Genomic DNA, 57,671 nt, shown 5'->3' with positions numbered 1-57,671 from the left:
GAATCTCAAGCCCGTTTTTCCCACATCCTTCAAAGTGGAGCGTACGCCGGCTTCATTAAGAAATCCTTTTGTGTAGCTTCTGACGCTGTTTGAAAAATCCACCGTGTCCTGAGGGAAGTATTTTGTAAACTTTTTATGTACCAAATCTGAAAATGGACGGTTTGTCTTTTTCAACAAATATTTAGGATTCAAAAGCACTCTTGCCGCTTTTTGATAACGTGAGCTGTCAACGGCCCTGGAAATATCCAAGAGCAGTTTTGAGTGCTGGGCTGTATGCAAGCCGCTTGGCTGTTTCACAAATTTCGTAAGCCCTAACCCGTAATATTTTCCCTGCGTCAGCATAAGAGCGGTTAAGCTTGTCATCGTACCGTATTTGTCGTAGGCATTGTAGAGCTTTCGCAAAATATCATCTTGTTCCACAAATTTATCGCCCGTTTTTCTGATGAAAATCTCATTGTCACTCAGCTTGGTGACGAGTGCTTTTCCTGAGCTCCACGCATCGCCCACTCCGGAAAAACAGCTGCTGTAGCGGGGATCGCATTGCAAAATCATCTGCCCCAGCTCCACATGCAGATCCTTATATTTGTTTTCCATATCAGTTAATTCAGTGACAACATCATTTGCAAGCTGTTCGAGCTTATCCGGATCAACTGCAATGTTTCCTGACACACCGTTCACCTCCCGAGTTTATGTCTTTCCTCTCTTGCTTTACGCTCCAGTTCTTCCATTCTGGCAATTTCAGCTTTTCGTTCTTCTATTTTGACAGCGGCAGCCTTCAGCTCTTGGCTTGTTTCAAGCAGCTCCTGTTCGAATTGATCGTAGGCGGCTTTCGTTTCCTCGAAATCCTGGTCAAACGAATCTCTTGCTTTTCCCTGCCAAGCATCTCCCATTGCAGATAACCGGGATTCAAGCAGCATTTTGGAGCTTCTGACCTCTTCTGCGGCCGCACTGTACTTGTTTGCCAGCTCAATGACTTTATATGAGTCCAACTTTTGTCCCCTGCCTTTTCTAAATTCACGCACAATTGGATGTTTTATATAAATGATTATAAATAATTCGGCATGTATCCGAATCGTACAAAAGAACCTTTTCATAAGAATTGGAAGGGCGTATATTCACTTAAAATTCACAGTTGGTGAGACTTTAAGATTACAAAAAAGGTAAAAAAAACAAATTCCTCAGACATAAGGCAAATGAGAAATTTCCCGCTCTATGGGAAAAAACACTAAAGTTGATCAAATGACCTAAGTGCGCCAAACGTGTTACGGGACGGGCTATCTCATGGTATAAATGGAATTGTAAACGTTATCAAGGAGGTCGTCATATGAAGAAAAAATCATTCTCAATCGTAATAGCGGGCGGAGGGAGCACTTTCACTCCAGGGATCGTACTCATGCTCTTGGACCATTTGGAGGAGTTTCCGATCAGAAAGCTGAAGCTGTATGATAATGATAAGGAGAGACAGGATCGAATTGCAGGCGCCTGTGACGTTTTTATCAGAGAAAAAGCGCCGGATATTGAATTTGCAGCGACGACTGACCCGGAAGAAGCTTTTACAGATGTCGATTTTGTTATGGCGCACATCAGAGTAGGGAAATACGCGATGCGTGCGCTTGATGAGCAAATTCCGTTAAAGTACGGAGTTGTCGGCCAGGAGACGTGCGGACCGGGCGGGATCGCATACGGTATGCGTTCGATCGGCGGTGTGCTTGAAATATTAGATTACATGGAAAAATACTCGCCTGATGCGTGGATGCTCAATTATTCCAATCCGGCGGCAATTGTGGCTGAAGCTACGAGACGCCTTAGACCGAATTCTAAAATTCTCAATATCTGTGATATGCCGGTTGGGATCGAAGACCGGATGGCGCAAATTCTTGGCTTATCCTCAAGAAAAGAAATGAAGGTCCGCTATTACGGATTAAATCACTTCGGCTGGTGGACATCAATTCAGGATCAAGAGGGCAACGATTTAATGCCGAAGCTGAAGGAGCATGTATCTCAATACGGCTATATTCCGAAAACAGAGGCTGAAGCGGTGGAAGCGAGCTGGAATGACACATTCGCCAAAGCGCGTGACGTGCAGGCCGCAGATCCTGATACACTGCCGAATACGTATTTGCAATATTATTTGTTCCCGGATGATATGGTGAAAAAATCAAATCCGAATCATACGCGGGCAAATGAAGTGATGGAAGGGCGCGAAGCTTTTATTTTCAGCCAATGTGACATGATTACACGTGAGCAGTCCACAGAAAACAGCGAAATCAAAATCGATGACCACGCATCATATATCGTTGATCTTGCCCGGGCGATTGCCTACAACACAGGTGAAAGAATGCTGTTAATCGTTGAAAATAACGGCGCAATTGCGAACTTTGATCCGACTGCGATGGTCGAGGTTCCATGCATTGTCGGCTCAAATGGGCCTGAACCGATTACCGTCGGCACCATTCCGCAATTCCAAAAAGGGCTTATGGAGCAGCAGGTATCCGTTGAGAAGCTGACTGTTGAAGCGTGGGCGGAGAAATCGTTCCAAAAGCTGTGGCAGGCGCTAATTTTGTCAAAAACAGTGCCGAACGCGCGTGTGGCAAGACTCATTCTCGAGGATTTAATGGAGGCCAACAAAGACTTCTGGCCTGAGCTTGATCAAAGCCCGACCCGCATATCATAACTGAAATTCCCCCATTTTCGAATCTGTAATTGTATATAATAGAAAGAAAATGGGGGGATCTGATATGCAGCTCGAAGAACTGATCAATCAGCACTACAGCAAATTGAATGACAACGATTTTCATATTTTAAAATATATATTGAATCATAAGCACACATGCTATCACCTTGGAATCGACGCGCTTGCCAAAGCTTGCAGTGTATCGCGTTCCTCAATTTTACGGCTTGCCCAAAAGCTCGGTTTCAGCGGTTACAGTGAATTTCGCGTCTTTTTAAAGTGGGAAGATCAGCCGGAAGAAGGCGAGAGTATGAGTTTTCAAAAGCTGCTTGATGATATTGAAGCAAATTTGAAGTTCTTACGGACAAAGGACATGACGGACATGTGCCAGCTGATTGATGAAGCGGACCGCATTTTCGTCTACGGTTCAGGAAATGCGCAAAAGATATGCGCCCGCGATCTGCAAAGAATGTTTATTCCGCGCCATCGCTATCTTATTTTAATTGAAGATACAAATGAATTTAATTTGATGCGCGATGATTTTAAAGTAAACGATCTGTTTATCATCATTTCTCTTTCCGGAGAAACACCGGAGCTGATTCCTCAGGCAAGAATGCTTTCTGCAAAGGGTATTCCCTTTATTTCCATTACGAATTTAAAAAACAATGTCCTCGCCCAGCTGACTCCGCATAATCTTTATGCGACAAGCAAACCTGTGACATTAAGCGATAAAACGGAAATTGTCGCTTTTGCACCGTTTTTTCTCGTTGGCGAAGCATTGTTCCGCGCATATGTTGATTACAAAGAGGCAGAAAAAAATGACAATGAGTAGCAGGGGGTTCTGGTATGATGCAAAAAATTCAGCGCTTTGGAAGCGCGATGTTTGTGCCTGTTTTATTATTCGCGTTCGCCGGCATTATCGTCGGTATCAGCACGCTCTTTAAAAATAAAACCCTCATGGGCCCGCTCGCCGATCCCGACGGTTTTTGGTATCAGTGCTGGTATATTATTGAGCAGGGCGGCTGGACTGTTTTTAACCAAATGCCGCTCTTATTCGCCATCGGCATCCCGGTTGCTTTGGCGAAGAAAGCTCAGGCACGCGCTTGTTTGGAAGCGCTTACTGTTTACCTGACATTCAACTATTTTGTCAGCGCGATATTGACGGTATGGGGAGGAGCATTTGGCGTCGACATGAACCAAGAGGTCGGCGGAACGAGCGGGTTAACGATGATTGCAGGCATTAAGACGCTAGATACCAACATTATCGGGGCCATCTTTATTTCTTCGATTGTCGTCTTTTTGCATAACCGCTATTTTGATAAAAAACTGCCCGATTTTCTCGGCATCTTTCAAGGCTCAACATATATCGTGATGATTTCCTTCTTTATTATGATTCCGATTGCCTTGGCTGTGTCTTATATTTGGCCGATGGTTCAATCGGGAATCGGCTCGCTTCAAAGCTTCCTGGTTGCTTCTGGGGCGGTGGGCGTTTGGATATACACGTTTTTAGAACGGATTTTAATTCCGACCGGCCTTCATCACTTTATTTACACGCCGTTTATTTATGGCCCGGCTGTAGCGGAAGGCGGGATCGTCACGTATTGGGCACAGCATCTCGGCGAATATTCGCAAAGCGCCAAACCGCTGAAGGAGCTCTTTCCGCAAGGCGGATTCGCGCTTCACGGCAACTCGAAAATCTTCGGTATTCCGGGTATCGCCCTGGCTTTTTATGTGACAGCCAAAAAGGAAAAGAAAAAACTCGTCGCGGGGCTGCTGATTCCTGTCACACTGACAGCGATTGTCGCCGGTATTACAGAGCCAATTGAGTTTACGTTCTTATTCATTTCACCTTTCTTATTTGCGGTTCACGCCGTGCTTGCCGCCACAATGTCGACAGTTATGTATATGGCCGGCGTCGTCGGAAATATGGGAGGCGGACTGATTGAGGCGGTGACCTTGAACTGGATTCCGCTCTTTGGCAGCCACGGTATGACATATGTGTATCAAATTTTGATCGGGCTCTCGTTTACAGCAATTTATTTTTTCGTCTTCAGATTTTTAATCCTCAAATTCAATATCGCTACACCAGGACGGGAAAAGGGTGAACAGCAGGAAACAAAGCTATATTCGAAAAAGGAATACAGAGAACGAAAAAACAAGGATGAAACGGCCTCCGCTGCTGAAACGGCAGATGACACCGCTTTTCTGTATATTGAAGCGCTGGGCGGAAAAGGCAACGTCACTGAAGTCACAAACTGCGCCACCCGCCTCAGAGTCAGTGTCAAGGACGAAACAAAGGTTGAACCCGACAGCGTATTCCGCGCGCTTGGCGCACACGGCGTTGTCAGGAACGGGAAGGCGTTTCAGGTGATTATCGGATTAAGCGTGCCGCAGATGCGGGAGCGTGTGGAAAAATTACTAAATGAATAGGTGAAATTATTTGATCTTGCGCTGTTTAAAGACAGCGCTTTTTTGTTTGTCATACGTTTGCCACTTATAAGTGCAAGGGATGTTATGTTTCTTAAAAACTGAAACCAATAGGGGGAGTAAAAATGGAAAATTATACAACGTTTTTAGGTCTTTACAAACCTGAAAGCACTGAAAGTATTGAAATTGATTCCAAGCTTGCCAAGAATTTCGAAACGATTGATAGTAAAATTGGGATTGCATTAAGTAATGGAATAACAACTTTTGAAAACTTAAATGAAAGACTCAAAATGTATGAGAACAGATTTGAGTACCTTGATGAACGAAACGTAATGGATTATGGAGCTAAAGGAGACGGGGTCACAGATGATACGCAAGCATTTCATGATGCGATGGCCGAAGGCGGTTATCTCATAAAAGTCCCTGCAGGCGTATTTAGGGTATCTGGCTTGCTCGTTCCTTCGAATACAATGCTGGTTGGAGCGGGTAAAAAAAGGACCATCATCAAGTTATTAGACGATACGCCAGTTGGTCACTCTGTACTCACCAATAGTGATCATACAAATGGTAATGAAAATATCTACATTGGACATTTGACACTGGACTGGAATAAAGATACGCGTCCTGCTGGATGGAAGATCCCTAAGGGGCCCACTTCAAGCTGCTTGCTTTTTGCAAATGTGGATTACTCTTTTGTAGAGCATGTTTTTGCAAAAAATGCCGGCCTTCACGGGTTTGATGCTACAAGCCCTAATTATAACAGACACGGAGAAAATGATGATCCTACCTTTTATCAGCCTGGTGGCTGCAACTTTGTAACCTTCTCATATTGCGAAGCAACAGGCTCTGGCGATGATAATTTCACATGTCACTTTGGAAAGCATACGACTTTTAGTCATTGTCTTTCTTACCATCCGATGGGGTTAAATGATGGGTCTTCAAATACAAACTGTTTTGAAATCGATGATGGCTCTCAGGATGTAATGGTTGATAGCTGCATCGCAATTGGAGGAGTTCGAGGATTTGAAATTAAAGCTCATGATTATGCTCCGGCTGCAAAAAGAGTTCAACTTGTGAACTGCCGTGCCTATGAAAATGCAATTAGTTTTTGCATTCGGCATATAGGACACCACACAGCAAGTGATCCTCAATCAGCATCAGCTCATGACGTTCAGCTGGCTAACTGTATCGCATATAACCCTAAGCCGAGTGATCTGTACAAAGGGGCAGGGCCGAATGCATTGCAAATTTCAGGTTACGATGGCGTCAATGTGGTTAATTTTCATGCTATATGCGATGATTCCTCCATTAACTATAAGGGAAATTCAGTCGTAAGCGTGTATTATAAAGGGCGTCTAATCAATTTAAAGAATATAACGATTCGAGGATTTAAAACTGCTGATAATGATCTTTATATTGTAGGTGGCGACAATTCTGTCGGCAAGGTAATGATTGATGGTGTGACATTGATCGATTCAGCCGAAAAGGGTGTTGTTTTTGGGAGCGGTATGTACGAATCTGTAGTTAGTAATGTATGGGGGCAAAGATCGCCTAAAATTAACAGTGGTACAGTGGGGATTTTTTCTGTTGACCCTGATCTTAATGTTTCTAATTGTGACTTTTCAGGCTACGAAACAGATTTTAAGATTGGCGGCGTCGTGACGCCGTACTTTTTGTTTAAACATAAAGGAAGCGGGATTATTGGCTCTCGTGATTCCCACGCTACTGGAAATAATAATTTTGTAGCTGGATCTGTTCGAAGCAGAGCAACTGGGGCTGCTCAATCTTCTGTGATAGCCTCATATAATACGATCAATCCGAACTCAGACTCAGTTGCTCTAGGATGGGCAAGTGGGAGCACACCATCCTCATCAAACAGAAAGATAGAATTTCATGCAAAAGATGGAACGATTAAGGCTTCAGGAAGCATAAAAAGTTCCCAAACGTTCTCGGATTACGCTGAATATTTTGAGAGCCTAAGCGGTGAAAAAATTCCGGCAGGAACCTTAGTTACTTTGGAGGGTGATAAAATTAGACCTGCAAAAAAAGGTGACTTTATGCTTGGAGTTATTTCTGAAACAGCTGGTGTGATACTTGGTGAGTCAAGCTTCCATTGGTCTGGAAGATACCTGAAGAATGATTTTGGCGGGTATATTTATGAAAAACAGAAAGATGCCAATGGCCAAATCGTCATGGCGCCTATGGAAAACCCTGATTATAAGCCAGATAAGAACTATGCCTCTAGGGAAGAGAGGGATGAATGGAATGTTGTGGGCCTTGTAGGACAGGTTTATGTAAGATGCGACAGCACAGTAGAAGCCGGAGACTTTATTCAAGCGCATAACAACGGAATTGCTACAAAAACGGTATCTCCTAAACAAAGGTGGCAGGTCATGAGAGTCATCAAAGAGTTCGACAAAAGTAAGGGATATGGAGTGGTTTTAGTTTTTATTCGGTAACATTAAAATGTACAGATTCTAAATAGAGTGCTTAACAATGCACTCTATTTAGAGTTTTAATTAGATTTTAGAAATTTTTCACCGCATTTTTATCAGATTATATTCCTCGCAAAAAGGTCTTCGTTTTAAAATTTATCTTTTTCATTATTCCTACGGTTCCAGCAATCTTCCTAATTTATCTAAGTCTATCCAGCGCCTCAACTTTAGTAGAGTAAAATCTTTGATATTTTTTAATGAACGCAGATCAGCAGTGAATAGCTCTCGAATAAAAGATAAAGTGATTTTGGTTATCGATAAATTCAGTGCTTTTCTATGCTTTCATAACACTTCATGACAGTAAAATTCTTTCATCAAGCCTTATAAACAATTAAAATAAAAAGTACATATTGCTAAAAGGGGTTTGGAGGCTTTTACATGCAAAAGGCTTTGTCGTTTTTAAAACCATATTCATTGCTGGCGGGAATTGCTCTGATTCTTATGTTGACGGAGCTTGCAGTTGAACTGATGCAGCCTTTATTGATTGCAAAAATCATCGACGATGGGATATTGAAGCAAGATCTGCGGCATGTATGGATATGGGGCGCGGTCATGATCGGGCTGACCGTGTTATCCTTTGCGGCGGGGATGCTGAATTCCTTTTATGCCGCCCATGTCAGCCAAAGCTTTTCCTATGATACAAGAAAAGGGCTTTTTCAAAAAATCCAGTCCTTCTCCTATTCCACATTTGGACAGTTTTCGTCCTCTTCTTATATTACAAGGCTGACAAACGACGTCACACAGGTTCAAAATATGATTTTTATGAGTTTGCGGTTTATGCTGCGGGCTCCCTTAATGATTGCAGGCGGCATTGTGCTGTCGCTTGCCGTTAATGTGAAACTCGGCTTTTTTCTGCTTGTGACTATTCCGATCCTGATCTTGTTTTTGCTGTGGGTATTAAGGAAAGGCGGGGCACTGTTCCGCTCAGTGCAGAAAAGGCTGGATCAAGTGAACACCATCATGCAGGAAAATTTAATCGCAATCAAGCTGATCAAAGCGTTGCTTCGCGGCAGCCACGAAGTCAAACGATTTATCAAAGCCAACACAAGGCTGATGGAAAAAACGGTTTCGGCCTTTCAGCTTGTGGAATTCACGATGCCTGTACTGATGCTGCTGATGAATCTCTGCATCCTTTTGATTTTGTGGGCCGGGTCCTACAGTATCACGAGCGGAAGCACTCAGGTCGGCGATGTTGTTGCGATAATTAACTACGCAACACGAATTACAGGCGCGCTTTCGATGTTTCCGTTTTTGATTATGATTTTCACCAGGGCGAAGGCTTCAGGCGATAGAATCGGCGAGGTGCTTGAAACAGAAGGCGATGAGCGGGAGGAAGGCATCATATCTGATCGTTTGTCAGGACGGATTGAGTTTCAGCATGTATCCTTTCGCTATCCTGAAATGGACAGAGAAGCGCTCAGGAATGTCTCATTTTCCGCAAAGCCAAGAGAAACGATCGCGATTCTCGGTGCGACGGGCTCGGGCAAGTCTACGCTTTTTCAGCTCATTCCGCGGCTTTATCAGCCGGATTCAGGCTGCATTTACATAGATGAAAAGCCGGTTCAAGATTTTCCGGCTGAAGGGCTGCGCAGGCAAATTGGATATGTACCGCAGGAAGTCCTCTTGTTTTCCGGCACAATCAAAGAAAACATCGCTTGGGGCAAAGAAAATGCTTCACTAGATGAAATAATGGATGCGGCCAAACATGCGCAAATTCATGAAACGATTTTGAAGCTCCCAAATGGATATGACACTGTTTTGGGGCAAAGAGGCGTCAACCTGTCCGGCGGCCAAAAGCAGCGAATTTCCATTGCGCGGGCGCTGATTCGAAAACCGGCTATCCTTCTTTTAGATGACAGCACAAGCGCGCTTGACCTGCAAACGGAGGCGAAGCTGCTTGAAGCAATCAGCACATACCATTGCACAACTTTGATCATTACACAAAAAATGACCACGGCGATGAAAGCTAATCAGATTTTGCTGCTTGAGGACGGCGAACTGATTGAAAAAGGCACTCACAGTGTGCTGCTTTCTGAATCTCAGTTATACAAGCGCATTTACGAGTCACAATTCGGAAGGGAGGGGAGCGAGTCATGCTAAAAGACATCCGCAAGCCTTTCCAATATCCCAAACTGCCAATTGACAAAAAAGAAGGCGCGAAAAAGCGGGCGAAAGCAAAGGATACAAAGGGCACACTGAGACGAATCTGGTCTTACTTGGCTGAAAGAAAAGGACTGCTCATACTTGTCATGCTGATGGTTGTCATCAGCGCCATATTCGGGCTCCTTGGCCCCTTTGTGATCGGAAAGGCCATCGACCATTTTATCGTCGGGAAAACGGTCAGCGGCTTGATTCCCGTTTTGCTTCTTCTGCTCGCTATCTATATCATTCAGTCTCTGTCGCTTTGGTTTCAAAACTATTGGATGATTACGATCTCGCAGGGCACGGTTTTCAGAATGAGAAGCGAATTGTTCACCCATCTGCATGAGCTGCCGATTCCATTTTTTGATAAACAGCGGCACGGCGAGCTGATGAGCCGGGTGACGAATGACATCGAAAATGTCAGTTCTACCTTAAACACGTCAGTCATTCAAATTTTGTCAAGCGTGATCACCTTTGTCGGGACGATTGCGGTGATGCTGTACATGAGCCCGCTCCTTACATTGATTACGCTGACCATTATTCCGGTGATGGCAGCGAGCCTGAAATGGATCACCAACCGAACGGGAAAGCTGTTTAAAGAACAGCAGAAAAACCTTGGTGATCTGAATGGGTATATTGAGGAATCTGTTTCAGGCGCAAAGGTCATCAAAGCATATTCACGTGAGAAGCAGATTACTGCTGAATTCCTCGAAAAAAACGCTGCACTCAAGACGTCGGGCTTTTGGGCGCAGACGATTTCCGGGTTTATCCCGAAGGTCATGAACTCTTTGAATAACTTAAGTTTTACAATGATTGCGGCAATCGGCGGTTTGTTTGCGCTGAAAGGCTGGATCTCGATCGGCTCCATCGTCGTCTTTGCCGAGTATTCAAGACAATTTACACGCCCTTTAAACGATCTGGCCAACCAGTTTAATACGATGCTGTCCGCAATCGCCGGCGCTGAACGGGTGTTTGACGTGCTTGATGAAAAAGAAGAGCGCGAGGATGAAAAGAACGCCGTGCATCAGCCCATCCAAACAGGCAGCATTGAATTCCGGGATGTGTCCTTCGGTTACGATAAAGGGCAGCAGACGCTGAAGCATTTACAGTTTACCGTGCCTGCCGGGCAGTCCATCGCGTTTGTCGGGCCGACGGGGGCGGGGAAGACAACCGTCACTAACCTTCTCGCCCGTTTTTACGAGCCTAACGAAGGAAAAATTTTAATCGACGGTACAGATATTAAAACCCTTACTAGAGCAAGCCTCAGAAAAAACATGGGGTTTGTTCTTCAGGATTCTTTCTTATTTCAGGGAACGATCAGAGAAAACATTCGCTATGGCAGGCTCGATGCTTCTGATCAGGAAGTCGAAGCCGCTGCAAAAACAGCGAATGCCCATAGCTTTATTGAAAGGCTGCCAAAAGGGTATGACACCGTGCTGACGCAAAACGGTTCGGGCATCAGTCAAGGACAGAAGCAGTTGATTTCTATAGCGCGGGCGGTGCTTGCCGATCCGGTTCTTCTCATTTTGGATGAAGCGACAAGCAACATTGATACCGTAACAGAAGTCAACATTCAAGAAGCGCTCGCCCGTTTAATGGAAGGAAGAACAAGCGTCATCATTGCCCACAGGCTGAACACCATTCAAAGAGCGGACCAGATTGTGGTGCTAAAAGACGGTGAAATGATTGAAAAAGGCAGCCATGTCGAGCTGATTCGGCAAAAAGGATTTTACAGTGACTTATATGAAAGCCAATTTGAGAAATAGACCTTTGTCCTGCACAGAGGTCTTTTTTGTTACAGTTTTATAGTACTTTTATTTCATTTTCGTGAAATGTAACAAAATTACTTGACGTAAACAAGTTATGTATATATACTAGCTTACATTAAGTAAGTGATAACATTTATCAAGGAGGATAAAATGAATAAATCATTTGAAATTGGCACATTACTTTTAAGAGTTATTACAGGTATTATCTTTTTTGTTCACGGTTTATCAAAGTTTCAGGGAATGGAGGGCACCATCCAATTTTTCGGCAGCATAGGCCTTCCAAGCTTTATGGCGTATGTCATCGCAGCGATTGAACTCATTGGCGGAGTGCTTGTCTTCTTCGGATTGGCTACACGTATTGTCGGTGTACTGTTCGCTCTTACACTGATCGGCGCCATCATCACTGTTAAGCTGAAAGCGCCATTCATGGGCAATGCAGAATTTGATTACCTTCTGCTTTTGACATCCATTCACCTGGCGCTTACTGGAAGTCGATTCCTGGCGCTGGACCCATTTGTGTTTAAAGGAAAAAAGAACGGAAACGTTTCAGCATAAGAAAAGAGGCATGCAGCATGACCAGCATTCATGAGGATACACACATTGGCTATGCCAAACTCACAATTCGCAGTCTGGAGCGTTCGCTTCAGTTCTACTGTAACGTCATCGGTTTTCAAGTCTTAAAAAAGACGGACCGCCAAGCGGAATTAACGGCTGACGGGAAACGCGTACTGCTTATTCTTGAAGAAAATCCGAGCGCTGTCGTCTTGCCTGAACGGTCTGTGACAGGCCTTTATCACTTTGCGATTCTTCTTCCGGACAGGAAAGAACTTGGGATCGCGCTCGCCCGCCTGATTGAACACGGCATTGCTATCGGACATGGAGACCATGCTGTCAGCGAAGCGCTCTACCTGTCTGATCCTGACGGAAACGGCATTGAAATGTACGCTGACCGCCCCCGCAGCACGTGGCAGCGTGATCGGGAAGGAAACTACGTCATGACGACAACCGCTGTTGACATTGAGGGCCTTCTGGAAGAGGCAGGAGATGAGCGGAAAACATCGCTTCCGAACGATACAATCATCGGACACATTCATCTGCATGTCAGTGATTTGAAAGAAGCAAAGGCGTTTTATACAGATGTACTGGGCTTTGACATTGTCGGAAACTATGCGGGCATGTCCGCCCTCTTCGTTTCAGCCGGGGGGTACCACCATCATATCGGCTTAAACATTTGGGCGGGAAGAAATGCGCCGCCTAAACCGACAAATGCCAGCGGACTAGACTATTACACTGTTGTCCTGCCTCACCAAGAGGAGCTGGATTTAGTGGCAAACCGAGTCAAACATGCCGGGTATTCGATTGAAGAGACGGAAAACAGCTTTCGTGTGAAAGACCCTGTTTCCGGCGCCTATATTACATTTTTGATTTAACTGCAATCCCCTTGCCGAAAAAACGGCAGGGGGATTTTTTATTTTTGTCCGCCTTGTTATGATGAGAGAACCACCAACTTGTTAGGAGGCGTTTACATGGAACTCGATCACCTTGTGACAGGCAAAATCGCTTTAAATCAGTATGTGCATCGCTTAGAGCAAAAGGATGTTTCATTTTACGTCCATTATTGGGGAGCAATGACGAATCACTATAACACACTGCTTCATAAGCATTCCTTTTATGAAATTTGTTACGTGGTAAGAGGTGAAGGATATTATCTTGAAGGCGATCGTACATATCCGCTTCGGGAACAGACGATTTTTTTGTCAAAGCCGGATCATTTGCACCAAATCAAAAGTGAAACAGGACTGTTCATTTTTTATGTCGCTTTTGAGCTGAGTGAGGATCAATCAAGCGCTGAATGGATCAACGCGATGGAAGAAGTGAAACAAAGCCCCCTTGTCACAGTGCAAATAAAAGATGGCGAACCTCCAGGCATTCTTTGGAAAACGTTAATGCTGCAAGCAGCTCAGCCAGTCAATGCTTTTGACAAAGAGATCCTATCCCAATTGTCGCACGCATTGATCCTGTCATTAATCCAAACCTTTCTCCCGTCCGCCCGCCGCCCGAAAAACAAGCAGCTCATTCAAAGCTCATCTGCTTTGCTGACGGAGGTCAAACTGCACATTAATGACAATCTGTCACAGCCGTTAAAGCTGACGGATGTCGCCGGCCATTTTCATATCTCAGGCAGGCACTTATCACGTTTATTTGCAGCAGAACTGGGTGTCAGCTACTCCGAGTTTGTCCAAAATGAAAAAATCAATAAAGCCGCCGCGCTGCTGAAGTCAACGAATCTATCGATAAAGGAAATAGCAGAAGAAATAGGATTCTCTGTACATTATTTTACACGCGTATTTTCTGCCAAAATCGGCAGCTCTCCAGGGCTTTTCCGTTCCCTTTATAAAGACTCAAAAATGACCGCATTTCAAATCAATAAGCCTTTTCAAAAAATCGAACAGGCCGAGCCGCACGAATAAGATGTCCTGAAATGACAAAATAATGTCTCCATATGATAAAGACGCGAGAAATCTCGTTGTCTTATAATTTTTTAAGAAAGCGGTTTCTGTTTGAAAACCGGCTTTTCTTAAAATTTCTGTCCCATAGTACATGATCGAATTGACATCGGTAATTTGCTGTACGATGGCGATTCCGATCTCAGTAAATAGCATGCGCCTGATCTACGGCTCTTGAAAATCTTTAAAAATATGTGCCTGAGACGAAAGGGCGGTCACTTGAACAGCTTTAGCATTCATTTCGCCAATATGAATATGGCCGGCAAGTTGATCAGGACATGCCGAATCAATCGACTCACTTATCGTAATCTGCAGATATGAGGAGGAATCTATCGATGAAACTATCTTATGTAACAGACAGCCTAGGGCATTTGCCTTTTGAAGACATGCTCGATTTTGCCGCAAAGCTTGGGATCGATACACTTGAAATGACAACCGGGGGCTGGTCGCCGGCACCGCACTTGAATCTTGATGAACTGCTGCAAAGCAGCGAAAAAAGAAAAGAATTTTCACAAGCGCTGGAAAAGCGGAACATGACACTTTGCGCATTAAACTGCTCGGGGAACCCTTTAGATCCGGGTGAATTGGGCAAATCGCACAGAGACATAACTGACAAAACGATGGAGTTGGCTGGATTATTAGGCGTCAAAAAAGTGATCATGATGAGCGGTTTGCCAGCCGGCAGCCCGGACGACAAAGTGCCGAACTGGATCACATACACAGTAAGCTGGCCTCCCGTTTTAAAAGATATCCTCAACTATCAATGGGAAGACGTTGCGATTCCATATTGGAAGAAGCTTGTCAAAAAAGCGGGGGCCTGCGGCGTAGAAAAAATAGCGCTTGAGAACTTCAGCTCTCAATTAGTCTATAACCCTGAGACTCTCTTTCGACTCAGAAAAGCGGTCGGCCCGCTGGTCGGTTTGAATCTTGACCCGAGCCATTTATTATGGATGGGCGCAGATCCGATCATCGCAGCAAGGGAGCTCGGCTCAGCCATTCACCATGTCCACGGGAAAGATGTCAGAATTGAAAGATATTTATCAGCGGTCAACGGACTTTTAGAAACAAAAGAAGTGACAGATCCTGCAAACCGGGCGTGGAATTACGTAGCTGTCGGCTGCGGACAGGATTTACAGTGGTGGAAGGAATTTTTTTCAGTTGTAAAAATGATGGGATATGATGATGAGGTTTCTTTAGAAATGGAAGATCTGACGATGTCACCTGAAGCGGGCATCCGCACTTCTGTAGAAGCATTAAAACAAACCATCAGCCAATAGGAGGTTTTCATGATGCTAAATGGAGAAAGAATCATCTCCAAGCCGCTGCGCTGGGCAATGGTAGGCGGCGGACGGCTTAGCCAGGTTGGGTATAAACATCGTACTGGAGCGCTGAGAGACAATACTGCTTTTCAATTAACTGCCGGCGCTTTTGATATCGATGCTGAAAGAGGAAAAGACTTCGGGATGAACCTTGGAGTGGATGCGGAACGCTGTTATCCCAACTATCAAACCATGTTTGCCGAGGAAGCGAAAAGACAGGATGGCATAGAGGTAGTATCGATTGCCACTCCGAACGGCACTCATTATGAGATTTGTAAGGCGGCGCTTGAAGCAGGACTGCATGTCATCTGTGAAAAACCGCTGTTCTTCACTTCAGCAGAGGGTTATGAAATTAAAGCGCTCGCAGAGAAAAAAGGGAAAATTGTCGGCGTGACGTACGGTTTTTCAGGCAATCAAATGCTTCTTCAAATGCGTGCGATGATTGAACAAGGAATGATCGGCGATATTCGGGTGGTTGACTTGCAGTACACACACGGTTTTTGTGCAACAGATGAAGGTGAAAAGATAAGCGCTGCACAGAAATGGCGTGTCGACCCTGCGATCGCCGGGCCAAGTTTTGTACTAGGCGATTTATCTACCCACACGTATTATATGTCACAGCTTATTCTGCCTAAGATGAAAATTAAAGAGCTGCTGTGTGATCGACAGAGCTTCGTCGGCAGCCGCGCACCGCTAGAGGATAATGCCCATGTGCTGATGCATTATGAAAATGGAGCGGTCGGAACAATGTGGACATCGTCAATCAATGCCGGATGTATGGATGGCCATAGAATCCGGATTGTCGGCTCAAAGGCAAGCATTGAGTGGTGGGACAGCAAGCCAAATGAACTGACGTATGAAGTGCAGGGAGAGCCGGGCCAGACACTCGTTCGCGGCATGCCGTATTTAGATGATGTTTGCAGCGCCGATGAACGACTGGGCGCCTTACACAGCGAAGGGCTGTCCGAAGCATGGGCCAATATTTATCTTAAATTTGCCATTGCGATAGACGCTAAAAACCGTGAAGATGAAGAAATCTTGAACAACTTGGTTTATCCTGACATTGATGCAGGGATCGAGGGCATTCGCTGGATTGAGAACTGCGTACGCTCGGCAAACCAAGGGTCAGTTTGGGTTGAATTTAAATAAATGAGGGGATGCGCCGCATATGACATAAAGTTCATATGCGGTTTTTATTTTCCAGAAACTCCTGTCAAAAATGCCCTGAGGCAGGTATGATAAGAAGGGAATTGGGTATCGGGAGTGATGAGCGTGAAGGCTCTTTTATTTACTAGGATTTTCACTTTAATGGTAAGCTGTTCGGTTTATTTTTTCCTTGTAAAGGACGACAGCTGGTTTGAGTATTTGTTCATCGCTTGCGGTGCAAGTGTGTTCTTAGCAAATCATTTCTTATTAAGGGTACAGAGATATGCGATTATTTTTTGCCTGATTGATATCGCAGTTGGCTTTTCGTTCGGTTTCATGTTTCCGGGTACAGGTTTATATATTACATTGCTCAGCCCGGTTGCAGTTACCTTTTTTCTGAAGGGGTTTGACCGAAAAACTGTATGGTCCGTTCTTTGTTTTTGTTTTATGATGTGGCTGATTGTTCTATTACGCACGTATCATATGCTTGGCGGTGAATATGTGATGGATCATTGCATCAGCATGACATTCGTTGTCTTCTGCGGTGTCGTGGGCAAATTAATCCGCAAGCTGTTGGATGCGCAGGATACGGCAAAACAGCAGTTTCAGGAACTGACGGAGTCCCATCTGGCGCTGTCTGCTGCACATCAGGAGCTCCATTTATATGCGAAGCAGGTTGAAGAGCTGACTGCCATTTACGAGCGGAACAGAATGGCGCGGGAAATCCATGATACAGTGGGGCATAAAATGACGGCCCTTCTCGTCCAGCTGCAGCTTTTGCGTGAATGGCAAAAAAGAGACAGCCAAAAAGTGGATGGGACAGTAGGTGTCTGTGAAACACTTGCCCGTGAAGCGCTTGATGATGTCCGCTTATCAGTACGCACTCTGCTAACTGAAAACGATCCTTCGCTAATCGAATCGCTGAAACAGCTGACAGAGGACTTTTGCAAAAATGCAGGGGTCACAACAGAATTTGCGGTCAGCGGTGATCCTGCAATCATTCCGCTGTCTCTTCATCCGACCCTGATCAGAACGGTGCAGGAAGCACTGACCAATGCCAAACGGCACGGCGGCGCCACAGCTTGTTCGATACAGCTTGCCTGCACAACGGACAGCATCAGCCTTGTCATTAAGGATGACGGAAAAGGCAATCCCGAGGCAGCACTTGGATTTGGCCTCTTGAATATGAAAAAGCGGGCAGCGGAACATGGCGGAATGATCCGCTTTGAAAGCGAACGGGATCAAGGATTTACTGTAATCGCCGAATTTTCACTTGCCAATAAAAAATGGAGCTTCAGGCCCGTGCAGCAAAAGGAGAGTTTATCATGATTAAGATCATCATTACCGACGATCAGGATATCGTCAGAGAAGGGCTGGCATCCCTGCTCCAGCTCCGAGAAGAGCTCGATGTGATCGCAACGGCGCGAAACGGACAGGAAGCCTTCGAAAAGGCGAAAGAGCTGGAGCCGGATATCGTATTAATGGACATCCGCATGCCGGTTTCCAACGGGGTGGAGGGAACAAAATTAATCACAAGCTCGCTGCCCGGCGTAAAGGTTTTGATGTTGACAACCTTTAAGGATTCAGCGCTGATTGCTGAAGCGCTTGAAGAAGGAGCAAGCGGGTACCTGCTGAAGGATATGTCGGCAGATACGATTGTAAAAGCAGTGATGACTGTTCATTCTGGCGGAATGGTGCTTCCGCCGGAATTGACTGCCCAAATGCTGAATGAATGGAAGCGTGAAAAACAGCTGAAAGGAATAAATGAGATAGAAAAACCTAAGGAGCTGCTCGACCTGACCGAGCGCGAAATCGAAGTTCTGGCTGAGCTGGGGTACGGGCTGAATAACAAAGAAATTGCCGAAAAGCTTTTCATTACAGAAGGCACAGTCAAAAACCACGTTTCAAATATTATCAGCAAGCTGGCTGTCAGGGACAGAACCCAAGCCGCCATTTACTCGGTCAGATATGGTGTATCTGTCTTTTGACATATGACGTTTTGCATATACGCTTCTCTGAAAAGGCCTTTTACAGGCCTTTTTTTCATGCCCTATGTTCTATCTGCCGCTACATGCCGCACGCCTTTCTTTCTTCTACAATGGCAATGGATCAAAAAAAGGAGTGAGACGACGTGCTGCAAGCAGAAAACATCAAAAAGGCATACGAAAAAAAAACAATCGTGAAAGGCATTTCTTTTTCCCTCAAAAAGGGGGAGTCGTTCGGTCTGCTCGGGCCAAACGGTGCGGGGAAATCCACAACCATTTCGATGATTTCCGGCCTTGTACCGCATGACAGCGGGAACATCACGGTGGGCGGCTATGTCATCGGAAAAGAAACGGCCAAAGCGAAACAAAAAATCGGCATTGTTCCGCAGGAAATTGCATTATATCCGACGCTGACGGCTCATGAGAATCTTATGTTTTGGGGGAAAATGTACGGACTTACGCACGGTGAGGCCAAAAAAAGATCGGCTGAGGTCCTTGAATATGTCGGTCTGACTGAGCGGGCTAAAGATAAGATTGAAACGTTCTCCGGGGGGATGAAACGAAGAATCAACATCGGTGCGGCTTTAATGCATAAGCCCGAGCTGCTGATTATGGATGAACCGACTGTTGGTATTGACCCTCAATCGAGAAATCATATTTTAGAAACGGTCAAACAGCTCAACGAAACGGGCATGACGGTGATCTATACGAGTCATTACATGGAAGAGGTTGAGTTTTTATGCGACCGGATCGGGATAATTGATCAGGGGGAAATGATTGCGATTGGCACAAAAACTGATTTGTGCAGCCGCCTTGGAGGCGATACCATCATTCAGCTGACGGTCAGCGGGATCGATGAAGCGTTTCTTTTGGCGATCCGTTCCCTGGCTCATGTGAATGATGTAACAGTCCAGGAGTCAGATCTCAAAATCGACATTTCTGCGGCCCATCATGAGAAAGTCGTCACCAGTCTGCTTGCTGAAGCCGCTGCTCATCATATAAACCTGCTGTCTCTTCAGGTGCAGGAACCGAATCTGGAGCGCCTGTTTCTGAATCTGACCGGCCGCACGTTGCGGGATTGAGGAGGGACGGCAATGAAAAAAAGCATATGGATCGCATGGAAAGATGTCAAAATCAGAATCACGGACAGAAAAGGGTTTATGATGCTTATCCTAATGCCGCTGATCCTAACGTGTATTTTAGGGGCGGCGCTCGGATCAGTTGTTGACGTAGGCAGCGGGATTGATGACATCAAAGTCGGCTACGTTCAACCAGATCAGTCAGATGCAGCGAACATGTTTACGAAAGATGTGCTTAAAAAAATAAAGTCAATAAAGGTCACAAAAGCCGGCAGCGAAGACAAGATGAAAAAACGGATTGATGAAAAGAAAATTGATGTAGGTATCGTCATCCCGAACCATTGGGAAGCCGGCAAAACCTCAGCTGTTGTTTATGCCGCTCCTGATCGAACAATGAAAAGTTCCATCATCGAAACAGCTGCCAGCTCTTTTATTGAGCAATATAAAGCGGTAAAGGAAGCCGCGTCAGCCTCAATGGACTACATCAGCAAAACGGAAGCTGTAAAGCAAGGAAAACTTGACCCTGCACAGTTTGCAGAAAAGCTGGCAAAGACACTTGAAAAAGAAACAGGTGACAAGCTTACTATTGCAGAAAAATCTGTCGGCAGCAAAGCCGTTACCAGTTTTCAATACTATTCGGCGGCAATGCTTTGCATGTTTATGCTGTTTCATATGACAGTCGGGGCGAAATCATTTTTACAGGAAAAGGATACGGAGACGCTTGCCAGAATGCTGATGACGCCTGCGCAAAAATCTGTCATTCTCTTCGGAAAATGGCTTGGGACATATCTGTTTGCCATCATACAATTTTTCATATTTCTAATCGTCACAATCAATGTATTTGGTGTGGACTGGGGAGGTAATCTGCTGTTTGTGAGTGTACTCGGGCTTTCTTACGCTGCCGCTGTATCTGGCATTTCAATGCTGCTTGCGTCGTGCATCAGCGATATGAAATCTGCAGATGCGATAGGCGGCTTCGGTATTCAATTGCTTGCGGTTCTCGGCGGGTCCATGCTGCCGCTGTATCAATTTCCGGACGTCTTGCAGTCTGTATCCAAAGCGGTGCCAAATCGCTGGGCGCTTGACGGCTTTCTTTCTTTAATGGAAGGAGGAGGCTGGTCTGACCTTCAAAAGCCTGTGCTTCTTTTTGCGGCGATCGGCCTTTGTTCACTTGTAATTGGTATCAGACGGCTTCATACAAGATAAGGAGGGTACAAAAGGTGAAAAAAATCATAGCCATTTGCGGCATTGAGCTTTCTCTCATTTTTAAGAAGCCGCAGAACTATTTGATCATGTTTGCTGCCCCGCTTTTGCTTACCTTTGTATTTGGGAGTATGCTCGGCGGCAATGATGATAAGGTGCGGCTTGCAATCGTTGATCAGGACGATACGATTCTCTCACAGCATTATATTCGGCAGCTGAAGGCACACGATGATATGTATACATTCGAAAACGTGCCTGAAAACAAAGCGTCAGAAAAGCTGAAACAAAAGAAAATTGCCGGGATCATCGTCATTTCCCGCTCGTTCCAGACACAGCTGGAAAAAGGCAAAAATCCTGAGCTGATTTTCCGTCACGGCCCCGAGCTGTCGGAAGCGCCGATGGTCAAACAATATGCAGAAAGCACATTGGCAACGCTCAATATTCAGGTGACCGCGGCGAAAACGGCATCTCAGACTGCGGGAGAAAACTGGAAGGCGGCGTATAAAACGGTTTTCGCCAAAAAACATGAAGATACGGTTCCGGCTGTAAAACGACAGACGCTCAGTGATAAAAAAGAGGGTGTGGAAGCAAGTGACACAGCTTCCAGAGCAGCAGGGTTTTCCATCCTGTTTGTCATGCTGACCATGATGGGAGCGGCTGGAACCATTTTAGAAGCAAGAAAAAACGGCGTCTGGTCCAGATTGCTTACAGCCTCTGTCAGCCGAGCCGAAATCGGTGCTGGGTATGTGCTTTCCTTCTTTGTCATTGGCTGGATTCAATTTGGCATATTGCTTCTTTCCACCCATTGGCTGTTTGGCATCAACTGGGGGAATCCGGCTGCGGTTATTGTATTAGTGTCACTTTTTCTATTGACCGTTGTCGGCATTGGATTGATGATTGCGGCCAATGTCAGAACGCCAGAACAGCAGCTTGCGTTCGGCAACTTGTTCGTCATCGCAACATGTATGGTTAGCGGGATGTATTGGCCGATCGACATTGAACCGAAATTGATGCAATCCATCGCTGAATTTCTTCCGCAAAAGTGGGCAATGAGCGGGCTGACGGAGATTATCGCTAACGGTGCCCGCGTCACAGATATTCTCGGGATCTGCGGCATCTTGCTTGCTTTTGCGGCAATCACTTTCGCAGCGGGGCTTAAGGCGCTCCGAGCCTAAAAAAAATCATCTGTCCGAGGGACAGGTGATTTTTTATGTGGGCAAACCCATGCATTACGTAAAGGGCGCTCCCGGTTAATCCTTATCGATCATAGCTAATATCGATTCCAGCCAAGAAACGTAATTTTTCTCCCGCTCCAGCGCTTTCGTCAGCACAAGATAGTGGCCGAAGTCCGGTGAAGAAAATGACATCGGCTCTGCTGAAGCCATAAGCTTTTCATAGCTTCCCTGTAAGTCAGAAAGCTTGGCCTGGCGTTTTTGCAGCTGGTCTTTGAACAAATCAGAAGCCTCCTGGCGCGATAGACAAGAAATGAAATAAGCCTTCAGCATAAATTCATCCTTCACCGTCTCGGGTATCGGCTGGTGGCGGATCAGCCAGTCATGCAGCTCCTGCTTTCCGCTGTCTGTCAGGGTGTACATCTTTTTCTCCAGCTTTGTGCCCTGAATCGTTGTCCGGAACGTGATAAATCCTTCATCCGTCAGCTTTTTGAGCTCAGGGTAAATCTGGCTGTGCTTGGCGCTCCAAAACTGGCCGAGCTCCTCTTTAAAATAACTCGTAATATCGTATCCACTCAATTCGCCTTTTCGCAAAAGCCCTAATATGGCGTATTTTAATACTCTCATGCTATCCTCCGTGTCTGGCTGTTTCGCAAAACAGATGAGCCGGTGCTCAACTGTGATTCTAACTGCCTATTCCCCTTATTATAGAAAAGGGAGGAAGGGAACACAACCGGGCCACTTTGGAAATGAAAATAAAAGGGATGTCAGAAGGTATCCGATTTATCTCCGTCAATGATATAAAAGAGATTTAAATTTAATTTTCAGAAAAATATTAACTATATTGATTTTTTATGTATAATAGGAAATTGGTGGTATCAGCATTTTAAGGGGGAATAAACGTGAAAAAAGTACTTATGGCATTCATTATTTGTTTATCGCTGATTCTATCTGTTTTAGCCGCTCCGCCGTCTGGCGCAAAAGCTGAATCAGTACATCCTGTCGTTCTTGTTCATGGAATAAGTGGTGCTTCATACAACTTTTTCGCTATTAAAAACTACTTAATTTCTCAAGGCTGGCAAAGCAACAAACTGTACGCAATTGATTTTTATGATAAAACAGGAAACAACCTAAATAACGGCCCGCAGCTTGCTTCATATGTTGACCGTGTTTTAAAAGAGACGGGGGCAAAAAAAGTAGATATTGTGGCTCATAGTATGGGAGGCGCCAATACGCTGTACTATATTAAATATTTAGGCGGGGGCAATAAGATTCAAAATGTCGTAACGCTTGGAGGGGCTAATGGTTTAGTGTCATCAACGGCGCTGCCGGGTACAGATCCTAATCAAAAGATCCTCTATACATCTATTTACAGTCTCAATGATCAAATTGTAATCAATAGCTTGTCTCGGTTACAAGGAGCGCGAAACATCCAGCTTTATGGCATCGGTCATATTGGCTTGCTCTCTAATAGCCAAGTGAACGGCTATATCAAAGAAGGGCTGAATGGCGGAGGCCTCAATACAAATTAATATCTTCATAAAAAAACCTGCAGTCTCCGTTACGGCAGGTTTTTTGCATTTTTCTAGCAATCTCGCCTGAGAAAGATACACCAAAAAGCCAGAAGGGTTTATGACCTTAGTCTATCATGCATACGTCAATTTATGACATCAGGCACTTTTTCAAATAGAGCGGACATGTTAAGGTACAACCATCGATTTCTATCAATTTGAAATAAAAGGAGCGCTGTTATGCAAATTAAAGAAATTTTTATGATCCGCTGCATTTCGTGCTTAAGTGTCGTCTTGCTCCATATCATTTCAATGGTCCTGATGCTTCAGGCAGAAGCTCTTGCAGATATTTCTCACACTGTTGATTCTTTCCGCACACTCCTGATGTTCAGCACGCCCGCTTTTATTTTCATCTCTGAATTTTTACTGGCCCGTTCTTATCCTGATGGGGTGCCTGACGGTTTTTTAAAGAAGCGGGGAAAAGTGATTTTTGTTCCTTTTTTATTTATCGCGGCCATCGATGCGCTGCTGATGACCAGTGCGATGGGGGGAGAGGTAACCTTTCTCGCGTTTGTGCAAAAATATCTGGAGAACGTATTCTTAGGAAACTTTATCGGATACTTCATTCTCGTCATCTTTCAATTTTACATGCTGCATATGATGTTTCATGAGTATTTGAAAAAAGCATCGCCGAAATGGGTGCTGTCTATCTCATTTGTGGTGACAGCCGCTTATTTAGGCTATTTCTCAGCAGCCAGCCCGGCTCCTGCTTCTGAAGAGGGAGGGGCATTTCCGTTCTTCTGGGTTCCGTTCGCAGGCTGGCTTTTCTACTTTTGTCTAGCCTACTATTGCGGAAAAGAATACAAGCGTTTTTTAGCGCTGCTGAACCAATACCGCTTGGTGGTGTACGGCGCCGCAATTGCTTCTGGGGCGCTGGTTGTCACTGTTTCTTATGTGGGTGAAATCGGCATGATCAGCTCGAAGCGGCCTGATATCATGCTGTATTCAACAAGCATGATTTTCCTGTGTTTTCACTTGTTTTCCAAAATGAAGCATGTGCCGAAAATCATGATGTTTATCAGCAACTATTCCTTTTCGATTTATCTGCTTCATGCCTATTTTATGATTATAGGCTACGTGTTGCTTTTGAATATACCCGACATTCCTGCCGTACCGGCTGTTCTCCTGTTGTTTGCCGTGTGCACAGCCGGCCCGATTATGACCTCATGGGCGCTGAATAAGTTCAAATATGGGTATTTATTTGTGGGGAAAATTTATCAGCCAAAACAGAAGAAGGTAACAGTCGAAGTGCGTAATCACGCAGGGTGAAAAACAAGCGGCAGGAGGGCTCCTGCCGCTTGTTGTGTATTAAATCATACAGCATACACAATCTTTTTCTTGTAAAATAAAGGAGAAGAGTGAATAGAAGGGAGAACATTCATGACATCAGTCAATCTAAGCTACCCAATAGGAGAATACAAGCCGAGGGAATCCATATCGAAGGAGCAAAAAGATAAATGGATTCAAGTACTTGAAGAAGTGCCGGCAAAATTGAAGCAAGCTGTAGAAGGCATGACGGACAGCCAGCTTGACACACCGTACCGGGACGGTGGATGGACCGTTCGGCAAGTTATTCATCATCTGGCTGACAGTCATATGAACAGCTATATTCGTTTTAAATTGAGCTTGACGGAAGAGACACCGGCTATCCGTCCGTATGATGAAAAAGCATGGTCGGAGCTAAAAGACTCGAAAACGGCAGATCCGAGCGGCTCACTCGCGCTTTTGCAGGAGCTTCACGGAAGATGGACGGCTCTGCTCCGCACTCTGACGGATCAGCAATTTAAGCGCGGATTTTATCACCCTGATACAAAGGAGATCATTACCCTGGAGAACGCGCTCGGCCTGTATGTCTGGCACTCACATCACCATATCGCTCATATTACGGAGCTTTCCAGACGGATGGGGTGGTCTTAACGCTTTTGCCGGCGGAAAGCCGGAATACTGATAGCAGCAATCACCAGAAGTGAGATCACAGCAGCCGCTGCATATAACTGATCATAGCCGCTGGCGACACTCGCATGAATGGCGTCGCTTATCGCGGTTTTGACTTCAGGAACGGGAATGCGTTCGATTTGTTCTTGTAAAGAAGAAACATCAGAACTGTCGATCTCCGGAATCATCTGCATCGCCTTTTCTGAATATCCGCTGTCCGATAAGCGGCTGTTGATCTCATCACCTATTTGGTCAAACCCGGCTGTGATAAAACCTGCATAAAGAGTAGGCGCCAAGGTCAGTCCAATTTGCCTTACTAATGAAAGCGTGCCAAGAGCTGTACCCTTATTTGTTTTTGCCGCTTCTGATACAAGGACGTTCAGCGGAGCGCCTAACAGAAAGCCAAAACCGATCCCAGCTGCCACACTTGCGATCATAAACTCCCATTTTTCCGTCACCCAGAACGGAAATAAAGCAAACCCCGCACATGAGATGATTCCCGAAAGAATAACGGTTTTTACAGGACCTTTTTTGTCGGTAAGCGCTCCGCCAAGCCAAGCGCCGATTCCGGAAGCCAACGCAAGCGGTGTCATCCAATAGCCTGCTTTTGCGGCAGGGACACCCAAATACTGCTCGACATATGACGGGATAAAAATGACTGCCGCCAAGAGCCCCCCGGATAATAAACCAATGATAAGCGTGCGCTGAAACATATGGTTTCGCAGCAGAGAATACGCCAAAATGGGATCGCCTCCTCGCATTTCAACTCTCTTTTCATACGAGATAAGCGCTGCAAAACAGAGTAGGCCAAAAATAATACATCCATAAACCTCCGGATTCCCCAAGCTGTGTAAGAGATTTGCCCCGTCAAGGTTCGTCATGCCGTACATCACGGCTAAAATCGACAGGGATAGAAGGAAGATTCCGGCCGCGTCGAGGCGCTTAGCTTCAGGTGCTTTTGTTTCCGCGATAAAGTATGAGCCGAAAACAACCAATAGCACGGCAATCGGCAAATTAATCAAAAACAGCCAATGCCAAGACCCGGTCCAATCAAGCAGAAAGCTTCCGATATTTGGCCCGAGCACAGCGGCCATCCCGTTCATTGCGCCAAGCAGCCCAAGCGCCTTCCCCTGTTTTTCCTTTGGAAGGGTCGCGAGAATGTGAGAGCTGCCGATGATGAAAATCCCGCCGCCTCCAAGCGCCTGAATCAGCCGCGATATCAGAAAGAGCGGGAAGCTTTGGCTCAAAGCAACAAGCAAAGAACCAAGTCCGAACAGGCAAACCTCAATGAGAAAGAGTTTTTTTCTGCCGTAGCGGTCGGAAAGCTTTCCGACGATTGGCACACTGACGCTAAGACCGAGCGTATAAAGAGTAATGCCCCATGATCCCCAGGAAGGGGAAACGGCAAACGACTCGTTTATCGTTGTTAAGGCAGCTGAAATAATTCCGTTATCTAGCGCAGCCATAAATACACCAACCGTAAACAGGCTGATCGCCCACTTTTGGCCTTTCTGCTCTGTTAATGCTTCAGACATATTCATCAACCCCTTTTTTTATTCACTCAAAGTATATTATTCATTTTAAATGAACTAAATGTCAAATAAAAAAAGCCTGCTCCCGCAGTTTGCGGATGACAGACTTACAGATTTATTCTTTTTTCGCTTTCTCTAATGCTCTTGAAAGGATAGACAGCCCTTCGGAAACCGCCTGCTTTTCTTCAGGGGACAGCAGCTCTAATGAACGCTTCAATTTCAGGTGGCCTTTTTCATATAAACCCCGGAAAATCTTTTTCGCATTTTCTGTCAACTGAACAACTACAGAGCGGCGGTCCTCTTCAGAATGTGAGCGTTTGACAAACCCTGATTTCTCAAGGCGGTCAAGCAGCCCAGTTGTATTGGACAGGGAAGCCCCCATTTTTTCAGCAATGTCGCTCACTTTCAATGTTCCATGGTTGTTTAATAGCATCAACACCTTCATTTGCGGCATGCTCATATCCAGCTTCATCCACTCGGACACATCACCGAGGCCGGCGGAAGTTAAGACTTTCATATAGAGCACCCATATTTCCCGTTCCTCCGATGAAAGAATGTTTTCGTTTAATACTGTTGTATCGTGTAAATTATATTCCATTTCATCACTTCCTCATCATTCACTCCTCTTACCATATTACTCGATTTTCACTCCTGAAAGAAAGTGAGCAGAAACCGCATGCGGGACTTTGTCCGAAAAATAACGGTAGTGTATAATGAGTTGGAGATTATTGGGGGAGAGGATCGAACTAGAATATGATTGGAGAGACCATTGCTGATTAAAAAGAATGCTTTATCAATATTAAAAATCGTTTTTCCTATTGCTGTTTTGCTATTTGTTATTTATCAATCGAAAAAAGAACTGACAAATCTGTCATTCAAACGTACGCTCATGGTCATCAACGGACTGGAACGAACGGACTTATTCATGCTTGTGTTGATCGGCTTGCTGGCTGTTGCGGCCATGTCGCTGTATGATTACGTCCTGAAATACTCACTGCGCCTATCGATCACAAACGGAAAAGTATTCAGGGTTTCCTGGATCGCTAATTCATTTAATAATGTGCTGGGCTTCGGCGGTTTAGCCGGCGTCGGGTTAAGAATGATGTTCTATAAGGAGCATACGAAAGACCATAAGGCACTCGTGAAAGGAATCGCCTGGCTCACATCATCTATGCTGCTCGGATTATCTGTTTTCAGCATTTTCGTCGCTGCGAGAGTGCTGCCAGTGGATGAAGTGATTCATGAAAAGCCTTGGCTATGGGCGGTCGTTATCGGTTTTGCGCTGATATTGCCGCTGTCTTTGATGGTGTCCAAAATAAAAGACCGTAAAGCTGGGGACGAAGAGAATGCGGATAAAGTGAAAAATCCGATTTTCGCATATATTGGAGCTTCAGTTGTTGAATGGCTCATGGCCGGGACCGTCATTTATTTTGCTTTGTTCGCTATGGGCATTCATGCAGATATCAGGTATGTGTTCGGGGTGTTCGTCATTGCGGCGATCGGAGGAATGATCAGCCTCGTGCCGGGCGGCTTCGGCTCGTTTGACCTTTTATTTTTGCTGGGGATGGAGCAGCTTGGCTATCATCAGGAGGCCATCGTTACTTCTATTGTATTGTACAGGCTCGCCTATTCATTTATCCCATTCATCTTGGGACTGTTCTTTGCCGCCGGCGACCTGACGGAAAATACAATGAAGCGGCTCGAAACGAACCCGCGCATCGCACCGGCAATTGAGACGACAAACGTTCTGCTTGTTGTTCAGCGTGCGGTATTAGTGAGAATTTTGCAAGGCTCGCTTTCCCTTATTGTGTTCGTAGCAGGTCTGATTGTCCTGGCCTCAGTTTCCTTGCCGATTGACAGGCTGACGGTTATACCGCACATTCCGCGCCCGGCGCTTTTGCTGTTCAACGGCCTGTCCTTAAGCGCAGCGCTCATTCTGCTGATTTTGCCTATCGAGCTTTATAAACGGACAAAACGTTCCTATACGATGGCCATTACAGCGCTTGTCGGCGGCTTTGTGTTCAGCTTTTTAAAAGGGCTTAACATCAGCGCGATATTTGTACTGCCGATGATTATCGTATTGCTTGTGCTATTGAAAAAACAATTTGTTCGCGAACAGGCATCCTATACACTGGGACAATTGATATTCGCTGTGGCGCTGTTTACTGTGGCGCTCTTTAACTACAATCTGATCGCGGGCTTTATTTGGGACCGGATGAAGAAGGTGCTGCGTCACGAGTATTTCGTCCACAGCACCTCGCATATTACACATGCAACCATCATGGCGATCATCATTGTGCCGCTGTTCTTCTTGATATTTACAGTGGTCTATCATAAGAGAACGAAACCGATCGGAGAGAAAGCTGACCCTGAGCGTCTTACTGCGTTTCTCAATGAAAAAGGGGGCAACGCGCTGAGCCATCTCGGTTTTCTTGGAGATAAGCGGTTTTATTTTTCTAGTGATGGGAATGCACTGCTTCTGTTTGGGAAAATCGCCAGAAGGCTGGTCGTGCTCGGCGATCCGTCTGGCCAAAGAGAATCATTCCCGCTCGTGCTGGAAGAATTTCTGAACGAAGCGCATCAGAAGGGATTCAGTGTTTTGTTCTATCAAATTGAACGAGAGGACATGGCGCTGTATCACGATTTTGGCTACAACTTCTTTAAATTGGGCGAGGAAGCATATGTAGATTTAAATACATTTACCTTGAGTGGGAAGAAAAAAGCCGGCCTTCGGGCAATCAATAACCGCTTTGAGCGGGAGGAGTATACTTTCCATGTGGATCATCCCCCATTTTCTGATGCGTTTTTGGAGGAGCTGAAGCAAATCTCAGACGAATGGCTCGGCTCGAAAAAAGAGAAGGGATTCTCGCTCGGATTTTTTGATCCTTCCTATTTACAGAAAGCGCCGATCGCCTATATGAAAAATGCAGAAGGAGAGATCGTTGCATTCGCAAATGTCATGCCGATGTACCAGGAAGGAGAGATATCGGTCGATCTGATGCGCTATCGCGGCGACGCTCCAAATGGCATTATGGACGCATTGTTTATCCGTATGTTTTTATGGGCAAAGGAAGAGGGCTGCACGTCATTTAATATGGGGATGGCACCCTTGGCCAATGTCGGCACTGCCTTTACATCCTTCTGGTCCGAAAGGTTTGCCGCTGTCATTTTTAATAATGTCAGATACATGTACAGCTTCAGCGGCCTAAGAGCCTTTAAAGAAAAATACAAACCGGAGTGGCGAGGGAAATACTTGGCGTATCGGAAAAACAGATCTCTTTCTGTCACCATGTTCCTCGTTACACGTCTAATTGGCAAAAGCAAAAAAGACTCCGTCTAATAAGACGGAGTCTTTTTTTATTTCGTTTTTAAGAAGTAGGTTTCAATATCATCAAGCAGATAGTTTGCGGCTTTAATTCCGCCTGCGGTTGTCCACACGACGTCATCGACTTCATGTGCATTACCTGACTTCACGGCCTTCAGGTTTTTCCATAGTGAACTGCTTGTCCACTGATTGGCCCATTTTTCATTTTCCTTTGCATTATCGGCTTTATAAGTGAAATAAAACAGCACATCAGCATCCATATCAGGAATGGATTCTTTACTGTCGGTTGAGAATGTAAATTGGTCCTTTTGTTTCTTAAACAGCTCCACTTGTTTTTCAGGGCGTTTGAAGCCAAGCTGGTCTAAAATAATTCCTGAGAATGAATCAGTATAATAGATTCTTGACTCACCGGATAAAAAGCGTACGACAGAAACGGTTTTGTTTGTCTGGTCGCCCAGCTTGTTTTTTAAATCAGAAACGCGTTTATCAAAATCGGCAATGACTTCCTTGCCTTTGTCCGCCTTATTCACCGCGTTGGCGTATAGAGTCAGGTTATCCTTCCAGTTCCCAGCCAAAGATTCAGCAAAAACGGTCGGCGCAATCGCATTTAACTGATCATAAATTTTTTCTTGGCGCACTTTGTTTCCAATAATCAAATCAGGCTTTAATTCTGCGATGGCTTCCACATTGGGTTCCGTTTCAAGACCGACGTTTTTAACGCCTTTCATGTCATCTTTCAGATAGTCATACCACGGGTCGCCCTTCCATGACTTTACGGCTCCGACCGGCTTAATGCCAAGCGCTAAGAGCGCCTCTGTTCCTTCATTAGTTAAAACAACAATCCGTTTTGGATTGGCGGGAATGTTGTCTGATGTCCCCATTGCATGTTTGACCGTTCTTGTTTTGCTGCTTGACCCCTCGCTGTTACTTGAACTTTCTGAACTATTACAGGCAGAAAGTACTATAACGGCCATTAAAAATACGAATAGCATGCTGATATGCTTTTTCATCTTTTTCCTCCCAATATTGAAATTCATTATCATTTAGATCATAATAAGCAGTGTTAAGAGTGTCAATCCCTAATTGAGGATTATTCTCAAAAACAAACATTACATAGTAAATAACTAGGAGAATTAGATCATGATCTGCAAAAAGGCATCTTCAAAATGGATTGTGTTAGTATGTCTGATTTTCATTTTACTGGCGGCTGTCTGCGCAAGCGTCGTGTACGGCTATACAGGTACGTCATGGAGACAGGTCTATCAGGCGTTTACTTCCTTCAACGGAACAAATGAGCATGTCATCATCAAGGATGTCAGGCTTCCGCGCGCTTTGGTTGCCACAGTTGTCGGCGCCTCGCTTGCAGCCGCGGGCGCTCTCATGCAGGCGCTCACAAAAAATCCGCTTGCGTCACCGGGGATTTTCGGGATTAACGCCGGTGCAGGTTTTTTTATTGTTGCCGGATCGTTTTTTCTGCATATTCAGTCACCTCAGGCATTAGTATGGAGCTCGTTTCTGGGGGCAGCATTTACCGCCGCGATCGTCTATGCAGCAGGCTCGCTTGGGAGGGAAGGGCTGACGCCAATCAAACTGACGCTGGCGGGAGCTGCCATGGCGGCTATGTTTTCTTCTCTGACACAGGGCTTGCTTTCTGTTAATGAACTCGAGCTTGCCCAGGTGCTTTTTTGGCTGACCGGCTCTGTGCAGGGCAGGAGTCTGGATCTGCTGATGACGATGCTCCCGTATGCAGCGGCAGCGCTTGTGATCTGCTTCTTTCTCGGTCAAAAAATTAATCTCCTCGTCATGGGAGAAGATGTGGCAAAAGGACTCGGCCAAAAAACAGGCCTGTTGAAATTTGTGATGGCGCTTTGTGTTGTCATGCTTGCAGGGTCCGCTGTCGCCATTGCCGGGCCGATTTCTTTTATCGGCATCATTATTCCGCATTTTGCCCGCTTTGTCGTTGGTAATGATTATCGCTGGGTTCTGCCGTTTTCCGCTGTTTTGGGTGCCATTTTGCTTGTTTGCGCGGATATCGGTGCGCGATATATCATTATGCCTCAGGAAGTTCCTGTCGGGGTCATGACCGCCATCATCGGAATGCCTGTGTTTGTGTACATCGCAAGAAGGGGGGCGAAGCTATGAAACTTCGTTTTGGCGTTACTGCGGCTGAAAAGAAAGCATGGATCGTCTTTTTGGTTTTACTGGGGTTAACAGCTGCTGTACTCATCATAAGCGCTGGTCTCGGACAAAGGTTTATTCCTCCCTGGGATGTAGCAAAAACATTCTTTGGTGCAGGTTCCAAGCTGGATGAACTGATGATCATGTCGTTCCGCATGCCAAGAATTTTGACGGCTTTATGCGCCGGTGTCTGCTTGGCAGCGGCAGGCGCGATATTGCAGGGGCTCGTCAGAAACCCTCTCGCATCTCCGGATATTATCGGAATAACAGGAGGAGCGGCGGTAGCGGTCGTGCTTTTAATGATGTTCTTCTCAGACCGCAGCAGTTCACTTACGATCAGTCTGTCATGGCTTCCGGCAGCCGCATTTATCGGCGCATCGGCTGTCGGACTCATCGTCTATTTACTGGCATACAAAAATGGCGCCTCCACATTTCGGCTGGTGCTTATCGGAATCGGATTTTCAATGTCGGCGCAGGCGATGACTACCCTGTTGATGATCAAAGGTCCGATTTACCGGGCATCACAAGCCAATGTGTATATCACTGGGTCAGTTTATGGGTCAAACTGGCAGCATGTAAAAATAGCTATTATCTTATCTGTCATTCTCTTATTCATTTGTTTTGTCGCGCTAAAAAATATGAATATACAGGTGCTGGGTGAAGATATTGCGGCGGGTGCAGGAAGCGCTGTGCAGCGAAATCGTTTTTTCTTGCTCCTTTTGAGTACGGCTCTTACGGGTTGTGCAGTTTCAGTTGCCGGCACAATCGGTTTTGTCGGGCTGATGGCGCCCCATATTGCAAGACGGCTTGTCGGCTCATCTTATGGCGCGCTGCTCCCAACGTCGGCACTTATTGGAGCTCTGCTCGTTTTAACAGCTGATATCGTCGGCAGAACCTTATTTGCTCCGGTGGAAGTGCCGGCCGGCGTCTTTACAGCGGCTATCGGCGCACCTTATTTTATTTATTTGCTCTATAAAACAAGAAATTCTTGATCGTTACACCCATTTTCTTAAAAAAGGAAATGGGTTTTTTTGATAATGACTGAAGATTCGTAATTATTTTTGCTATACTGACAGAGACATTGATAAAGAAAGGGCGGCAGATGAATGAAAGAAGCAGAGGTATTAAAATATGAAGCATTTACAAGCAGTCCCGGCAAAGGAAACCCTGCAGGCGTCGTTTTGCAGGGAGACGATTATACGGAAGACGAGATGCAGATCATAGCTGAACGTGCCGGGTATTCAGAAACCTCCTTTATCCGAAAAAGCGAGTCGGCCGATCTTGAACTCCGTTACTTTACCCCTGGACACGAAATGAATTTGTGCGGTCATGCGACAGTTGCTTCTCTTTACGCATTATGTGAGAAAGGAATGCTGGAGAGCGGTAAAACGTACAGCATCCAAACGAAAGCGGGTATCCTGCCTGTGAAGATTTCTGAAAAAGATGGCCGCATTCATATCACGCTTGAACAGGCCTCTCCGCAATTCAAACCATTTACAGGCGAGCGGGGAAAACTTGCGAACGCACTGGGTATCACCGAAGAGGATTTTCATGAAGACCTTCCGATTGTGTTTGGCAGCACTGGGATATGGACAGCCATCGTTCCGCTTAAATCATTGGAGGCTTCCAAAAAAATGGTGCCAGATAACAAACAATTTCCGGAAGTGTTAGTTGATCTGCCAAAAGCTTCAGTCCATCCGTTTACCTTTGAAACCGTCCATCCCGACAGCGACCTGCACGGGCGGCACTTTTCATCCCCGTATTCGGGAACGATTGAAGACCCCGTGACCGGCACAGCATCCGGCGTGATGGGGGCTTATATGAAACATTATGGCAATGCCAAGCAGCATAAATTTATCATTGAACAAGGGCAGGAAATTGGAAAAGACGGAAAAGTGGAGATCGAAATGAACGAAGCCGGCGGCCATGTGAAAGTGAACATGACAGGAACAGCCGTTTACTCAGAAACCCGTATTCTTAAAATCTAATACGGATGATGGTTTACAAAAAGATGCACTTTCCGTTATTATTATGAAATGATAATCATTTTCAATTGCATAGGAAGGTGAGACGGTATGCCTCAAACCGAACAAATACATCAGCATTCAGTACTGCGGGACATCATACGCAGCAGAAGATCGATTCGAAAGTTTAAACAAGAGCCAGTACCTTCAGCAGTCATTCTTGACATGCTTGAAACGGCAAAATATGCGCCAAATCACAGAGTGACAGAGCCATGGAGATTTATTTACGTTTCCAGTGAGACAGGTAAAGCGAACCTCATCAATACATTTGCAGCGTTCTCTAAGAAATCCAAGCCGGATATGACAGAGGAAAAGCTTCAAAATTTCAAAAACACACTTGGGCGCGTTCCGGGATTTCTCCTCGTCGTGTTTCAGGAAGATGAAAACGAAAGAGCGCGGGACGACGATTTTGCGGCAACAAGCTCGTTGATTCAAAACCTTCAGCTTCTTGCTTGGGAAAAAGGAATCGGCATGGTTTGGAAAAGTGGAAAAATCCTTTATGACAAAGAAGTCCATCAGGCCTTTGGTTTGCAGGATAATGAGCGTTTCGCCGCCATCATACAAACAGGTTATCCTGACGAGGCGCCGGAAGTGAAAAAACGCACACCGATCCGCGACCGGTTCACTGAAATGTAAAAAAACCCTTGTCTCAAACGGAGACAAGGGGTTTTTCATTAACGAGATTTCTTTTTCGCTCTGTTGTCGGCTGCTTTCGCACGCTCTTGCGCTTCGCGGTCATCTGCATCAGCAAGCTCGGTTGAATATTCTTCGTAAACGCCGTCAGTTTCCCTTTTTAATGCATCGGGAACTTGTGGAAGCTTTTGTTTGTTTTTATCACGGTTTTTGTGGATATGATTTCTGCCCATATCAAATTCCCCCTAAAAGTGATATCAAACAAATATAGTATTTGGTTTTAAGGGGCTATGTATTCCTACTTCCGCTTAGCAGCTTTTTCCGCTTTTTTAAATTCGCCTGAATAAAGAACTTCCTGCATTTTTTTCAGGTTGGCGCCTTGCTGATGCTTCTCCCTCTTTTTTTCCATAAAAAGGACCTCCTTCAACCATTTTATTCTTAAGGTTGACCCTTCCTGCTGTTTTTATACAGTCTTTCGGTCTGCTATCAGCTGTGAGAGTGCAAATTCAAGATCCGAATATGTAAAACGAAATCCAGAGGTTATCGCTTTTTTCGGAAGAGCGCGCTGTCCTTTCACAATCAAAAGACTCATTTCACCCAATGCTTTTGATAAAAAGAATTCCGGGACGGGGAGCCAGTGCGGGCGGTGCTTCACCCGTGCAATCGTTTTTCCGAATTGCTTCATGTCCACAGGATTGGGCGCGGTGACATTCATTGGGCCTGAGATGCCGGCGTTTTCCACCGCATATCGGATCATCTGGGCCGCATCCTCGACATGAATCCATGACAGCCACTGCCTTCCCGTTCCGATCGTTCCGCCGGCCAGAAACTTATAGGGGAGAACCATAAGCGGGAGAGCGCCTTTTTCTCCAAGCATCACGCCAAATCTCGCATAAACCGTTCGGATGCCCATCGCCTCAATATGCTGTCCTTCCTTTTCCCACAGGTGTGCAGTATGGCTGAGAAAATCCTCATCTGACGTTGCAGAATCCTCTGTAAAGGTTTTCTCAAGGCTTGTGCCGTAAATACCCACGGCACTGGCTTGGATCAATGTGTTCGGCTTCTCCTTCTGTTTCTGAATAAGCCGCTGCACTTCACGCGTCGCATTGATACGGCTGGAGAGAATGTGCTGCTTTGTTTTATTTGTCCAGCGGCCAAAAATCGATTTTCCCGCAAGGTTTATCCAGACATCAATATGAGGAAGTTCCTGCTCCGGGGCGGCTCCTTCCGTCAGCCATTGGACATATGTCATATTTTTTTGTTCAGTTTCCCGTGCGTTTCTTGATAAAATATAAACATGGTGTCCCTGGCGCGTAAGAACGCCTGTCAGATGCTGGCCGAGAAAACCGGTTCCGCCCGTCATTGCGATATTCATGAACATCTCTCCTCATCGTTCTAATAAATATACTTTACCTCATTGTAATAAAAGAAAACGCGTTTCAGGCCTGAGAAGGGAGATTAAGATGCCGTTTATTACAAAAATATCAACGCAAAAAAAGAATACGGAACGCTTCAATATTTTTCTGGATGATAAATACGCCTTCAGCGTGGACGCGGATGTGCTCGTGAAATTTGAGCTCAAGAAGGGAAAAGAACTCGATGATCTTGACATCATTGAGATTCAATACGGCGATGAAGTGAAGAAAGGCTTCAACCGTGCGCTTGACTTTTTATCCTATCGAATGCGGTCGACGAAAGAGGTCGAGGACCACTTAAAGAAAAAAGAAACCTCGCCCCCCGTCATTGCGGAAGTCATCCATAGGCTTAACGATTACAAGTACTTAAACGACCAGGAATTTGCCGCAGCCTATGTTAGCACTCACAAAAAAACAAACGGAAAAGGCCCTGATGTTTTGTTCAGAGAGCTAAGAGCGAAGGGAATTGATGACGATACAATTAAGGAGGCGCTAAGTTCCTTTTCCTTTGAAGATCAGACAAGAGAAGCGGTCAAACATGTTGAAAAGCTTCTCAAAAAAGATAAAAAGCTTTCGACGAAAGAACTCAAACAGCGCGCCCAGCTGCAGCTTCAGCGCAAGGGCTTCTCATTTGATGTTATCAGCGCGGCGATGGATCAGATTGAATATGAAAATGATGAAGACACAGAGAAAGAAGCGCTGCGCCTTCACGCGGAAAAAGCGTTTAGAAAATACCGCTATGACGGCTCATATGAAAGCGCCATGAAGGTCAAACAATTTTTATTCCGCAAAGGATTCTCACTCGATTTAATCGAGCAATTACTGCAGGAAGAGGAGTACTGAAATGGAGAAACGATACAGTCAAATGACACCGCACGAACTCAATACCGAAATCGCATTACTTTCTGAAAAAGCAAGAAAAGCCGAACAGCATGGAATCATAAACGAACTGGCAGTGCTCGAACGGAAAATTACGATGGCAAAAGCATATTTGCTGAACCCGGAAGATTACTCACCGGGAGAAACATATCGTGTGGAAAACACTGAGGACGAGTTTACCATCAGTTATTTAAATGGCGTTTTCGCATGGGGATACAGGACCTCTTCCCCTCAGCAAGAGGAAGCGCTGCCAATCTCAGTATTGCAAGAAAAAGAATAAAGCGTAACAGGGAGGCTGATGATCAGCCTCTTTTTGTTTGCAGCACATTTACACGAATTCTTAAAGAAAAAATCATTGAATTCACTTCAAAAATCTTTTAAGATGAAACTCGTTGTTTTTAAAAATCAAAGGAGGCGATGACGTTGAGTATCAAAAACCCATCTGTAAAATTTATTATATTTGTTCTTATGATTTGTACATTTTCAATCGGCTATACAGAATACGCGGTGATGGGTATTTTGACGTCGATTGCCAATGACTTTCATATACAGGTTTCATCCGCAGGGCTTCTTGTCACGGCTTATGCGGCAAGCGTTTGTTTGACAGGGCCGCTCGTCACCATCATTTCCGTCAAGCTTCCGAGAAAGCCTGTGCTTCTTGGGCTGATGGCGATATTTACCCTTTCAAACCTGATGAGCGCACTGGCGCCGAATTTTGCTGTATTGGCCATTTCGAGAATTTTATCTGCGTCCATACACGGCGCTTTCTTCGCGATTGCCATGGTATTCGCAAGTGAAATGGTTCCGCCGGAAAAGCGTGCTGCAGCTGCTGCTTCAATGAACGGCGGACTGACAGTGGCTCTAATGCTTGGTGTTCCATTCGGCTCTTATCTCGGAGATGTCCTGAATTGGAGAGCGGTGTTTTCCATCATTACGGCACTTGGTGTCATCGGATTTTTAGGCCTTATGGCTGCCGTGCCGAACAGAAAACCAAAAGTGATCCCAATGCTTATGAATGAGTGGGGGGTTTTTAAACACAAACAAGTGCTGTTTTCCTTCGCGATTACCATTTTAGGCTATTCCGGTGTCTTTATCGCCTACACCTTTATCGAACCCATTTTAAGGCATTCAGCCGGATTCAGCACGGTTGGCATTACAGGTGCTCTCTTTGCGTATGGATTGGGAGGCGTTGCCGGGAATTTCTTTGCTGGAAAGGTACCGCTGCCTTTGCTGACTCGGACGATGATCGGCGTAATGATCGGTTTAATCGGTGTTCTGGCTGTATTTCCTTACATCGCCATTTACCCGGCTGCAGCCATTGTGGCAACGTTCCTATTCGGGGCATGCGCATTCGGCACGCCGCCTCTTCTGCAAACAAAGGTCATTTCCTCATCTGAGGGCGGCACAACCATTGCCGCAGCTGTCAGCGTATCAGCATTTAACCTTGCCAATGCCCTTGGTGCATGGATCGGCGGAATGATTTTAAACGGAACAGGCTCTTATTCCTGGCTGTTTGCAGGCGGTGCGCTTATGACCGCATGCGGACTTGTGCTTTCTACCTTCGCACACTTATCAGAAAAGAAGAGCGTCTACGAATATCAAGTCAATAAAGGGTAAAAACAGCTGCAGTGTATGCAGCTGTTCTTCTTTACCGTTTGCCTGAGGCTCTCATTCTTTCTTGAGGATGCTGATTGATAGATCCGTCAGCACGCTTAGAAGCATAGTCGTCCTTTGCTCTCGGTTCACCCTGAAATTTGTTTTCGTTTTCGTAAGGAAATCCTTTTTCTTTATTTCGGACCATGTCATATCCCCCTAGGTTCGAGATCAAAAAGTTGCGTCTTTCCAGATGAAGACGTAAGGTTAGTATATGGAGAACACCACGTAATAAAGCGTTATTTTTTTCCTGAAGAAAGGAGACTGCACACATGAATATGTACATTGAGAAACTGACTAATCTGCTTCTGGAAAAGAACGAGATGATCAGCTATATACAGGCAAAAACGTGGGTGGAATTGTTATGGAGCGATTTCGAAGCAACCTATGCAAAAGCCGGACACGCCTATCAAGGTGAAAAAATGACTGAAAAAATCGTCACACAATGGATTGAAAACTATGGCGGCCAGCTCCACCTTTTTCAAAGCTCCCGTAACGACGTGAATGATTACTTAAATCAAAGCAGAGGCCTTTTGCATTAAAAACCTGCCGTTAACGACCGGCAGGTTTTTTCATTTTCTTAAAATTACCTTAACAGGAAGAAATCATAAACAAAACATGTTTCACCAGCCTGTCAATCAGGGAATACCACTTATATCTTGTCAAAATGCGAGGAGGAGCTTTATATGAAAAAGAAACAAGTAATGCTCGCTTTAACAGCTGCCGCAGGACTGGGTTTGACAGCACTTCATTCCGCTCCCGCAGCAAAAGCTGCGCCCCTTCACGACATATCTGTCAGCATGCCATCATCCGATTCTTACATCATAAAAACAGGAAAGCTGAATGTCCGGACTGAGCCAAATCATAAAGGTGACATTCTCGGCACTGTATCATCAGAACAAAAAGTAAAAGTCGATGGATTTGTAAATGCCGATTGGGCTCAAATTCATTTCAAAGGAAAAAAAGCGTATATTTCAACCCACTTTTTAATGAAAACCGCAAGCCAAGCGAAAACAATGAAACAGACAGCCTTCTATGCACCGACGCCCGAAAATGGAAAAGCTAAACAGCTCTCATCTGGAACAGAGGTGACAATACTTGGGTGGGGATTCAGTGAAAACGGCGGATTTGACTTCACTTGGGCGTTCGTGGATTATGGCGGAGTTAAAGGCTATATTCACACAAAGGATTTACAAATGCGATAAAAAGGCAGGCCGAGGCTTGTCTTTTTGCCTATGCATGAAACATTTCTTCTTTCTGCACGTAACAATGAGAAAGGAGATGATGATATGACGGGTTTAGTCGGCGGAGGGCTTATGATCATTGCGGGCATACTGATCAAACTGTTTCCTCCCAAATCGATCAACAGTGTGTATGGATACAGAACGAGACGCTCAATGTCAGATCAAAGATTATGGAATGAAGCGAACCGTTACAGTGCATCATTAATGATCCTGTCAGGCTTGGTGATTGCGGGAATGGGTTTGCTGCTGGGATCAAACTTGATTATTCTTCAGCTTATCCTGCTGATTGCCGCCTGTGTCATAACATTTATGCTAACGGAGAAAAGGCTGAAAATCATGACGCACAGTCAAGGAGGAGATAGAAGTGGACGGAGTTAAATGCCAGTTTGTCAATACGAACGGAATCACGCTCCACGTTGCAGCCGCAGGACCGGAAGACGGCCCGTTAATTGTCCTGCTCCACGGATTTCCTGAGTTTTGGTACGGCTGGAAAAATCAAATCAAACCGCTTGTTGATGCGGGTTACCGGGTCATTGCTCCTGATCAGCGGGGCTACAATCTCAGTGACAAACCGGAAGGAATTGATTCATATCGGATTGATACATTAAGAGATGATATCATCGGGCTTATTACGCAATTCACTGATGAAAAAGCAATTGTCATCGGTCATGACTGGGGAGGGGCTGTCGCATGGCATTTGGCTTCCACACGCCCGGAATATCTTGAAAAACTGATCGCGATCAATATCCCGCACCCGCACGTCATGAAAACCGTAACGCCGCTTTATCCGCCGCAATGGCTGAAAAGCTCGTATATCGCATACTTCCAGCTGCCCGATATACCGGAGGCATCACTAAGGGAAAATGATTATGAAACATTAGACAAAGCGATTGGATTATCCGACCGTCCCGCGCTTTTTACATCCGAGGATGTCAGCAGGTACAAAGAAGCGTGGAAACAGCCGGGCGCGCTGACAGCTATGCTGAACTGGTACAGAGCCCTCAGAAAAGGAAGCTTGGCAGAGAAACCCTCTTACGAAACAGTACCTTACCGAATGATCTGGGGAATGGAAGACCGCTTTTTGAGCAGAAAGCTTGCGAAAGAGACGGAAAGGCATTGCCCGAATGGACATCTCATCTTTGTTGATGAAGCTTCCCATTGGATTAACCACGAAAAGCCAGCCATCGTCAATCAGCTGATTTTGGAATATCTTAAGAACCAATAAGCTAAAATTTCTCTCCATCCGTCTGTCATAATGGCAGACTTTTTCTGTGCGTTTTTTTCATAGTCTGTTTTAAACATGACAAAATAACATTAAAAATCATGAATGTCACCATAAAATTGTAACAAAAAACAGGTTTAAACGACTTTAAAAAAAGGAATAGCCTTACTGAAGATTTGTGTAAAACTCCCCTAAGGCAATACTTAAAAAGAATAATAAAAAGAAGGTGCCTTAATGAAGCAAGGATTAATCTCGATTATTATCCCGTCTTACAATGAAGGGTATAATGTCAAACTCATTCATGAATCTTTAAAAAAGGAATTTAAAAACATTCATTATGACTATGAAATATTCTTCATAAACGACGGAAGTGTTGATGACACGCTTCAGCAGATCAAAGACTTGGCAGCGACGTGCAGCCGGGTGAAGTATATATCTTTTTCTCGGAATTTTGGAAAAGAAGCCGCGATTTTGGCGGGCTTTGAGCATGTTCAGGGCGAGGCGGTTATTGTAATGGATGCCGATCTGCAGCATCCGACATATTTGCTGAAGGAATTTATCAAAGGCTACGAAGAAGGGTATGACCAAGTCATTGCCCAAAGGAACAGAAAAGGGGACAGCTTTGTCCGCTCACTCTTATCATCTATGTACTACAAGTTCATTAATAAAGCGGTGGAAGTCGATTTGCGTGACGGTGTCGGTGACTTCAGATTGTTAAGCCGCCAAGCTGTGAATGCACTTTTGAAGCTGAGCGAAGGAAATCGCTTCTCAAAAGGTCTTTTTTGCTGGATTGGCTTTGATCAGAAAATTGTATTTTATGAAAATGTCGAACGAAAAAACGGCACCTCCAAATGGTCGTTCAGCAGTCTGTTTAATTACGGCATGGACGGCGTCGTTTCATTTAATCATAAGCCGCTGAGATTATGTTTTTATACAGGCATTTTCATCCTGCTGCTTTCCATCATTTATATCATTGCCACATTCGTTAAAATTCTGACTAACGGTATTTCTGTGCCTGGGTATTTCACCATTATCTCAGCAGTGTTATTTCTCGGCGGAGTACAGCTGTTAAGCCTTGGAATTATAGGTGAATATATCGGCCGAATCTATTATGAAACAAAAAAACGCCCGCATTATTTGATCAAAGAAGCGAATATCCCGAACAAAGACCTGCCTGAAACGAACGAATTAAAAAGCATGCGGCGTCTGACAAAAATGCACTGAAAATACCAAACGCCATTGGCAGTGCTTTTTTTGCGTGTCTATTATCTTAAAAGCAAGACTGGAGAATTTATATGAAAAGAAAACATATCATGATCTATGCGGCCAGTTTGCTGGTGTCCGTTCTGGCACACGCTTTTTTTGTGAAAGAATGGGCGGAAGGCAGGTATATGACAGGTCCGGGTGACGGGCTTGCGCAAATGATCGTATTTAAAAAATTATTATTTGACCAATATACACACGGGAATTTTTTCTACAATTATTCATTCGGACTTGGCGGCGGCACATTCAGTCAGCTCGGCTATTATTTTTCTGCGTCTTTTCTTTTTCTTGCTGTGTCCGCCGCTGTTTGGCTGCTTCAAGCCGTCCAGCTGATCGGAGAAGCGGATACGCTTTTTTGGGCAGAGTCAGCTGTTTTTATCAGTATTTTCAAATTGAGCTTGATCATCTTTACGTCCGCTTCTGTTTTTCATTATCTTCTCAAGCACAGGGCGGCATCGTTCACGGGAGCTGTGTTATACGGCGTCTCGATTATTTATTTCCGTCACGAAGCGTATTGGGAATTTTTCACCGATACAATGGTTTGGCTTCCGCTGCTTGTGCTTGGCGCAGAAAAAATTATTAGAGAGCGGCGTCCGGCGTGGTTTATCGTTGCGTGTTCGCTGACGTTAATCAATAATTTTTACTTTGCATACATAAACCTTATATTCATCGGAATCTATGTGCTGTTCAGATGGCTGATCCGATTGGAACCACATGAAGAGAAAAGATGGATTCAAATCAGATTATTTCTGGTTTCAGGCTTCATTTCTTTTGGCATCAGTGCGGCGGCGTTTGTGCCCGTAGTATACGGTTTTTTAAACAACCTGCGCCCTCCATACAGCCAGAAAATAGAGTGGCTCAATTTCGATGATAATATCTTATTTTCGAGCCGGATCATCATTGTGCCGGCCGCTTTTCTGCTGTTTTTGTTTATTATTTCTTTTTACAAAAACCGTGTGTTTCGTCTCTTTGCCGGATTGAGCCTGCTGTTTATTCTTTTTCATTTCAGTCCGTATGCGGCAAGCGTCTTTAACGGTTTTTCCGCCCCGCAAAACCGGTTTGAATATGTTCTGGCCTTTGCCATTGCGGGAGCAGCTGCGGCTGGTTTGTCACAGCTGTCTGATTTGAAACGGAAAGAACTGCTCCCGGCCGCAGCTGTCGTCCTGCTTCTTTACTTGTATCATATCCAAAGGTATAAGCTCGATATATGGAAGCCTGCGAATGAAAGTATTCTATTGCTCTTACTCATGACAATCGCAGCCTTGTTTGCTGCAGCTTTTGCGAAAAAACGGGCAAACATGGCTGTGTACGGCATAATCATTCTTTCTTCGCTGTTTGTCGCCAACTCCTATCAAAAATACGCGCTCTCAGAAAGCGGCGATTTGGACAGTGTGACAAAAGAATATCTTACAAGTGAGGAATACAGAGGGCGGGAATCATCTGAGCTCATCAGACGTTTACAGAAGGAAGACGATGATCCGCTCATGAGAATCGACTGGATGAACGGGGTCCGCAATAATACGCCAATCATTTACGGGTTTAATGGCTTCAGCGCGTATTCCAGCATTTTAAACAAAGATCTGCTGGCCTTCTATTGGAATGATTTAAGCATCGATATGGGCAGGGAAAGCGTCAGCCGTTACGCGTCATTGGGAGACAGGGCGAATTTATACAGCCTGCTTTACGGCAAATATTATATGACCGAAAAAACAAACGAAGCCAGCGTCCCGTACGGCTTCAAAAAGCATTTAGAAACAGAGCATTATGCAGTTTATGAGAATCAGTACATGCTTCCATACGTCAAAACAGCGGATGCCATATACAGCGAAAGTGAGCTGGACCGATTGCCCGCTCTTGCGAAAGAACAGGCGATGCTGAAAGGAATCATATTAAAAGATCCATCAGGAAAAACGGAGCAGACACCAAAACCGTCCAATTTGATCACCAAGTCGGACATCACCGCAAAACAAGCCCAGTATCAAAAGGGGCTGCTAACCGTAACTGGAGAAAACGGAGGAGAACTGATCATCACCCCGAAACAGCCATCATCTGCTCCGGGAGACTACTATGTCAGCTTTTATTTGAAAAGCAAAGCAAAAGACAAAGGATTTACGTTAAAGGTAAATGATTATGTCACAACAAGGAAATCGAACAAATCGATATATAAAACCGGAGTAAATAATATAACGGTAAGAGTGCCTAAATCACGCCATATCTCAATCAATCTTCCGAAAGGAACCTATGAGCTGAGAAACATAGCGCTCTATGAAGAAAATTACCAAACGCTGAAAAACGCTGTAATGCAAAATAAAACAGAGAAAGCAGACAAACTGAATTGGAACAAAAATCGACTGACCTTTGCATATCATCTGTCAAAAGACCAGTACATCATGCTTCCGATCCCATATGAAAAAGGCTGGGAGCTGAAGATCAACGGAAAAACACAGAAGATCGAAAAAGCGGATTATGCTTTTATAGGCTTCAAGGCGCAAAAGGGAGACAATCACATTGAGCTGACTTACTATCCGCCATACTTCAAAATATCAGCGATCATATCTCTCGTCAGTCTGCTGCTTGCTGTTTTCTATATAAGACGTAAAAAGCCCGGCTCTATATAGAGCCGAGCTTTAATTTTTTCTGAAGTTTTTCTTCGCTGAATATCCATCCCGTATAGGACGAACGAATTGTGAGATCATGGCCGATATGAACAATTGCGACAAACGGATAATGGCCTTTGCTCCGATAACGCAGGTCGATAAATCTCACCTCATAATGATCTTTAAACGTATCCACTTCCCACCGGTAAACCGGAGAAAAGGACAGAAACGCCGCGATGTTATCATCCTGCTTTGCCGCATGCATTACATCGGTTTCAGGAACAGGCACCCGATTAAATGTATCCAGAATCACGACATGTCCTTCCATGCTTCTTCCTACATAGAAAGCATGTGCTGTCGTCACTGCGATTCGCCATTGCCTGAATTTCATCGTTGGAGAAATAATAATGCTTTCGATCTCATCATGAATCATCTCATGAAGCTTCCGTTTAATTCTCAGCTGCATGATCAGGCGCACCAAGTAATAGCCTGCCAATATGATATATAAGCTGAGAAACGTGATGCCGGGACTCCCGCCTGCATACCAAATCGCGATAGCTGCTAGATGGCTGATAAAAATAAACGGATCAAACGTATTAATCAGCCCTAGCGCAACCCATTTTTTCGAAAACGGACGAATGGCTTGTGTTCCATAGGCGTTGAATATATCAACAAAGACATGCAGAACGACTGCCAGCAGTGTCCACAGCCACAGGTGCAGAAAATCGGCCTGAGGATAAAATAAATACAGAATCGCCGGGATGATGACAGACCAAAACAAAACGGCGGGAATTGAATGGGTAAATCCTCTGTGATTCCTTATATAAACAGCATTGTTTTTAAGCTTTAACACAGTATCAATATCCGGAGCCTGAGAGCCCGCAAGCGTTGCGATCATAACAGCGTGAGCCATTGCCGGATCTGATCCGACAACAGGATCAAGCGTCGCAATACCGCCCAGTGCGATGCCCATAACGACATGTGTGCCCGTATCCATAGGTGACCTCCTTGCAGGATGATCCTGCACATTCACTTTGTAAGAAATTCCCCATTTTCATATACCCAATTTTTAAACTGATTCAATCGTTCTCATATGTTTCCGCTTTTTCTTTATTACTATTTAATGTAACATATTATCGTACTGTGCCCTTAGTGTACAACAAAAAACAGTCTAAAGAAAAGCGGGGCGCGAAAGACTGGGGAGAAACACATATGAACGTACTTGAAGACAAATTAAAACAAAAAGACATACAGCAATTTCGCGATGATTTAATCTCATGGTTTGAACGAGAGCAGCGCGTTCTGCCGTGGAGAGAGGACCAAGATCCTTATAAGGTATGGGTATCTGAAGTGATGCTGCAGCAAACGAGAGTAGAGACAGTGATTCCTTACTTTCTGCGGTTTGTGGAACAATTCCCGACAGTGGAAGCGCTCGCTGATGCTGATGAAGAAAAGGTGCTGAAAGCATGGGAAGGGCTCGGCTATTATTCGCGAGTCAGAAACCTGCAAAGCGCGGTAAAAGAAGTGAAACAGGAATACGGCGGCATTGTCCCTCCAGACGAGAAAGATTTTGGCGGGTTAAAAGGCGTCGGCCCTTATACAAAGGGAGCGGTGCTCAGCATTGCCTACAATAAACCCATTCCCGCGGTTGATGGAAATGTGATGCGTGTCATGTCCAGAATTCTTTCTATTTGGGATGATATTGCCAAACCAAAAACAAGAACGATCTTTGAAGACGCCATACGAGCTTTTATTTCCAAAGAAAAACCATCTGAATTTAATCAGGGCTTGATGGAGCTTGGAGCCTTGATCTGTACGCCAAAATCACCCTCATGCCTGCTATGCCCGGTTCAGCAGCATTGCTCAGCATTTGAAGAAGGCACTGAACGGGAGCTTCCGGTAAAAAGCAAAAAGAAAAAGCCCGGGATCAAAACCATGGCCGCGATCGTACTGACTGATGAAGACGGACAAGTGTATATCCACAAACGGCCGTCTAAAGGTTTGCTCGCCAACCTGTGGGAATTCCCTAATCTTGAAACACAAAAAGGGATCAAAACTGAGCGTGAACAGCTCATTGCTTTCTTAGAAAACGAATATGGCATACAAGCTGATATCAGTGATCTGCAAGGTGTAGTCGAGCATGTTTTCACCCACCTGGTATGGAATATTTCAGTGTTTTTCGGTAAAGTAAAACAAGTGTCGGATACCAGCGAGCTGAAAAAAGTAACGAAAGAAGAGCTCGAACAATTTGCGTTCCCGGTGTCACATCAAAAAATCTGGAAGATGGCAGTAGAAGCAGCCGCCATCTCGGCTGCTCCGTAAACCATTCTTAATCGTAAGAGACGCGCGTGCCGTGGCTGTAGTCCGCTTCATTGCGCTTCATTCCGCCGCGCGCTTCAATTTCTTGCGTTAATTCCCGGTATTTTGATTGGCCTTCTTCGTTCAAATAAGGCATAATTTGCTGAAAGGCATGATGGAAATAAGCGAGTTCACTGTTCTTCCAATCTTTTTTGGAAACCATGTTCAATTCGCTCATATCACGTCCGACATACATAACAGAAGACCCCCTTTAAAGTTCTTGCCATTATTGTTTGTGGAAATAAAAGAACTATACGCTACAAGGAGATGAGGAAAAATGGAACAAAATAAATGTGCACTCGTAACAGGAAGCAGCCGCGGTGTCGGAAAAGCGGCCGCGATCAGACTTGCTGAGAACGGCTATAACATCGTCATTAACTATGCACGCAGCAAAAAAGCAGCATTAGAAACAGCGGAAGAAATCGAAAAGCTTGGCGTTAAAGTGCTTGTCGTAAAAGCAAACGTAGGACAGCCTGCAAAAATCAAAGAAATGTTTCAGCAAATTGATGAAACGTTCGGCAGACTTGATGTTTTTGTCAATAATGCCGCTTCAGGAGTACTAAGACCTGTCATGGAATTAGAAGAAACACACTGGGACTGGACGATGAACATTAATGCGAAAGCATTGCTTTTCTGCGCTCAGGAAGCTGCCAAGCTAATGGAGAAGAACGGAGGCGGGCATATTGTCAGCATCAGTTCATTAGGCTCTATCCGCTATCTTGAAAACTACACCACGGTCGGTGTATCAAAAGCAGCGTTAGAGGCTTTAACCCGTTATCTTGCCGTTGAGCTTTCACCAAAACAAATTATCGTCAATGCTGTTTCAGGCGGAGCGATCGACACAGATGCGCTGAAACACTTCCCGAATAGAGAAGATCTGCTTGAGGATGCGCGCCAAAACACGCCGGCGGGACGCATGGTCGAAATTAAAGACATGGTTGATACTGTTGAGTTTCTAGTGTCTTCCAAGGCTGACATGATCCGCGGACAGACAATTATCGTTGACGGCGGACGCTCACTGCTCGTTTAAAAATTTTTAAAAAAGAGGAATAGCTATACGATCACCTGCACATTCTAATGACCGTGGAGGTGATAACAATGGCTAACTCAAATAACTTCAGCAAAACAAACGCTCAACAAGTTAGAAAACAAAACCAACAATCAGCTGCTGGTCAAGGTCAATTTGGCACTGAATTTGCTAGCGAAACAAACGCTCAGCAAGTCAGAAAACAAAACCAGCAATCAGCTGGACAACAAGGTCAATTCGGCACTGAATTCGCTAGTGAAACTGACGCACAGCAGGTAAGACAGCAAAACCAATCTGCTGAACAAAACAAACAACAAAACAGCTAATCACTGAAACAGAAAAAAGCACTTCATCTTCGGGTGGAAGTGCTTTTTTCTGTTTGAAAAACGACAAAACTTGTGGAAGGTCTACAGAATGAGTCAAAGGGTTTGCTTTACGGAGATCGAAATGATTAAAGGAGGGAATGTTTATACTTTCATCAGGCTGAAGGAGGAACCGATGACCGAATTTGAAAAGCTGGTAAGTGAACAGATGAAAACGATGGATAAGCTTCTCGATCTCCAATCAGAGCTCGACCGCTGCAAACAAATTGAGGCGGAACTCCGGCATTTGGAAAGGGATGCAAGGCTGCGTGGGATTCAGGCTGAAATTGCGGTAAAACGGAAACACCTTGCCGATATACAGGATATGTTTCAAAAGCAGACAGAGCAGGTCATTCGTTCTTATCGCAGCTCAGAAAAGCCGTCTTCCTTTGTGTAGTGCAGGAATGTGCCATTCCCCGGCCGGAATGGCTCTTTTATTTTCATTTTTCAATTTGTAACGTTATAATAGGTAAAAGACGTTGTCGGTAAGCAAATTTGGACATACTAACTGTAGGGCTTTATAGAAAGTAGGGGAGAAATATGGGCTATCCCAAGGAAGGAGAAACCATTCAAATTCACAGCTATAAGCACAACGGGCTGATTCATAGAATTTGGAATGAGACAACAATCTTAAAAAGTACAGAAATGTGTGTCATCGGAGCCAATGACCGGACGATGGTAACCGAATCAGACGGCCGGACATGGATAACCAGAGAGCCCGCAATCTGTTATTTTCACGCAAGACAATGGTTTAATGTCATCGGGATGCTGAGGGAAGACGGGGTTCATTATTATTGCAACATCAGTTCTCCGTTTGCCTATGATGGCGAAGCAATTAAATATATTGATTATGACTTAGATGTTAAGGTTTTTCCTGACATGACCTACAATATTCTCGATGAAGACGAATATGATGATCATCGGAAAGCCATGAATTATCCAAAAGAAATCGACAGTATTTTAAGAGACTACTTAAATACGCTGCTCCATTGGATTCACCAGCGTCAGGGACCGTTTGCGCCCGAGTTTGTCGATATGTGGTATGAACGGTATCTGCGCTATACAAAATAATGGTTACGTAAAAACCTGTTGCGGGGTACAACAGGTTTTTCACATGGGCTCACACACATCATGAGAAAGAGAGAGGGGGAATCAACGTGGGGGTTATGAAACGCTACATGCAATTCGTCAAACCTTATAAGAAGCAAATTTTCGTTACAGTGTTAATCGGGATCGTCAAATTTTCCATTCCGCTTGCTCTCCCATTGCTTCTGAAGTACGTAGTTGACGACATTATTCAAGGAGGCGGCACGGCCAGTGACAAAACCACGTCATTGTTCACGATTATGGCGATCATGTTCGCCTTATTTTTAATTTTGCGCCCGCCTGTTGAATATTACCGGCAATATTTTGCCCAGTGGACTGCCAGCAAGGTGCTTTATGATATAAGAGCTAAGCTGTTTGACCATATGCAAAAACTGAGCCTTCGTTTTTACGCGAATACAAGAACAGGGGAAGTCATTTCCCGAGTGATTAATGATGTAGAACAAACAAAGGATTTCGTCATCACAGGGCTGATGAATATATGGCTCGATATGCTGACGATTTTGATTGTAATCTCTATCATGCTCACACTGGACGTTAAATTAACGCTGATTTCTATCGTATTATTCCCATTATACGGAATATCAGTGAAGTATTTTTACGGCCGTTTACGAAAGCTGACAAGGGAGCGCTCACAGGCTCTTGCTCAAGTGCAGGGGCATTTGCACGAACGCATTCAAGGCATGCCTGTCATCAGAAGCTTTGCGATAGAAGATCATGAACAGGCTCAATTTAATGAGAAAAACGGTCATTTCTTAGATAAAGCCATCCGACACACGAATTGGAACGCCAAAACCTTTGCGGTCGTTAATACCATTACAGATTTGGCGCCGCTCATCGTCATAGCGTGCGCCGGGTATTTTGTCATTAATGGACCGCTGACAGTCGGAACAATGGTCGCGTTTGTCGGATATATTGACAGAATGTACAACCCTGTTAGAAGGCTGATCAATTCCTCTACAACTTTGACACAGTCAATCGCATCAATGGACAGGGTGTTTGAATTTATTGACGAGCCCTATGAACTCACTGACAAACCAAATGCGATAAAGGCCGATCAGATTCGCGGAGGAGTGGAGTTTCAAAACGTTTCGTTTCAATATGAGAAGGACAAAGAAAATATTCTTCATGATGTATCCTTAAAAGTAAATAGAGGAGAAACTGTAGCTCTCGTCGGCATGAGCGGAGGAGGAAAATCAACGCTCGTCAGCCTGATCCCAAGATTTTATGATGTAACAAGCGGCAGACTGCTGATTGATGGGACGGATATTCGCGATTATGAAGCAAGAAGCCTTCGCAACCAGGTTGGTATGGTGCTTCAGGATACCTTTTTATTTAGTGAAACGATTCGGGAAAATATCGCGATCGGCAAGCCTGATGCCACACTTGAAGAGATAATCGAAGCCGCCAAGGCTGCAAATGCCCATGAATTTATCATGAGTTTTCCAGAAGGATATGAGACCCGAGTGGGAGAACGAGGCGTTAAGCTTTCAGGCGGACAAAAGCAGCGGATCTCAATTGCGCGGGTATTCCTGAAAAATCCGCCGCTCCTCATTTTAGATGAAGCTACATCAGCTCTGGATTTGGAAAGTGAGCATTACATTCAAGAAGCGATGGACAAACTGGCGAAGGATAGAACAACTTTTGTTGTCGCCCACCGTTTATCGACAATCACCCATGCGGATAAGATTGTTGTCATGGAAAACGGCACAATCATTGAAATCGGAACCCATGATGAACTCATGGACTATGAGAGCCAGTACAAGCATTTATTTACCATTCAAAATTTGAACTAAAACATCAATCTTATATCCTTTTAACGAAGGATATAAGATTTTTTTGTGTATAAAAAAACCCGGCTGTTTAACCGGGTTACTCTTCTGTTTCTATTTCGCAGTCTTTCGGATGATACGTTTGAAAACTTGTGATAAGTGTTTCCAAATGTTCAAGCTGCTCGCGATATTCCACGGCGCTTGCCATAATATTGAGCATGTTGTAATCAATAAGCTCCTCATCCGTATTCTGCTGATTTTTTAAAAATGACTTTGTTAAAAGCTGCTTATACTGGATGCCTTCTTCAACCGCGTCATCATGCGGCTTGATTTTTCCGACAAACCTCATCAAAATCCGTTCGTGCCAGTAAAGCAGGTAATCAAGTTCTTCAGTCAGTGTTTCCTGAAACTCTTCCGGCATATGATAGATCTCGTTTTCCAGACGATGCAGCTTCTTCAATGTATCAAGCGCCCGATTTGCAGTAATAATGGCCTGTCTGAACAGGACAAGCTTTCTTGATTTCACATAAGTCGTTTTCTTAAAATAACTTCTTTCTTCTTTATATAGAAGATATGTCTGATCAAGCTTGATCATTTTTTCTTTCAGTTTTTCAATATCCTCTTTCAAAATCGAATGCTCTGTCGACTGCCGCATGGACAATCTGATCCACTTCATAATTTCTTCGGTGTTTTCGACGGTATTATGAATCAGCTTTGTTTCGTACTTAGGAGGCAAAAACACAAGGTTGACGATAAAGGAAGAAAGCACCCCTAAGATGACTGTGCTTGTTCTGATCAGCGCGAACATTAAAAAGTCGTCACCGGCAGATTCTAATATCGCAATGACTGTTACAAGAGCAATTGAAATTGTATGTTCAATTTTAAGTTTCAGCATGATTGTAATGACAATAACTGCTGTTAACCCGATCATAATCGGGCTGGGTCCGAAAATAAGGCCGAACACTGTGGCAATCACAGCTCCGATGATATTTGCTTGAACCTGATCAATAATAATGAGAAAAGAGCGGTAAATCGACGGCTGGATCGCAAATATCGCTGCAATTCCAGCGAAAATCGGCGCGGGAAGCCCGATCCACGAAGCCAAATAAAGGGCAAGTGTAATCGCAATCCCGGTTTTGAAAATGCGGGCACCAAGTTTCATTGGTTTGTGCGTGCATTCCTTTCTATAGTAAATTGTGTGACATAGCAAATGGGCTAATCCTTAAAATTCCCGGTTAGTTTATTTGCTAAACAATTAAGTAATATACAGGGATCGATACAAATATTCAAGCTATTTTTCTAGAAAAAGACCAAAATCTTACACGTTGTTTGATTCCATAAAAAAAACAGGAGCTCAAAGCTCCTGTTCAAGGTATTTGATTCTAGTTTTTTAGATGTTTAAATGCATCCTCGACCGCTGCAAGCGTGTCTTTAATATCCTGCTCTGTATGTGCTGTGGTAATAAACCAAGCTTCATACTTAGAAGGTGCTAAATTAATTCCGCGTTCCAGCATCAGCTTGAAAAACGTAGCGAATGTTTCTCCGTCACTCCGTTCAGCCTGCTCGTAATTTTCCACTTTCTCATCAGAGAAATATACCGTGAGCGCACCTTTTAACCGGTTGACCGTAATGGTGATGCCGTGTGTTTCTGCGTGCTTCAAAATGCCTTCCTCAAGCATAGCGCCAAGGTGATCAAGCTTTTCATAGACGCCTTCCTCTTTAAGCACTTCCAGACAAGCGATGCCTGATAGGATGGAAGCGGGGTTCCCTGCCATTGTTCCTGCTTGATAAGCAGGCCCTAGCGGAGCTACCTGCTCCATGATTTCTTTTTTGCCGCCATAGGCGCCAATTGGAAGTCCGCCGCCGATAATTTTCCCGAGTGCTGTTAAATCTGGTTTCACCTGTAAGAGATCCTGCGCGCCGCCATACATAAAGCGGAAAGCCGTAATGACTTCATCGTAAATAACGAGAGCGCCTGCATTATGTGTCAATTCATTTACTTTTTCTAAGAAGCCCTCTTTCGGCTCGACGATACCGAAGTTGCCGACAATCGGTTCAACGAGAACTGCCGCGATTTCACTGCCCCATTTATCAAGAGCCGCTTTATAGCTATCGATATCATTAAATGGAACTGTGATCACTTCGTTTGCAATGCTTTTCGGTACACCGGCTGAGTCTGGTGTGCCGAGAGTAGACGGGCCGGAGCCTGCGGCGACAAGCACAAGGTCCGAATGCCCGTGATAGCAGCCCGCAAATTTAATGATTTTTGTCCGGCCTGTATATGCGCGAGCCACGCGGATGGTCGTCATAACGGCTTCAGTTCCTGAATTGACGAATCTTACTTTGTCCATAGCGGGAATGGCTTCTTTGAGCATCTTTGCAAATGTAACCTCGTGTTTCGTTGGTGTTCCATACAATACACCGTTCTCTGCCGCTTTTTTAATCGCTTCTGTAATATGCGGGTGGGCATGTCCTGTAATAATCGGACCGTACGCCGCTAAATAATCGATGTATTTGTTGCCGTCCACATCCCAAAAATAAGCGCCGCTTGCTTTCTCCATTGCAACAGGAGAACCGCCGCCGACTGCTTTATATGATCTAGACGGGCTGTTTACACCGCCGACAATGTGCTGTAATGCCTCATTGTGAAGTTCAATTGATTTTGTATGCAAGAATAAAAACCTCCTATATCTCCATGCGTCCTTTCTATTGTAGCATGCTTCCGAACAAGAACAATGGCTTCGGGCTTCAGATTCAGCTGAGATAGTTGTAATCTGGACAAGAATTGGATACGCTTAATAAAAAACATCCGGAGGTAACGTAATGACTATAGAAATCGGACATAAAGCGCCTGATCTTGAGTTAAAAGGTGATCATGGGGAAACAGTAAAATTATCGGATTATAAAGGAAAGTACATCGTGCTTTATTTTTATCCAAAGGACATGACACCGGGGTGTACAACTGAAGCATGCGATTTTCGGGACAGTCACGAAAGCTTCGCTGAACTGGATGCCGTCATTATCGGCGTCAGCCCGGACAGCCAGGAAAAACACGGAAAATTTAAAGAGAAGCATAACCTTCCATTTCTGCTTCTTGTTGATGACGAGCATAAGCTGGCAGAAGCATTTGATGTGTGGAAGCTGAAGAAAAACTTCGGAAAAGAGTATATGGGAATCGAGCGTTCCACTTTTTTAATTGATAAAGAAGGCCGGCTCATTAAAGAATGGAGAAAAGTAAAAGTAAAGGACCATGTAGCCGAAGCGCTTCAAACCCTCAAAGATATGTCGGAAAAGTAAATCTCTATGAGCCTATGCTTACTTTTACCCTGATATCAATTGACAAATTATCGTAGGAAGAGTTACACTAATTATAAACATTACAATGTAAGAATTTTTTTTAGAAGAGAGGTGCATGACGGATGGCTGCACATGAACTAAAAGAAGCCTTAGAAACGTTGAAGGAAACCGGAGTTCGCATTACTCCTCAACGTCATGCGATTCTGGAATATCTCGTTAACTCTATGGCTCATCCAACAGCGGACGATATATATAAAGCTCTGGAAGGGAAATTTCCTAACATGAGCGTAGCGACAGTATATAACAATTTGCGTGTGTTCCGGGAATCAGGTTTGGTAAAAGAGCTCACATACGGTGATGCTTCCAGCAGATTCGATTTTGTGACATCTGATCACTATCACGCGATTTGCGAAAACTGCGGTAAAATTGTGGACTTCCACTACCCGGGTCTTGATGAAGTGGAACAGCTCGCTGCCCACGTCACGGGCTTTAAGGTAAGCCACCACCGTTTAGAAATTTACGGCGTCTGCCAAGAGTGTTCGAAAAAAGAAAATCATTAAAAATAAGCTGACCGCACGAAACGGTCAGCTTATTTTATTTCGACATTTTCTTTTTATTATAAGACTCATCAAATTCTTTTCCTTCTAATCCTTTATCTAAAGTCAGCGGCTCTCGGCAATGCATGCACATATCGACTCTTCCTAAAACCTTTGTCTCTTTATCACAGCCTGGACAAATGACGCGAACCGCTTTAGTCGAAAGCATTCCGATCCAAAAGTAAACTACCGTGCTGAGACCGATGGATAAAAGCCCAAGTATCATAAACAAACTAGAAAGCAAAACTGACTCTTTGAAAAAGATCCCGATGTACATAATGATAAACCCAACGAAAACCAAACTTAACGCAAATGTTCTGATTTTATTAATTTTGCTGGAGTATTTCGCCATGTCCATCCCCCTCTGATTTAACTATAGCACAAACCCGATGGGATTTTCTTCATGTTTTCGGTTGAATTGGAATTTACTTATGGAGACTTACTGTGAAATTGTTTATAATAGTTCAATGTGTTTAGAAAAAAGGAATTTCGTTTTAACCATAGAATTGAATCAAATAGAGAATAAAAAAATTTGAACAATTGCATTGGAGGAATAGTGATGGAAAATCTTCTCCGTCCAATTTACCAAGAAAGAGCAAGTCACCCCAATACATTGGCTGTCATTATGATTGAGAGAAGAAACAAAACATCTTCCTTAACAGATAACTTTGATGCAGCTTTGCTGGTGATTGTAAAGGATGCTGATGAGCCAGTTTTTATAAAGCATTATGAATTTGATCATCAAACAGCTTCTTTGCATGTGGTAACAGATTCTCAGATTCAAGAATGGATTTTGCTTGGAACAAATAGAAGAATCATAGATTGGATTGTAAATGGCAGAGTCTTGTTTGACCGTAATGAATACGTAGTTGAACTGATTGACAGGCTGAATACATTTCCGTTTGCCGAACGTAAACTGAAGATCGGACTCGAATACGGCAAATTAATCAGAAGGTATGTTGAAGGGAAAGCTTTTTTTGAAGCCGATCAATTTTTAGATGCCTACAACGCCGTTGTTCATGCGCTGCATCATTTAGCACGTATTGAAGTAATCGACAGAGGATTCCATCCCGAAACCACGGTGTGGAGCCAAGTGCGCCAGATGGAGCCGCAAGTGTACAAATTATATTCCGAGCTGATTGAAAGTCATGAGAGCCTGGAAAAAAGACTTGAATTATTATTCTTAGCAAATGATTTTCTCATCCATTCCAAAGCCGAGATCGGTTCGGCGCATCTTTTCGAAGTAATGAAAGAAAAAGACATTTGGCAATTCGGTGAGCTTCTTCAACATCATGACCTAAAGCACTTTACCCAAGATCTTGGCGTTATGCTTGATTACTTGACGGAAAAGGGACTTATCAACGTCTGCCAGATAGAAACGAAAGGACAGGCTGTCTATCACCGAGGATATTCTTTTAAAAAAGGTGTTGACTCTGATTCTTGACCGTGTTATATTATTAAACGTCGCTGATGCGCTTCTGAGAAAACAAGCTCACAGCGGCGGGGAAATAAATCAAAAAAACATTTGACAAAAGAAAGTCAAAATGTTATATTAATAAAGTCGCTTCAATAAGAAGTGAAAATGATCTTTGAAAACTAAACAAGACAAAACGTACCTGTTAATTCAGTTTTAAAAAAATCGCACAGCGATGTGCGTAGTCAGTCAAACTAGGGCCTGCACGACGCAGGTTGCACAGGTGTCGCCGCAGGATGCGGTGAACTTAACCTGTGATCCATTTATCGGAGAGTTTGATCCTGGCTCAGGACGA

General features: G+C 44.6%; 57 protein-coding genes and 1 pseudogene (1 of these 58 running past the window's edge). 42 read left to right on the top strand and 16 right to left on the bottom strand.

Features of this window, described 5'->3' with window-relative positions; all coding sequences use genetic code 11:
* Both AC07VD_RS18875 and AC07VD_RS18870 read right to left on the bottom strand, forming a co-directional pair.
* Positions 1-669: the 5' portion of a hypothetical protein gene (locus tag AC07VD_RS18875; protein ID WP_015715519.1), read on the bottom strand. It extends 555 nt beyond the left edge of the window; 669 of the gene's 1,224 nt are visible here — the first part of the coding sequence; the start codon lies at positions 667-669; the stop codon falls past the left edge of the window.
* Between the two features lie 5 nt (positions 670-674).
* Positions 675-989 carry a WXG100 family type VII secretion target gene (locus AC07VD_RS18870; RefSeq protein ID WP_042978114.1) on the bottom strand — a complete coding sequence of 105 codons (315 nt, stop codon included), beginning with the start codon at positions 987-989 and terminating at the stop codon, positions 675-677.
* A gap of 335 nt (positions 990-1,324) precedes the next feature.
* On the opposite strand from AC07VD_RS18870, the gene glvA reads away from it, so the two are divergent.
* The 9 genes from glvA to AC07VD_RS18825 all read left to right on the top strand — a co-directional run bounded on the left by glvA (position 1,325) and on the right by AC07VD_RS18825 (position 13,975).
* Positions 1,325-2,674 carry a maltose-6'-phosphate glucosidase gene (gene glvA, locus AC07VD_RS18865; RefSeq protein ID WP_014476180.1) on the top strand — a complete coding sequence of 450 codons (1,350 nt, stop codon included), beginning with the start codon at positions 1,325-1,327 and terminating at the stop codon, positions 2,672-2,674.
* A 64-nt stretch (positions 2,675-2,738) separates the two neighbouring features.
* Positions 2,739-3,503 (top strand): MurR/RpiR family transcriptional regulator GlvR, encoded by a 765-nt coding sequence (gene glvR / locus AC07VD_RS18860; protein WP_014479189.1) that lies wholly within the window; start codon positions 2,739-2,741, stop codon positions 3,501-3,503.
* A gap of 14 nt (positions 3,504-3,517) precedes the next feature.
* A complete protein-coding gene (malP, locus tag AC07VD_RS18855; protein WP_494721931.1) occupies positions 3,518-5,101 on the top strand; it encodes a PTS maltose transporter subunit IIBC in 1,584 nt (527 codons plus the stop codon).
* Positions 5,102-5,223: 122 nt separating this feature from the next.
* Positions 5,224-7,557, top strand: a complete 2,334-nt coding sequence (locus AC07VD_RS18850) for a peptidase G2 autoproteolytic cleavage domain-containing protein (RefSeq protein WP_494721930.1) — start codon at positions 5,224-5,226, stop codon at positions 7,555-7,557.
* 414 nt (positions 7,558-7,971) lie between these two features.
* Positions 7,972-9,693, top strand: coding sequence for an ABC transporter ATP-binding protein (locus tag AC07VD_RS18845; RefSeq protein ID WP_494721929.1), 1,722 nt, complete (start codon positions 7,972-7,974; stop codon positions 9,691-9,693).
* On the top strand, positions 9,687-11,501 hold the full coding sequence (locus tag AC07VD_RS18840; RefSeq protein ID WP_047182298.1) for an ABC transporter ATP-binding protein: 1,815 nt from the start codon (positions 9,687-9,689) through the stop codon (positions 11,499-11,501). Before AC07VD_RS18845 ends, AC07VD_RS18840 begins: the two co-directional genes overlap by 7 nt.
* A gap of 153 nt (positions 11,502-11,654) precedes the next feature.
* Positions 11,655-12,059, top strand: a complete 405-nt coding sequence (catD, locus tag AC07VD_RS18835; RefSeq protein ID WP_003244204.1) for a DoxX family oxidoreductase CatD — start codon at positions 11,655-11,657, stop codon at positions 12,057-12,059.
* A 17-nt stretch (positions 12,060-12,076) separates the two neighbouring features.
* Positions 12,077-12,934 (top strand): catechol 2,3-dioxygenase, encoded by an 858-nt coding sequence (gene catE / locus AC07VD_RS18830; protein WP_024572214.1) that lies wholly within the window; start codon positions 12,077-12,079, stop codon positions 12,932-12,934.
* Between the two features lie 96 nt (positions 12,935-13,030).
* Positions 13,031-13,975 carry an AraC family transcriptional regulator gene (locus AC07VD_RS18825; RefSeq protein WP_129092329.1) on the top strand — a complete coding sequence of 315 codons (945 nt, stop codon included), beginning with the start codon at positions 13,031-13,033 and terminating at the stop codon, positions 13,973-13,975.
* Between the two features lie 66 nt (positions 13,976-14,041).
* On the opposite strand, the pseudogene AC07VD_RS18820 reads toward AC07VD_RS18825, so the two are convergent.
* Positions 14,042-14,200: pseudogene (locus tag AC07VD_RS18820) on the bottom strand (MFS transporter); the annotation flags it as partial.
* Positions 14,201-14,346: 146 nt separating this feature from the next.
* Here AC07VD_RS18820 and AC07VD_RS18815 point away from each other — a divergent pair.
* From AC07VD_RS18815 to lnrN, 7 genes are all read left to right on the top strand, one after another.
* Entirely contained in the window at positions 14,347-15,288 is a 942-nt protein-coding gene (locus AC07VD_RS18815) for a sugar phosphate isomerase/epimerase family protein (protein ID WP_024572211.1), read from the top strand.
* A 9-nt stretch (positions 15,289-15,297) separates the two neighbouring features.
* Positions 15,298-16,479, top strand: a complete 1,182-nt coding sequence (locus AC07VD_RS18810; protein WP_129092330.1) for a Gfo/Idh/MocA family protein — start codon at positions 15,298-15,300, stop codon at positions 16,477-16,479.
* Between the two features lie 123 nt (positions 16,480-16,602).
* Positions 16,603-17,805, top strand: a complete 1,203-nt coding sequence (locus tag AC07VD_RS18805) for a sensor histidine kinase (protein WP_494721928.1) — start codon at positions 16,603-16,605, stop codon at positions 17,803-17,805.
* Positions 17,802-18,464, top strand: coding sequence for a two-component system response regulator LnrK (gene lnrK, locus AC07VD_RS18800; RefSeq protein ID WP_015252530.1), 663 nt, complete (start codon positions 17,802-17,804; stop codon positions 18,462-18,464). Before AC07VD_RS18805 ends, lnrK begins: the two co-directional genes overlap by 4 nt.
* Before the next feature lie 143 nt (positions 18,465-18,607).
* Positions 18,608-19,543 carry a linearmycin resistance ATP-binding protein LnrL gene (lnrL, locus tag AC07VD_RS18795; protein ID WP_494721927.1) on the top strand — a complete coding sequence of 312 codons (936 nt, stop codon included), beginning with the start codon at positions 18,608-18,610 and terminating at the stop codon, positions 19,541-19,543.
* 12 nt (positions 19,544-19,555) lie between these two features.
* Positions 19,556-20,746, top strand: coding sequence for a linearmycin resistance permease LnrM (gene lnrM, locus AC07VD_RS18790; RefSeq protein WP_129092333.1), 1,191 nt, complete (start codon positions 19,556-19,558; stop codon positions 20,744-20,746).
* A gap of 14 nt (positions 20,747-20,760) precedes the next feature.
* On the top strand, positions 20,761-21,918 hold the full coding sequence (lnrN, locus tag AC07VD_RS18785) for a linearmycin resistance permease LnrN (RefSeq protein ID WP_129092334.1): 1,158 nt from the start codon (positions 20,761-20,763) through the stop codon (positions 21,916-21,918).
* A 75-nt stretch (positions 21,919-21,993) separates the two neighbouring features.
* Here the strand turns inward: lnrN and padR are convergent, their stop codons facing one another.
* Positions 21,994-22,542: a transcriptional regulator PadR gene (gene padR / locus AC07VD_RS18780; RefSeq protein WP_003233588.1), complete on the bottom strand. Its 549-nt coding sequence runs from the start codon at positions 22,540-22,542 to the stop codon at positions 21,994-21,996.
* Positions 22,543-22,817: 275 nt separating this feature from the next.
* Between padR and estB the strand changes: the two genes are divergently transcribed.
* The 3 genes from estB to bstA all read left to right on the top strand — a co-directional run bounded on the left by estB (position 22,818) and on the right by bstA (position 25,403).
* Positions 22,818-23,447 (top strand): esterase EstB, encoded by a 630-nt coding sequence (estB, locus tag AC07VD_RS18775; RefSeq protein WP_494721926.1) that lies wholly within the window; start codon positions 22,818-22,820, stop codon positions 23,445-23,447.
* Between the two features lie 219 nt (positions 23,448-23,666).
* On the top strand, positions 23,667-24,755 hold the full coding sequence (locus AC07VD_RS18770; RefSeq protein WP_494721925.1) for an acyltransferase family protein: 1,089 nt from the start codon (positions 23,667-23,669) through the stop codon (positions 24,753-24,755).
* A gap of 111 nt (positions 24,756-24,866) precedes the next feature.
* On the top strand, positions 24,867-25,403 hold the full coding sequence (bstA, locus tag AC07VD_RS18765) for a bacillithiol transferase BstA (protein ID WP_003233581.1): 537 nt from the start codon (positions 24,867-24,869) through the stop codon (positions 25,401-25,403).
* On the opposite strand, the gene AC07VD_RS18760 is transcribed toward bstA, so the two are convergent.
* On the bottom strand, positions 25,400-26,956 hold the full coding sequence (locus AC07VD_RS18760) for an MFS transporter (RefSeq protein WP_443091989.1): 1,557 nt from the start codon (positions 26,954-26,956) through the stop codon (positions 25,400-25,402). The two genes, bstA and AC07VD_RS18760, sit on opposite strands and share 4 nt — an antisense overlap.
* A gap of 112 nt (positions 26,957-27,068) precedes the next feature.
* A complete protein-coding gene (locus AC07VD_RS18755; protein WP_003233577.1) occupies positions 27,069-27,551 on the bottom strand; it encodes a MarR family transcriptional regulator in 483 nt (160 codons plus the stop codon).
* Between the two features lie 171 nt (positions 27,552-27,722).
* Between AC07VD_RS18755 and mprF the strand changes: the two genes are divergently transcribed.
* On the top strand, positions 27,723-30,293 hold the full coding sequence (gene mprF, locus AC07VD_RS18750; RefSeq protein ID WP_494721924.1) for a bifunctional lysylphosphatidylglycerol flippase/synthetase MprF: 2,571 nt from the start codon (positions 27,723-27,725) through the stop codon (positions 30,291-30,293).
* Between the two features lie 17 nt (positions 30,294-30,310).
* Here the strand turns inward: mprF and AC07VD_RS18745 are convergent, their stop codons facing one another.
* On the bottom strand, positions 30,311-31,288 hold the full coding sequence (locus tag AC07VD_RS18745; RefSeq protein ID WP_285300132.1) for an ABC transporter substrate-binding protein: 978 nt from the start codon (positions 31,286-31,288) through the stop codon (positions 30,311-30,313).
* A gap of 130 nt (positions 31,289-31,418) precedes the next feature.
* Here AC07VD_RS18745 and AC07VD_RS18740 point away from each other — a divergent pair, with 130 nt between their 5' ends.
* The 4 genes from AC07VD_RS18740 to AC07VD_RS18725 all read left to right on the top strand — a co-directional run bounded on the left by AC07VD_RS18740 (position 31,419) and on the right by AC07VD_RS18725 (position 35,116).
* Positions 31,419-32,420, top strand: coding sequence for a FecCD family ABC transporter permease (locus AC07VD_RS18740; RefSeq protein ID WP_017696455.1), 1,002 nt, complete (start codon positions 31,419-31,421; stop codon positions 32,418-32,420).
* The gene (locus AC07VD_RS18735; protein WP_029317459.1) at positions 32,417-33,448 is read left to right on the top strand and encodes a FecCD family ABC transporter permease; all 1,032 of its coding nucleotides are present in this window, start codon (positions 32,417-32,419) and stop codon (positions 33,446-33,448) included. Before AC07VD_RS18740 ends, AC07VD_RS18735 begins: the two co-directional genes overlap by 4 nt.
* A 114-nt stretch (positions 33,449-33,562) precedes the next feature.
* Positions 33,563-34,444 carry a PhzF family phenazine biosynthesis isomerase gene (locus AC07VD_RS18730; RefSeq protein ID WP_494721923.1) on the top strand — a complete coding sequence of 294 codons (882 nt, stop codon included), beginning with the start codon at positions 33,563-33,565 and terminating at the stop codon, positions 34,442-34,444.
* 87 nt (positions 34,445-34,531) lie between these two features.
* Positions 34,532-35,116, top strand: a complete 585-nt coding sequence (locus AC07VD_RS18725; RefSeq protein WP_003243940.1) for a nitroreductase family protein — start codon at positions 34,532-34,534, stop codon at positions 35,114-35,116.
* 38 nt (positions 35,117-35,154) lie between these two features.
* Here the strand turns inward: AC07VD_RS18725 and AC07VD_RS18720 are convergent, their stop codons facing one another.
* The 3 genes from AC07VD_RS18720 to AC07VD_RS18710 form a co-directional block, all read right to left on the bottom strand.
* Positions 35,155-35,346: a YfhD family protein gene (locus AC07VD_RS18720; RefSeq protein WP_003233561.1), complete on the bottom strand. Its 192-nt coding sequence runs from the start codon at positions 35,344-35,346 to the stop codon at positions 35,155-35,157.
* A 65-nt stretch (positions 35,347-35,411) separates the two neighbouring features.
* On the bottom strand, positions 35,412-35,522 hold the full coding sequence (locus AC07VD_RS18715) for a YfhE family protein (RefSeq protein WP_003223230.1): 111 nt from the start codon (positions 35,520-35,522) through the stop codon (positions 35,412-35,414).
* Between the two features lie 54 nt (positions 35,523-35,576).
* A complete protein-coding gene (locus AC07VD_RS18710) occupies positions 35,577-36,488 on the bottom strand; it encodes a TIGR01777 family oxidoreductase (protein WP_029946424.1) in 912 nt (303 codons plus the stop codon).
* Positions 36,489-36,576: 88 nt separating this feature from the next.
* Between AC07VD_RS18710 and recX the strand changes: the two genes are divergently transcribed.
* From recX to AC07VD_RS18695, 3 genes are all read left to right on the top strand, one after another.
* Positions 36,577-37,371, top strand: a complete 795-nt coding sequence (gene recX / locus AC07VD_RS18705; RefSeq protein ID WP_003243354.1) for a recombination regulator RecX — start codon at positions 36,577-36,579, stop codon at positions 37,369-37,371.
* A gap of 1 nt (position 37,372) precedes the next feature.
* Complete coding sequence (locus tag AC07VD_RS18700) at positions 37,373-37,687, top strand: YfhH family protein (protein ID WP_003244592.1); 315 nt, start codon at positions 37,373-37,375, stop codon at positions 37,685-37,687.
* Between the two features lie 143 nt (positions 37,688-37,830).
* Positions 37,831-39,024, top strand: a complete 1,194-nt coding sequence (locus tag AC07VD_RS18695) for an MFS transporter (RefSeq protein ID WP_015715535.1) — start codon at positions 37,831-37,833, stop codon at positions 39,022-39,024.
* A gap of 31 nt (positions 39,025-39,055) precedes the next feature.
* On the opposite strand, the gene AC07VD_RS18690 is transcribed toward AC07VD_RS18695, so the two are convergent.
* Positions 39,056-39,208: a small, acid-soluble spore protein K gene (locus AC07VD_RS18690; protein WP_003223241.1), complete on the bottom strand. Its 153-nt coding sequence runs from the start codon at positions 39,206-39,208 to the stop codon at positions 39,056-39,058.
* Positions 39,209-39,332: 124 nt separating this feature from the next.
* Between AC07VD_RS18690 and AC07VD_RS18685 the strand changes: the two genes are divergently transcribed.
* The 6 genes from AC07VD_RS18685 (at position 39,333) to AC07VD_RS18660 (ending at position 45,407) form a co-directional block, all read left to right on the top strand.
* Positions 39,333-39,602, top strand: coding sequence for a YfhJ family protein (locus AC07VD_RS18685; RefSeq protein WP_003243789.1), 270 nt, complete (start codon positions 39,333-39,335; stop codon positions 39,600-39,602).
* A gap of 144 nt (positions 39,603-39,746) precedes the next feature.
* Entirely contained in the window at positions 39,747-40,265 is a 519-nt protein-coding gene (locus tag AC07VD_RS18680) for an SH3 domain-containing protein (protein WP_024573181.1), read from the top strand.
* Between the two features lie 84 nt (positions 40,266-40,349).
* Positions 40,350-40,682: an SdpC immunity protein SpdL gene (gene spdL, locus AC07VD_RS18675; RefSeq protein ID WP_024573182.1), complete on the top strand. Its 333-nt coding sequence runs from the start codon at positions 40,350-40,352 to the stop codon at positions 40,680-40,682.
* Positions 40,669-41,529 carry an epoxide hydrolase EphM gene (ephM, locus tag AC07VD_RS18670; protein ID WP_014479220.1) on the top strand — a complete coding sequence of 287 codons (861 nt, stop codon included), beginning with the start codon at positions 40,669-40,671 and terminating at the stop codon, positions 41,527-41,529. Before spdL ends, ephM begins: the two co-directional genes overlap by 14 nt.
* Positions 41,530-41,760: 231 nt before the next feature.
* Positions 41,761-42,750, top strand: a complete 990-nt coding sequence (locus AC07VD_RS18665; RefSeq protein ID WP_003244113.1) for a glycosyltransferase family 2 protein — start codon at positions 41,761-41,763, stop codon at positions 42,748-42,750.
* A gap of 71 nt (positions 42,751-42,821) precedes the next feature.
* Entirely contained in the window at positions 42,822-45,407 is a 2,586-nt protein-coding gene (locus AC07VD_RS18660; protein WP_128737673.1) for a YfhO family protein, read from the top strand.
* Here the strand turns inward: AC07VD_RS18660 and AC07VD_RS18655 are convergent.
* Positions 45,400-46,383, bottom strand: a complete 984-nt coding sequence (locus AC07VD_RS18655; RefSeq protein ID WP_014476212.1) for a metal-dependent hydrolase — start codon at positions 46,381-46,383, stop codon at positions 45,400-45,402. The two genes, AC07VD_RS18660 and AC07VD_RS18655, sit on opposite strands and share 8 nt — an antisense overlap.
* A 215-nt stretch (positions 46,384-46,598) precedes the next feature.
* On the opposite strand from AC07VD_RS18655, the gene mutY reads away from it, so the two are divergent.
* On the top strand, positions 46,599-47,708 hold the full coding sequence (gene mutY / locus AC07VD_RS18650) for an A/G-specific adenine glycosylase (RefSeq protein ID WP_015252513.1): 1,110 nt from the start codon (positions 46,599-46,601) through the stop codon (positions 47,706-47,708).
* Positions 47,709-47,715: 7 nt separating this feature from the next.
* On the opposite strand, the gene yfhS is transcribed toward mutY, so the two are convergent.
* Entirely contained in the window at positions 47,716-47,940 is a 225-nt protein-coding gene (yfhS, locus tag AC07VD_RS18645) for a mother cell protein YfhS (protein ID WP_003233542.1), read from the bottom strand.
* 81 nt (positions 47,941-48,021) lie between these two features.
* On the opposite strand from yfhS, the gene fabL reads away from it, so the two are divergent.
* The 5 genes from fabL to AC07VD_RS18620 all read left to right on the top strand — a co-directional run bounded on the left by fabL (position 48,022) and on the right by AC07VD_RS18620 (position 52,033).
* Positions 48,022-48,774, top strand: a complete 753-nt coding sequence (gene fabL / locus AC07VD_RS18640; protein ID WP_003223262.1) for an enoyl-[acyl-carrier-protein] reductase FabL — start codon at positions 48,022-48,024, stop codon at positions 48,772-48,774.
* 68 nt (positions 48,775-48,842) lie between these two features.
* On the top strand, positions 48,843-49,097 hold the full coding sequence (gene sspE / locus AC07VD_RS18635) for a gamma type acid-soluble spore protein SspE (protein ID WP_003233541.1): 255 nt from the start codon (positions 48,843-48,845) through the stop codon (positions 49,095-49,097).
* A 172-nt stretch (positions 49,098-49,269) separates the two neighbouring features.
* Complete coding sequence (locus AC07VD_RS18630) at positions 49,270-49,530, top strand: YgaB family protein (RefSeq protein WP_003242708.1); 261 nt, start codon at positions 49,270-49,272, stop codon at positions 49,528-49,530.
* Between the two features lie 143 nt (positions 49,531-49,673).
* A complete protein-coding gene (gene ntdP / locus AC07VD_RS18625) occupies positions 49,674-50,204 on the top strand; it encodes a nucleoside tri-diphosphate phosphatase (protein WP_003223272.1) in 531 nt (176 codons plus the stop codon).
* 86 nt (positions 50,205-50,290) lie between these two features.
* Positions 50,291-52,033 (top strand): ABC transporter ATP-binding protein, encoded by a 1,743-nt coding sequence (locus AC07VD_RS18620; protein WP_494721922.1) that lies wholly within the window; start codon positions 50,291-50,293, stop codon positions 52,031-52,033.
* Positions 52,034-52,109: 76 nt separating this feature from the next.
* Here AC07VD_RS18620 and AC07VD_RS18615 read toward each other — a convergent pair whose 3' ends face one another.
* Together AC07VD_RS18615 and AC07VD_RS18610 are read right to left on the bottom strand one after the other, a co-directional pair.
* The gene (locus AC07VD_RS18615; RefSeq protein WP_014479224.1) at positions 52,110-53,171 is read right to left on the bottom strand and encodes an aromatic acid exporter family protein; all 1,062 of its coding nucleotides are present in this window, start codon (positions 53,169-53,171) and stop codon (positions 52,110-52,112) included.
* A gap of 220 nt (positions 53,172-53,391) precedes the next feature.
* Complete coding sequence (locus AC07VD_RS18610) at positions 53,392-54,681, bottom strand: glutamate-1-semialdehyde 2,1-aminomutase (RefSeq protein WP_128737674.1); 1,290 nt, start codon at positions 54,679-54,681, stop codon at positions 53,392-53,394.
* Between the two features lie 151 nt (positions 54,682-54,832).
* Here AC07VD_RS18610 and bcp point away from each other — a divergent pair, with 151 nt between their 5' ends.
* Together bcp and perR are read left to right on the top strand one after the other, a co-directional pair.
* Positions 54,833-55,306 (top strand): thioredoxin-dependent thiol peroxidase, encoded by a 474-nt coding sequence (gene bcp / locus AC07VD_RS18605; RefSeq protein ID WP_029726836.1) that lies wholly within the window; start codon positions 54,833-54,835, stop codon positions 55,304-55,306.
* Positions 55,307-55,428: 122 nt separating this feature from the next.
* On the top strand, positions 55,429-55,866 hold the full coding sequence (perR, locus tag AC07VD_RS18600) for a peroxide-responsive transcriptional repressor PerR (protein WP_003223285.1): 438 nt from the start codon (positions 55,429-55,431) through the stop codon (positions 55,864-55,866).
* Between the two features lie 34 nt (positions 55,867-55,900).
* Here the strand turns inward: perR and AC07VD_RS18595 are convergent, their stop codons facing one another.
* Complete coding sequence (locus AC07VD_RS18595; protein ID WP_014479226.1) at positions 55,901-56,254, bottom strand: YgzB family protein; 354 nt, start codon at positions 56,252-56,254, stop codon at positions 55,901-55,903.
* A 207-nt stretch (positions 56,255-56,461) separates the two neighbouring features.
* On the opposite strand from AC07VD_RS18595, the gene AC07VD_RS18590 reads away from it, so the two are divergent.
* A complete protein-coding gene (locus AC07VD_RS18590) occupies positions 56,462-57,346 on the top strand; it encodes a nucleotidyltransferase-like protein (RefSeq protein ID WP_043857881.1) in 885 nt (294 codons plus the stop codon).
* Positions 57,347-57,671: the final 325 nt, after the last annotated feature.

The organism is Bacillus sp. GW821-FHT01G09, from assembly GCF_059422205.1.
Note: the sequence above shows the minus strand (reverse complement) of the source record. Positions and strands in the feature narration are given on the sequence as shown.

What these genes read in the sequence shown, in the direction of transcription:
- mutY (WP_015252513.1), top strand. Translation starts at nt 46,599, where the DNA reads ATGAACGTACTTGAAGACAAATTAAAACAAAAAGACATACAGCAATTT.
- catE (WP_024572214.1), top strand. Translation starts at nt 12,077, where the DNA reads ATGACCAGCATTCATGAGGATACACACATTGGCTATGCCAAACTCACA.
- AC07VD_RS18825 (WP_129092329.1), top strand. Translation starts at nt 13,031, where the DNA reads ATGGAACTCGATCACCTTGTGACAGGCAAAATCGCTTTAAATCAGTAT.
- AC07VD_RS18660 (WP_128737673.1), top strand. Translation starts at nt 42,822, where the DNA reads ATGAAAAGAAAACATATCATGATCTATGCGGCCAGTTTGCTGGTGTCC.
- fabL (WP_003223262.1), top strand. Translation starts at nt 48,022, where the DNA reads ATGGAACAAAATAAATGTGCACTCGTAACAGGAAGCAGCCGCGGTGTC.
- AC07VD_RS18595 (WP_014479226.1), bottom strand. Translation starts at nt 56,254, where the DNA reads ATGGCGAAATACTCCAGCAAAATTAATAAAATCAGAACATTTGCGTTA.
- sspE (WP_003233541.1), top strand. Translation starts at nt 48,843, where the DNA reads ATGGCTAACTCAAATAACTTCAGCAAAACAAACGCTCAACAAGTTAGA.
- catD (WP_003244204.1), top strand. Translation starts at nt 11,655, where the DNA reads ATGAATAAATCATTTGAAATTGGCACATTACTTTTAAGAGTTATTACA.
- lnrM (WP_129092333.1), top strand. Translation starts at nt 19,556, where the DNA reads ATGAAAAAAAGCATATGGATCGCATGGAAAGATGTCAAAATCAGAATC.
- bcp (WP_029726836.1), top strand. Translation starts at nt 54,833, where the DNA reads ATGACTATAGAAATCGGACATAAAGCGCCTGATCTTGAGTTAAAAGGT.
- glvR (WP_014479189.1), top strand. Translation starts at nt 2,739, where the DNA reads ATGCAGCTCGAAGAACTGATCAATCAGCACTACAGCAAATTGAATGAC.
- AC07VD_RS18710 (WP_029946424.1), bottom strand. Translation starts at nt 36,488, where the DNA reads ATGAATATCGCAATGACGGGCGGAACCGGTTTTCTCGGCCAGCATCTG.
- AC07VD_RS18665 (WP_003244113.1), top strand. Translation starts at nt 41,761, where the DNA reads ATGAAGCAAGGATTAATCTCGATTATTATCCCGTCTTACAATGAAGGG.
- bstA (WP_003233581.1), top strand. Translation starts at nt 24,867, where the DNA reads ATGACATCAGTCAATCTAAGCTACCCAATAGGAGAATACAAGCCGAGG.
- AC07VD_RS18715 (WP_003223230.1), bottom strand. Translation starts at nt 35,522, where the DNA reads ATGGAAAAAAAGAGGGAGAAGCATCAGCAAGGCGCCAACCTGAAAAAA.
- AC07VD_RS18730 (WP_494721923.1), top strand. Translation starts at nt 33,563, where the DNA reads ATGAAAGAAGCAGAGGTATTAAAATATGAAGCATTTACAAGCAGTCCC.
- AC07VD_RS18735 (WP_029317459.1), top strand. Translation starts at nt 32,417, where the DNA reads ATGAAACTTCGTTTTGGCGTTACTGCGGCTGAAAAGAAAGCATGGATC.
- AC07VD_RS18815 (WP_024572211.1), top strand. Translation starts at nt 14,347, where the DNA reads ATGAAACTATCTTATGTAACAGACAGCCTAGGGCATTTGCCTTTTGAA.
- perR (WP_003223285.1), top strand. Translation starts at nt 55,429, where the DNA reads ATGGCTGCACATGAACTAAAAGAAGCCTTAGAAACGTTGAAGGAAACC.
- AC07VD_RS18720 (WP_003233561.1), bottom strand. Translation starts at nt 35,346, where the DNA reads ATGGGCAGAAATCATATCCACAAAAACCGTGATAAAAACAAACAAAAG.
- yfhS (WP_003233542.1), bottom strand. Translation starts at nt 47,940, where the DNA reads ATGTATGTCGGACGTGATATGAGCGAATTGAACATGGTTTCCAAAAAA.
- AC07VD_RS18845 (WP_494721929.1), top strand. Translation starts at nt 7,972, where the DNA reads ATGCAAAAGGCTTTGTCGTTTTTAAAACCATATTCATTGCTGGCGGGA.
- spdL (WP_024573182.1), top strand. Translation starts at nt 40,350, where the DNA reads ATGACGGGTTTAGTCGGCGGAGGGCTTATGATCATTGCGGGCATACTG.
- AC07VD_RS18850 (WP_494721930.1), top strand. Translation starts at nt 5,224, where the DNA reads ATGGAAAATTATACAACGTTTTTAGGTCTTTACAAACCTGAAAGCACT.
- glvA (WP_014476180.1), top strand. Translation starts at nt 1,325, where the DNA reads ATGAAGAAAAAATCATTCTCAATCGTAATAGCGGGCGGAGGGAGCACT.
- AC07VD_RS18685 (WP_003243789.1), top strand. Translation starts at nt 39,333, where the DNA reads ATGAATATGTACATTGAGAAACTGACTAATCTGCTTCTGGAAAAGAAC.
- AC07VD_RS18760 (WP_443091989.1), bottom strand. Translation starts at nt 26,956, where the DNA reads ATGTCTGAAGCATTAACAGAGCAGAAAGGCCAAAAGTGGGCGATCAGC.
- lnrK (WP_015252530.1), top strand. Translation starts at nt 17,802, where the DNA reads ATGATTAAGATCATCATTACCGACGATCAGGATATCGTCAGAGAAGGG.
- ntdP (WP_003223272.1), top strand. Translation starts at nt 49,674, where the DNA reads ATGGGCTATCCCAAGGAAGGAGAAACCATTCAAATTCACAGCTATAAG.
- AC07VD_RS18590 (WP_043857881.1), top strand. Translation starts at nt 56,462, where the DNA reads ATGGAAAATCTTCTCCGTCCAATTTACCAAGAAAGAGCAAGTCACCCC.
- recX (WP_003243354.1), top strand. Translation starts at nt 36,577, where the DNA reads ATGCCGTTTATTACAAAAATATCAACGCAAAAAAAGAATACGGAACGC.
- AC07VD_RS18740 (WP_017696455.1), top strand. Translation starts at nt 31,419, where the DNA reads ATGATCTGCAAAAAGGCATCTTCAAAATGGATTGTGTTAGTATGTCTG.
- AC07VD_RS18755 (WP_003233577.1), bottom strand. Translation starts at nt 27,551, where the DNA reads ATGGAATATAATTTACACGATACAACAGTATTAAACGAAAACATTCTT.
- AC07VD_RS18700 (WP_003244592.1), top strand. Translation starts at nt 37,373, where the DNA reads ATGGAGAAACGATACAGTCAAATGACACCGCACGAACTCAATACCGAA.
- AC07VD_RS18770 (WP_494721925.1), top strand. Translation starts at nt 23,667, where the DNA reads ATGCAAATTAAAGAAATTTTTATGATCCGCTGCATTTCGTGCTTAAGT.
- AC07VD_RS18615 (WP_014479224.1), bottom strand. Translation starts at nt 53,171, where the DNA reads ATGAAACTTGGTGCCCGCATTTTCAAAACCGGGATTGCGATTACACTT.
- padR (WP_003233588.1), bottom strand. Translation starts at nt 22,542, where the DNA reads ATGAGAGTATTAAAATACGCCATATTAGGGCTTTTGCGAAAAGGCGAA.
- AC07VD_RS18655 (WP_014476212.1), bottom strand. Translation starts at nt 46,383, where the DNA reads ATGGATACGGGCACACATGTCGTTATGGGCATCGCACTGGGCGGTATT.
- AC07VD_RS18680 (WP_024573181.1), top strand. Translation starts at nt 39,747, where the DNA reads ATGAAAAAGAAACAAGTAATGCTCGCTTTAACAGCTGCCGCAGGACTG.
- AC07VD_RS18725 (WP_003243940.1), top strand. Translation starts at nt 34,532, where the DNA reads ATGCCTCAAACCGAACAAATACATCAGCATTCAGTACTGCGGGACATC.
- AC07VD_RS18745 (WP_285300132.1), bottom strand. Translation starts at nt 31,288, where the DNA reads ATGAAAAAGCATATCAGCATGCTATTCGTATTTTTAATGGCCGTTATA.
- AC07VD_RS18840 (WP_047182298.1), top strand. Translation starts at nt 9,687, where the DNA reads ATGCTAAAAGACATCCGCAAGCCTTTCCAATATCCCAAACTGCCAATT.
- AC07VD_RS18630 (WP_003242708.1), top strand. Translation starts at nt 49,270, where the DNA reads ATGACCGAATTTGAAAAGCTGGTAAGTGAACAGATGAAAACGATGGAT.
- AC07VD_RS18810 (WP_129092330.1), top strand. Translation starts at nt 15,298, where the DNA reads ATGATGCTAAATGGAGAAAGAATCATCTCCAAGCCGCTGCGCTGGGCA.
- AC07VD_RS18690 (WP_003223241.1), bottom strand. Translation starts at nt 39,208, where the DNA reads ATGGTCCGAAATAAAGAAAAAGGATTTCCTTACGAAAACGAAAACAAA.
- malP (WP_494721931.1), top strand. Translation starts at nt 3,518, where the DNA reads ATGATGCAAAAAATTCAGCGCTTTGGAAGCGCGATGTTTGTGCCTGTT.